Source organism: Psychrobacter sp. BI730 (genome assembly GCF_013414195.1).
Lineage (GTDB): Bacteria > Pseudomonadota > Gammaproteobacteria > Pseudomonadales > Moraxellaceae > Psychrobacter.
Map to the genome: position 1 here is coordinate 173,015 of NZ_JAATTV010000005.1, position 46,564 is coordinate 219,578.

General features: G+C 41.5%; 36 protein-coding genes and 1 riboswitch (1 of these 37 only partly in view). Of the genes, 29 read left to right on the forward strand and 7 right to left on the reverse strand.

Going from position 1 to position 46,564, the window contains the following annotated elements; genetic code table 11:
* A protein-coding gene (thiC, locus tag HCZ91_RS05450) for a phosphomethylpyrimidine synthase ThiC (RefSeq protein ID WP_218870057.1) crosses the window boundary here: on the reverse strand, positions 1 to 1,862 show its 5' portion. 253 nt of this gene lie to the left of the window's left edge; 1,862 of the gene's 2,115 nt are visible here — the first part of the coding sequence; its start codon is at positions 1,860 to 1,862; its stop codon lies off the left edge, out of view.
* A gap of 248 nt (positions 1,863 to 2,110) precedes the next feature.
* Positions 2,111 to 2,255, reverse strand: a riboswitch (TPP riboswitch).
* 293 nt (positions 2,256 to 2,548) lie between these two features.
* Here thiC and pstS point away from each other — a divergent pair.
* From pstS to phoU, 5 genes are all read left to right on the forward strand, one after another.
* Positions 2,549 to 3,715 (forward strand): phosphate ABC transporter substrate-binding protein PstS, encoded by a 1,167-nt coding sequence (gene pstS / locus HCZ91_RS05455; protein ID WP_057757805.1) that lies wholly within the window; start codon positions 2,549 to 2,551, stop codon positions 3,713 to 3,715.
* A gap of 209 nt (positions 3,716 to 3,924) precedes the next feature.
* The gene (gene pstC, locus HCZ91_RS05460; RefSeq protein ID WP_102092671.1) at positions 3,925 to 4,878 is read left to right on the forward strand and encodes a phosphate ABC transporter permease subunit PstC; all 954 of its coding nucleotides are present in this window, start codon (positions 3,925 to 3,927) and stop codon (positions 4,876 to 4,878) included.
* Between the two features lie 61 nt (positions 4,879 to 4,939).
* Positions 4,940 to 5,845: a phosphate ABC transporter permease PstA gene (gene pstA, locus HCZ91_RS05465; protein WP_179798591.1), complete on the forward strand. Its 906-nt coding sequence runs from the start codon at positions 4,940 to 4,942 to the stop codon at positions 5,843 to 5,845.
* Positions 5,846 to 6,095: 250 nt separating this feature from the next.
* Entirely contained in the window at positions 6,096 to 6,854 is a 759-nt protein-coding gene (gene pstB, locus HCZ91_RS05470) for a phosphate ABC transporter ATP-binding protein PstB (RefSeq protein ID WP_218870065.1), read from the forward strand.
* 119 nt (positions 6,855 to 6,973) lie between these two features.
* Entirely contained in the window at positions 6,974 to 7,756 is a 783-nt protein-coding gene (gene phoU / locus HCZ91_RS05475) for a phosphate signaling complex protein PhoU (RefSeq protein ID WP_179798592.1), read from the forward strand.
* Positions 7,757 to 7,855: 99 nt separating this feature from the next.
* Here phoU and HCZ91_RS05480 read toward each other — a convergent pair whose 3' ends face one another.
* Both HCZ91_RS05480 and argH read right to left on the reverse strand, forming a co-directional pair.
* Positions 7,856 to 8,146, reverse strand: a complete 291-nt coding sequence (locus tag HCZ91_RS05480; protein WP_057757820.1) for an oxidative damage protection protein — start codon at positions 8,144 to 8,146, stop codon at positions 7,856 to 7,858.
* 316 nt (positions 8,147 to 8,462) lie between these two features.
* Positions 8,463 to 9,836 (reverse strand): argininosuccinate lyase, encoded by a 1,374-nt coding sequence (argH, locus tag HCZ91_RS05485; protein WP_179798618.1) that lies wholly within the window; start codon positions 9,834 to 9,836, stop codon positions 8,463 to 8,465.
* Between the two features lie 239 nt (positions 9,837 to 10,075).
* Between argH and HCZ91_RS05490 the strand changes: the two genes are divergently transcribed.
* The 6 genes from HCZ91_RS05490 (at position 10,076) to HCZ91_RS05515 (ending at position 16,170) form a co-directional block, all read left to right on the forward strand.
* Positions 10,076 to 11,101, forward strand: coding sequence for a histidine kinase (locus HCZ91_RS05490; protein ID WP_257019980.1), 1,026 nt, complete (start codon positions 10,076 to 10,078; stop codon positions 11,099 to 11,101).
* 329 nt (positions 11,102 to 11,430) lie between these two features.
* Positions 11,431 to 12,168: a LytTR family DNA-binding domain-containing protein gene (locus HCZ91_RS05495; RefSeq protein ID WP_179798594.1), complete on the forward strand. Its 738-nt coding sequence runs from the start codon at positions 11,431 to 11,433 to the stop codon at positions 12,166 to 12,168.
* Between the two features lie 227 nt (positions 12,169 to 12,395).
* A complete protein-coding gene (gene hemC, locus HCZ91_RS05500; protein ID WP_179798595.1) occupies positions 12,396 to 13,430 on the forward strand; it encodes a hydroxymethylbilane synthase in 1,035 nt (344 codons plus the stop codon).
* A gap of 111 nt (positions 13,431 to 13,541) precedes the next feature.
* Entirely contained in the window at positions 13,542 to 14,531 is a 990-nt protein-coding gene (locus HCZ91_RS05505; RefSeq protein WP_179798596.1) for a uroporphyrinogen-III synthase, read from the forward strand.
* A gap of 60 nt (positions 14,532 to 14,591) precedes the next feature.
* Entirely contained in the window at positions 14,592 to 15,626 is a 1,035-nt protein-coding gene (locus tag HCZ91_RS05510) for a hypothetical protein (RefSeq protein ID WP_179798597.1), read from the forward strand.
* Between the two features lie 52 nt (positions 15,627 to 15,678).
* Entirely contained in the window at positions 15,679 to 16,170 is a 492-nt protein-coding gene (locus HCZ91_RS05515) for an acyl-CoA thioesterase (RefSeq protein ID WP_179798598.1), read from the forward strand.
* Positions 16,171 to 16,312: 142 nt separating this feature from the next.
* Here the strand turns inward: HCZ91_RS05515 and ribBA are convergent, their stop codons facing one another.
* Positions 16,313 to 17,425 (reverse strand): bifunctional 3,4-dihydroxy-2-butanone-4-phosphate synthase/GTP cyclohydrolase II, encoded by a 1,113-nt coding sequence (gene ribBA / locus HCZ91_RS05520; protein WP_057757842.1) that lies wholly within the window; start codon positions 17,423 to 17,425, stop codon positions 16,313 to 16,315.
* A gap of 408 nt (positions 17,426 to 17,833) precedes the next feature.
* Positions 17,834 to 19,123, reverse strand: a complete 1,290-nt coding sequence (locus HCZ91_RS05525; protein WP_179798599.1) for a replication-associated recombination protein A — start codon at positions 19,121 to 19,123, stop codon at positions 17,834 to 17,836.
* 444 nt (positions 19,124 to 19,567) lie between these two features.
* Here HCZ91_RS05525 and HCZ91_RS05530 point away from each other — a divergent pair, with 444 nt between their 5' ends.
* Both HCZ91_RS05530 and HCZ91_RS05535 read left to right on the forward strand, forming a co-directional pair.
* Positions 19,568 to 20,101 (forward strand): type IV secretion protein Rhs, encoded by a 534-nt coding sequence (locus tag HCZ91_RS05530; RefSeq protein WP_179798600.1) that lies wholly within the window; start codon positions 19,568 to 19,570, stop codon positions 20,099 to 20,101.
* Between the two features lie 211 nt (positions 20,102 to 20,312).
* Entirely contained in the window at positions 20,313 to 21,245 is a 933-nt protein-coding gene (locus HCZ91_RS05535; protein ID WP_257019981.1) for a hypothetical protein, read from the forward strand.
* Positions 21,246 to 21,377: 132 nt separating this feature from the next.
* Here HCZ91_RS05535 and gltA read toward each other — a convergent pair whose 3' ends face one another.
* Positions 21,378 to 22,658 (reverse strand): citrate synthase, encoded by a 1,281-nt coding sequence (gltA, locus tag HCZ91_RS05540; protein ID WP_102078275.1) that lies wholly within the window; start codon positions 22,656 to 22,658, stop codon positions 21,378 to 21,380.
* Positions 22,659 to 23,675: 1,017 nt separating this feature from the next.
* Here gltA and sdhC point away from each other — a divergent pair.
* From sdhC to kdsB, 15 genes are all read left to right on the forward strand, one after another.
* Positions 23,676 to 24,062: a succinate dehydrogenase, cytochrome b556 subunit gene (gene sdhC / locus HCZ91_RS05545; protein ID WP_082624524.1), complete on the forward strand. Its 387-nt coding sequence runs from the start codon at positions 23,676 to 23,678 to the stop codon at positions 24,060 to 24,062.
* A gap of 2 nt (positions 24,063 to 24,064) precedes the next feature.
* Positions 24,065 to 24,469 (forward strand): succinate dehydrogenase, hydrophobic membrane anchor protein, encoded by a 405-nt coding sequence (gene sdhD, locus HCZ91_RS05550; protein ID WP_057762261.1) that lies wholly within the window; start codon positions 24,065 to 24,067, stop codon positions 24,467 to 24,469.
* A gap of 330 nt (positions 24,470 to 24,799) precedes the next feature.
* Positions 24,800 to 26,650 carry a succinate dehydrogenase flavoprotein subunit gene (gene sdhA / locus HCZ91_RS05555; RefSeq protein ID WP_057757857.1) on the forward strand — a complete coding sequence of 617 codons (1,851 nt, stop codon included), beginning with the start codon at positions 24,800 to 24,802 and terminating at the stop codon, positions 26,648 to 26,650.
* 223 nt (positions 26,651 to 26,873) lie between these two features.
* The gene (locus tag HCZ91_RS05560) at positions 26,874 to 27,584 is read left to right on the forward strand and encodes a succinate dehydrogenase iron-sulfur subunit (RefSeq protein ID WP_055123743.1); all 711 of its coding nucleotides are present in this window, start codon (positions 26,874 to 26,876) and stop codon (positions 27,582 to 27,584) included.
* Between the two features lie 913 nt (positions 27,585 to 28,497).
* Positions 28,498 to 31,374 (forward strand): 2-oxoglutarate dehydrogenase E1 component, encoded by a 2,877-nt coding sequence (locus HCZ91_RS05565; protein WP_102091387.1) that lies wholly within the window; start codon positions 28,498 to 28,500, stop codon positions 31,372 to 31,374.
* Between the two features lie 154 nt (positions 31,375 to 31,528).
* Entirely contained in the window at positions 31,529 to 32,764 is a 1,236-nt protein-coding gene (gene odhB, locus HCZ91_RS05570; RefSeq protein ID WP_179798601.1) for a 2-oxoglutarate dehydrogenase complex dihydrolipoyllysine-residue succinyltransferase, read from the forward strand.
* A 261-nt stretch (positions 32,765 to 33,025) separates the two neighbouring features.
* On the forward strand, positions 33,026 to 34,480 hold the full coding sequence (lpdA, locus tag HCZ91_RS05575; RefSeq protein WP_179798602.1) for a dihydrolipoyl dehydrogenase: 1,455 nt from the start codon (positions 33,026 to 33,028) through the stop codon (positions 34,478 to 34,480).
* A 158-nt stretch (positions 34,481 to 34,638) separates the two neighbouring features.
* Positions 34,639 to 35,805, forward strand: coding sequence for an ADP-forming succinate--CoA ligase subunit beta (gene sucC / locus HCZ91_RS05580; RefSeq protein ID WP_179798603.1), 1,167 nt, complete (start codon positions 34,639 to 34,641; stop codon positions 35,803 to 35,805).
* Positions 35,806 to 35,954: 149 nt separating this feature from the next.
* Positions 35,955 to 36,830, forward strand: coding sequence for a succinate--CoA ligase subunit alpha (sucD, locus tag HCZ91_RS05585; protein WP_179798604.1), 876 nt, complete (start codon positions 35,955 to 35,957; stop codon positions 36,828 to 36,830).
* Positions 36,831 to 36,926: 96 nt separating this feature from the next.
* Positions 36,927 to 37,988: a UDP-glucose 4-epimerase GalE gene (gene galE, locus HCZ91_RS05590; protein ID WP_179798605.1), complete on the forward strand. Its 1,062-nt coding sequence runs from the start codon at positions 36,927 to 36,929 to the stop codon at positions 37,986 to 37,988.
* 46 nt (positions 37,989 to 38,034) lie between these two features.
* Positions 38,035 to 38,772 carry a hypothetical protein gene (locus HCZ91_RS05595; RefSeq protein ID WP_179798606.1) on the forward strand — a complete coding sequence of 246 codons (738 nt, stop codon included), beginning with the start codon at positions 38,035 to 38,037 and terminating at the stop codon, positions 38,770 to 38,772.
* A 92-nt stretch (positions 38,773 to 38,864) separates the two neighbouring features.
* Positions 38,865 to 41,210 (forward strand): glycosyltransferase, encoded by a 2,346-nt coding sequence (locus HCZ91_RS05600; protein ID WP_179798607.1) that lies wholly within the window; start codon positions 38,865 to 38,867, stop codon positions 41,208 to 41,210.
* A 77-nt stretch (positions 41,211 to 41,287) separates the two neighbouring features.
* A complete protein-coding gene (locus HCZ91_RS05605) occupies positions 41,288 to 42,250 on the forward strand; it encodes a KpsF/GutQ family sugar-phosphate isomerase (RefSeq protein WP_179798608.1) in 963 nt (320 codons plus the stop codon).
* A 36-nt stretch (positions 42,251 to 42,286) separates the two neighbouring features.
* Positions 42,287 to 43,126: a 3-deoxy-8-phosphooctulonate synthase gene (gene kdsA, locus HCZ91_RS05610; protein WP_179798609.1), complete on the forward strand. Its 840-nt coding sequence runs from the start codon at positions 42,287 to 42,289 to the stop codon at positions 43,124 to 43,126.
* A 19-nt stretch (positions 43,127 to 43,145) separates the two neighbouring features.
* Positions 43,146 to 44,423 (forward strand): 3-deoxy-manno-octulosonate cytidylyltransferase, encoded by a 1,278-nt coding sequence (kdsB, locus tag HCZ91_RS05615; RefSeq protein ID WP_179798610.1) that lies wholly within the window; start codon positions 43,146 to 43,148, stop codon positions 44,421 to 44,423.
* On the opposite strand, the gene HCZ91_RS05620 is transcribed toward kdsB, so the two are convergent.
* Positions 44,402 to 45,292: a capsular polysaccharide biosynthesis protein gene (locus tag HCZ91_RS05620; protein ID WP_179798611.1), complete on the reverse strand. Its 891-nt coding sequence runs from the start codon at positions 45,290 to 45,292 to the stop codon at positions 44,402 to 44,404. The genes kdsB and HCZ91_RS05620 overlap by 22 nt on opposite strands.
* 235 nt (positions 45,293 to 45,527) lie before the next feature.
* Between HCZ91_RS05620 and galE (HCZ91_RS05625) the strand changes: the two genes are divergently transcribed.
* Positions 45,528 to 46,564, forward strand: a 1,037-nt coding sequence (galE, locus tag HCZ91_RS05625) for a UDP-glucose 4-epimerase GalE (RefSeq protein WP_179798612.1), incomplete at its 3' end; no start/stop codon positions are given.

A 46,564-nucleotide genomic window follows, 5' to 3' on the forward strand; every position in this document is an offset into this window, starting at 1 on the left:
CCACACATGGAGCAAAAGTGTGCCGATTTGTGAGCGTCTTTTGGCAACGTCTCATCATGATATTCGCGTGCCGTATCAGGGTCGAGCGCTAGATTGAACTGATCATCCCAGCGGAATTCAAAACGTGCTTTAGATAGCGCATTGTCACGTGCTTGTGCTCCTGGATGACCTTTAGCAAGGTCAGCAGCGTGTGCAGCGATTTTATAAGTAATAATGCCGTCTTTAACGTCTTTTTTGTTTGGTAGCCCTAAGTGCTCTTTTGGTGTGACATAGCATAGCATCGCGGTACCAAACCAACCAATCATGGCAGCTCCGATAGCGCTAGTGATGTGGTCATAACCTGGGGCGATGTCTGTGGTTAATGGCCCTAAAGTATAGAAAGGCGCGTCAGCACATAGCTCAAGCTGCAAGTCCATGTTTTCTTTGATCCGGTTCATCGCGACGTGTCCAGGGCCTTCGATCATCACCTGTACATCATGCTCCCATGCGACTTTGGTCAATTCACCAAGCGTACGTAGCTCACCGAACTGCGCTTCATCATTGGCATCTTGTAAGCAACCAGGACGTAGGCCATCACCTAGACTAAATGCCACATCGTACTGTTTCATAATCTCGCAGATATCTTCGAAATGCGTGTATAAAAAGCTTTCTTTGTGATGGGCTAGACACCACTGCGCCATGATAGAACCACCACGTGAGACGATACCTGTCAGACGTTTTGCGGTGAGCGGTACATAGCGTAATAGCACGCCAGCGTGAATAGTAAAGTAATCCACGCCTTGCTCTGCTTGTTCAATTAACGTATCACGGAATATCTCCCACGTTAGGTCTTCCGCGACGCCATCGACTTTTTCTAATGCTTGATAAATCGGTACCGTACCAATCGGCACAGGAGAGTTACGGATTAGCCATTCACGGGTTTCATGAATATGATTACCCGTTGATAAATCCATAATGGTATCCGCACCCCAACGTGTTGCCCACGTCATTTTGGATACTTCTTCATCGATAGACGAACCCAACGCTGAGTTACCGATATTGGCATTGATTTTCACCAAAAAATTGCGCCCGATGATCATTGGCTCAGATTCAGGGTGGTTGATGTTGTTTGGGATAATTGCGCGTCCAGCTGCCACTTCATCGCGAACGAATTCAGGAGTAATGATTTGAGGAGTATTGGCACCGAAGCTCTCGCCATCGTGTTGACGCATATCGGTCAGTTCATGCTGCTTTTGCGTTTCGCGTATGGCGATATATTCCATCTCAGGAGTGATGATGCCACGGCGTGCGTAGTACATTTGCGTGACGTTCTGTCTTGCTTTGGCGCGACGCGGTTTATCGATATGAGAAAATCTAAGGTTAGCAGTGCTGATGTCGCGAGCACGCGCTTGTCCGTATGAGCTAGATAGGCCACTTAGTTGCTCTGTATCATTGCGTTCTGCGATCCAGTTCTCACGCAATTTTGGCAATCCACGTGTGAGGTCGATATCGACATTAGGGTCGGTATATACACCTGAGGTGTCATACACATAAAACGGTGGATTATGCTCACCGTCTTTATCTCCAGTGCCACCTACAGGCGTATCAGCCAAGCTGATTTCACGCATCGGTACTTGGATGTCAGGTCTTGAGCCTTCGATATAGACTTTTCTTGAGGCAGGTAAAATACGGTGTAGGTCGCGCGCATCTTCTTCGAAACGGGCATCACTTGCGGCACGGTGAGCAGGGGTTTTTAGTGCATCTGCTTTTTTATCTGCCTTGACGTTGGTCGTGTCAGCAGCATTTGAAGCAAGCGTTGTATTGTCGGCTGGGTTATGCGTTTGGGCTTTCGGTGCAATTGAAGTAGTGTCTGCAGTAGTCATATGCTGTCCTAGCGTGTTGGTTTTTGAATAAAATCAACACCGCCAGTATCTGCGGGGGTAGGCATCCATCATCTAGACAAGTTTATATCATGAACCCACAACTTCGACCAAAAAGTATCGTCGCGCATGGTGCTCATCAAATATTGGACGCAGCTTTATATCCTCTCTTCTTATCTGGTTATGCATCACGCATATTAAGACAGTAGTGACGATAAAAATGTATTTCTACGCGCCCTTTGTCATAAATAACAAAGTGCTTAAGACTTCCCTGCGTCGGTACTAACCGCATCAGGTTCGGCGGGTGATCTCTCAGCGAATGTATCAAGGCGACTACTTTAATAAAGCAAGTTTAATAAAGTGAGCCAAAAATACACCGCACCCCGAGTCTGTCAGTGTTGTAAATCAGCCTTCATATTAACAAAATTCTGTACCAACGGCTAATAGTATTTGGATACAAATATTCTGTGTCAAACACACGATTCCATATTTTTGTGAATAATTTTTCTGAGTGTTGATAGATGAGGGTGCTTAGTATTGCTAGGTTGTAGACGAATTATTCAAATATTATGTAAAGCGAATGAAGGATTCTAGAAGTTGTCATTAAACTGTCATAAAGATTTGGCAAGATAGCACGCATATCACAAGCAATGCTTTTTTATACCGTTGTTAAACTTCAGGAGTCCTACATGCGTTATTCGTTATTAGCAGTGGCCGTCAGTTGTACATTAATGCTTACGGCGTGTAATAAGTCAACAGATACGGCGGAGCCAACTGCTGATACTAGCAGTAGCGCTGTGACAACAGCTGAAACAACTTCTCAGACAGCATCTTCTGCTACGTCAGATTTTAAATCTGCTGAAAATATCGCTATGAATATTACAGGTGCAGGTGCGTCTTTCCCGCAGCCTATCTATGCGAAATGGTCATATGACTACAATGCTGCGACCGGTGGCCAAGTCAATTATCAGTCGATTGGCTCATCTGGTGGTATCAAACAAATTCAGTCAAAAACAGTAGACTTTGGTGCTTCTGATGCCCCAATGACGCCTGAAGAGTTAGACGAAGCAGGTTTGATTCAGTTCCCAACAGTCATCGGTGGTGTTGTACCAATTGTCAACATCGACGGTGTTGAGCCTGGCGCACTGAAGCTAGACGGCACAACGTTGGCTGATATCTATTTGGGTAAAATCAGTAACTGGAATGACCCTGCGATTAAGGCGATGAACCCAGATTTGACCTTGCCAGATGCCCCAATCACAACAGTATTCCGCTCAGATGGTTCAGGTACGACGTTTAACTTTACTGACTATCTTGCCAAGGTTTCACCAGACTGGAAAGACACCGTTGGCGTTGATAAAACCGTCAAGTGGCCGACCTCTGCTACTGGTGCAGGCGGTAAAGGTAACGAAGGCGTCTCAAGCTACGTAAACCGTATGAAAAACTCTATCGGCTATGTTGAGTATGCTTACGCTAAGCAGAATAAGATGTCACATACTGCGCTGAAAAACGCAGCTGGTAACATCGTACAGCCATCTGCTGAGACGTTTGCTGCAGCAGGTGATATCGACTGGTCACAACAAGAAGGCTTTTATAAAGTCATCACCAACTCTGAAACTGACCAAGCATGGCCTATCGCTGCTGCGACCTTTATCTTGGTACATAAGCAACCAGAAAATCCTCAGCAAGTCGCTGGCGTGTTGAACTTCTTTGACTGGGCTTATACCCAAGGTGATGACAGCGCCATGGAACTAGACTACGTACCATTCTCTGACACGGCAGTAGCCTTGTTCAAAGAGAAGTGGAACGAAGTGAAAGGTAGCGATGGACAGCCTGTCTACAAGCCAGCTCAGTAATTTGTTTCTGCTAAATACTATTTAGTATCCTACAAGTTATCCTCTCGAATAACTATTCTCCGGTAGTTGTTTGAGAGGTTTTAATACAGCAAATTTGATGAATACATCTCGATAGATATGCTTACTCATACCGTTTAAGTTTGTTGTGTTAAGACCTGATATACATCTTTTTAATATTTCGATTCATCCCATTCAATGCTGAGACACTTATGACAGACTTAAGGTCCCAACTGGCTAAACAAAAACGTTACGACGCTTTATTTGTCAACTCTACTAAGGCGTTTGCCATACTCGTCCTTCTATCTCTAGGGGGCATTTTGGTGTCTCTAATTGTTGGAGCATGGCCGAGTATTCAAGAGTTTGGTTTGGGATTTTATACCAGCAATAACTGGGATACAGTCGCCAATGAATACGGGGCATTAGCGCCTATTTACGGCACCTTAGTCACGTCATTTATCGCCATTGTTATCGCGGTTCCAGTCAGTTTCGGTATTGCGATATTTTTAACCGAGATGTGCCCTAAGTTCCTCAAAAAACCACTTGGTATCGCCATTGAGTTGTTGGCTGGTATCCCATCTATCATTTATGGCATGTGGGGATTGTTCGTATTTGCGCCATTCTTTGGTGATCACATTCAGCCATGGTTTATTGAGCACGTCGGTCCTTTGCCTATTGTCGGTAAGCTGTTTGCAGGTGCACCTATGGGGCTAGGTATGTTTACCGCATCTCTAGTGCTTGCCATTATGATCATACCGTTCATCGCTGCCACCATGCGTGATGTTTTCTCTGTCGTACCAGATCTACTGAAAGAGTCAGCATATGGCATGGGCGCGACGACTTGGGAAGTCATGTTCAAGATTATCCTGCCTTATACCAAAGCTGGTGTCGTTGGTGGTGTGATTTTGGGTCTTGGTCGTGCATTGGGTGAGACGATGGCAGTTACTTTCTTGATTGGTAATGCGTTTAATATCAGTCCAAGCCTATTCACGTCTGGTGTGACGATTACCTCGGCCTTGGCCAATGAGTTTGCTGAAGCGTCTAGTGAGCTACATCTTGCGTCCCTACTACATCTAGGCTTAATCTTATTTGTCATCACCTTCATTGTGCTGTCTTTAGCAAAACTGATGCTCATGCGCATGGATCACAAAGCAGGTAACCGATAAGTCTGTTACCGATTTATTGAACCTTGATAGATATTGATAAAAGATATGGGAAATAAATATTATGCCTGCTAACAATACGATCAATGCACCACTACCTACTAAGCCAAACGGCGCTACCCGCTACAATCAAAGCCTGTATAACAAGCGTCGTTTGACCAACAAGTTAGGTCTAGGCTTTGCCATGTCAGCGATGATTTTTGGCTTGTTTTGGTTATCATGGATTTTGGTGACTTTGTTTGTTGAAGGCTTCCAAGGCATGGTGCAGTTGCCAATCTTTACCGCTGATACGCCGCCACCGATGAGTGCGGGTGGCTTACGCAATGCTATCGTTGGTTCGGTCATGTTGGCGTTTTCAGGCTTGTTTATCGGTGCACCTATTGGTCTTATGACAGGTGTTTACTTATCTGAGTTTTCTAAAGGCAGTATGCTGGGCAAGGTCACTCGCTTTTTAAATGATATTCTATTGTCAGCGCCATCGATTGTCATCGGTCTATTTATCTATGCGCTGATGGTAAAAGGTCAAAGTTTCTCTGGTTGGGCGGGCGCGTTGGCATTGGCGCTGATTGTTATTCCAGTGGTCGTGCGTACGACAGAAAACATGCTGAACTTGGTACCGAATAGTCTACGCGAAGCAGCTTATGCGCTAGGGACTCCTAAATGGAAACTGGTCACTCAGGTAACGGTAAAAGCTGCACGAGCTGGACTGACCACAGGTGTGCTACTGGCCTTTGCTCGAATCACTGGTGAGACAGCACCGTTACTATTTACCGCACTTAACAATCAGTACTTCAGTACAGATATGGGGCAGCCTATTGCTAACTTACCCAATACCATTTACCAGTTTGCGATGAGTCCTTATGACAACTGGCATACGTTGGCTTGGGCGGCAGCACTACTTATCACCGCATCTGTTCTAGTGTTGAATATATTGGCAAGATTTATCGGTGGTAGAGGTCAGCCCAAATAAGGGCTGAGAGCAGACCAGACTGTAGTACGCTACACGCTAAGCATTTACTTAAACTTATATGAAATTAATTGAGCTAGGTTGAAATATTATGAATGATGTCCTAAGCAACGTCCGTACGAACACGACTGCTGACAACTTTAATACGGCAACAGGCAGCCTATTAAATAGACCCATGTCTACTAGCGCCCAAGCTCAGCAACCAAACACTGCTGATTTTAATAAACAAACGATTCAAGATATTCCTAAGAATATGCCTGCTGCAAAAATGGAAGTTCGAGATCTAAACTTCTATTACGATGATTTTCAGGCATTGAAAAACATCAATATCGATATCGCGGATAAAAAAGTGACCGCTTTTATTGGTCCTTCAGGTTGTGGTAAGTCTACGCTACTGCGTACCTTTAACCGTATGTACGATCTATATCCAGGTATGCGCGCAGAGGGCAATATCAATTTAGATGGCAAAAACATCTTGGGTAAAGACATCGATGTGAACTTATTGCGTGCACAAGTTGGTATGGTCTTTCAGAAGCCAACGCCGTTCCCGATGTCAATCTATGACAATGTCGCCTTTGGCGTACGACTATATGAAAAATTAAGCAAAGACGAGCTAGATCATCGCGTCGAGTGGGCACTGAAAAAATCAGCGCTATGGCCAGAAGTGAAAGACAAGCTAAAAGCATCAGGACTGTCGTTATCAGGTGGCCAGCAGCAGCGTCTATGTATCGCCCGTAGCGTCGCGACCAAGCCTGAAGTATTGTTGCTTGATGAGCCGACATCAGCGTTGGATCCTATCTCGACGGGTGCTATCGAAGATTTGATCGAAGATCTGAAAAACGACTATACCATCGCTATCGTCACTCACAATATGCAGCAGGCAGCACGCGTATCTGACTACACGGTCTATATGTATTTGGGCGATATGATTGAGATGGGTGAGACCGATCAAATATTCACCAAGCCTACCCAAACCGCGACAGAAGACTATATTACAGGTCGTTATGGCTAATATTGATTGAGATTGAAGTCGGTACAAGCAGACAAAGCTGATTAGTATGTCATAAGCCGACTTTCTAACTTCATAAGCACACTGCGCTATTAAAATATAGATTCTAGGGAATACCTCTTATGCAAAGTGATAAGCATATCTCCAAAAGTTTTGACCAAGATCTTGATGAAGCCATCCGTTTATTTTTATACATGGGTGATAGCGCGGCTAACCAAGTGGCCAAAGCTATTCATGCTCTGATCGATAAAGATGAAACACTGGCGCAAGAAGTCATCGATATGGATTTCGATATCAATCGAATGGAGGTCGAACTCGACGAGCACATTTTGTTATTGGTCGCCAAGCGCCAGCCAGCAGCCAGTGATTTGCGCTTAGTCATGTCAATCAGTAAAGGTGTGGTTGATTTGGAACGTATCGGCGATGAAGCGGTAAAAATTGCGCGAATGGCCAGTAAAATAGCGGCAGAAGGCAAATCAGCATACGGCTATGCTGAAGTTCAGCATCTGAGCAATCAAGTTCGTCTGATGCTAAACAACTCGCTGGAAGCTTTTAGTCAATCGAATGCGGAGCAAGCGTTTGAAGTGATGCGTAATGACAGCGCGGTCAATACCGAATATCAGTCAGCCATTCGTGCTTTGATGACCTATATTATGGAAGACTCACGCCACGTATCAAAAGTCATTAATATCATGTGGATATTACGATCGCTAGAGCGTATTGGTGACCATGCACAAAATGTCGCAGAGCTAGTGATTAACTATATCAGTGGGCAGGACGTGCGTCATTCAGACTATACGATGGTCGAAAAAGCGGTGCAAGAAGCCAATGATCGCTTAGCTGCTCGTCAAGTTAGCACGTTATCAGCCAATGAGCTTGAAACGTCAGATAGTGATGAAGGCTGATAAGAAAGACATTGATTTTCACCTTATAACAAAAAACGCGCTATAGTAAGCGCGTTTTTTTATAACTACTAAATGTAGCTAGTAGAAAGCAAGTACATCCTAGCTCTCTGGTGTCCAGCCTTGTGCACGCTCATAGTCTTCGTTGTCTAAGAACTTATCACGCTGCTCTGTTAAAAACTTTTTGGCGGCAGGATCCATCATGCTTAGATGATTCTCATTAATAAGCATCGTTTGATGCTCCAGCCATTCTTTCCACGCCTTTTCAGATACGGTCTCTTGCAGCTCTTGACCTTTTTTATTAGGGAAGGGTGGATGCGGCATCTTTGGCAAATCTTGCTTATATTTACGACAAAACACAGTATTTGCTTGAGGGTTAAAAGTCTCAGTCATAAGGCATTCCTTATTCATTATATTAAGTGGTTAAATCAAATATCATATGAGTCTATGATAACGGTCTTGGTAGATTTAGCAAAGGGTACTAATGTATATCGTTAGACCTCTATCCATTTGTTATAAAGTCTTTGGTAGTTGGTGTATGACAAATACTATCTACGTTTAACCTTTTTATTTAGGTTTTCAAAGCTAGTGATATTTTGATAATGACATTGGCTAATCCAGTAGAGGTCATAGGACAAATAAAAACACCCGCGTAAATAGCGGGTGTTAAATTTATATTAGCAGGTTAGCTTTTATTCAAAAGTACTGATTAGGCAAAGGCTTTTAAGCGAGCACGGCCATTGACCACCGCTTGCTTGACTTGGTTTGGTGCAGTGCCACCTAGATGGTCACGAGCTGCTAATGAGCCTTCTAGCGTTAGATAGTCGAAGACATCTTTACCGATAGCATCGCTAAATTGCTGTAGCTGTGCTAATGATAAATCACTTAGATCAACGCCCTCTTTGATGCCTAAAGCAACAGCGTTACCAACCACTTCATGGGCATCACGGAATGCCACGCCTTGACGTACTAAGTAATCTGCCAAGTCAGTCGCAGTCGCATAGCCTTTCATCGTCGCAGCACGCATGCTCTCCTTGTTTGGTGTGATATTCGGTAGCATATCAGCAAATGCTAATAGCGAACCTGTCAACGTATCAACGCAATCAAACAAAGGCTCTTTGTCTTCTTGGTTGTCTTTGTTGTAGGCGAGCGGCTGGCTTTTCATCAAGCTAAGCAAGGTCATCAGCTGACCAAAGACGCGTGCCGCTTTACCGCGTACCAACTCAGGTACGTCAGGATTTTTCTTTTGCGGCATGATCGATGAGCCAGTACAGAAGCGATCTGGTATCTGCACAAAATTAAACTGCGCTGACATCCAAAGAATAATCTCTTCGCTCATGCGTGACATATGCATCATCAAGATAGAAGCCGCTGAAGTAAACTCAATCGCGAAGTCACGGTCTGAAACGGCATCCAGTGAGTTTTGGCAAATACCTTCAAAACCTAGCAATTCAGCAGTGATGGTACGATCGATTGGGAAAGTTGTACCAGCAAGCGCTGCACTACCAAGTGGCATTTGGTTGATACGGTGACGTGCATCGACAAGACGCTCAGTATCGCGATACAACATCTCAAACCATGCCATCACGTGATGGCCAAAGCTAACAGGCTGTGCCGTTTGCAAATGAGTAAAGCCTGGCATGATAGTATCAGTATGCTTCTCAGCTAAATCAAGCAAGCCACTTTGTAAGCGTACTAATAACTCAATAATATTATCAGTCTCTTCGCGCAACCATAGGCGAATATCTGTGGCTACCTGATCGTTACGGCTACGACCAGTATGTAGCTTTTTACCAACGGCACCTATAATATCAGTTAAACGCGACTCTACATTCATATGCACGTCTTCGAGAGCGATCGACCAGTTAAACTCACCTGCTTCAATCTCGCGCAATACTTGCTGCAAGCCGTCAACAATGGTGGCAACTTCATCGGCAGTTAAAATATCACATTCTTTCAGCATCGTTGCATGAGCAATCGAGCCTTGAATATCGTGACGAGCAAAGCGTTGGTCAAAGCCCACAGAGGCAGTAAAGGCAGCAACGAAGCTATCTGTCGCTTCACTAAAGCGCCCGCCCCACATTTGTTGGCCTTGGCTACTAGCAGGCGCAGTCTGCGTTGTGGTACTTGTTATCGGAGCATCTGTGCTAAAATCAGAGACAGATGAACTTTTACTTGATTCAGGATTACTAGGTTTTGAAGAATTGGCGTTCATATCGGTACAAGACAAGTCAGCAGAATAAGAACTCGAGTATAGCAAATGATGAGGTTGCCTTACTAGCTACACGCTTAGAGTTTTTTATTCCTAAACTCATGGAAATCATGAGGCCTTGGCAGTGGCTGACATATATCTTTTTTTGGTCCTTGTTCCTAACGGTAATGGAGCGCCATAGCTTAGCCACTTGGTCAGATTTCATGATTCAGTTTGTACGTAGTTTCATTCAAAATGCTCTAACAGTTATTCCCTCACTGTATTTAGTTGACTACCTACGCCCTGCATTCAAAAATGCCAGTATTCTTAGCGTAAGTATGCGCATTGTATTGTTACTGATGTTTGCTGCTGCAGTTTCGATGGCGTTAGTCACATTATCTATGATTAATTTCGGTTGGCTAACATATGATAGTCGCACGTTTGTATTGAATATCGTGCTTAATACCTTGTTGGCTGGTGTTTTCACGACTGTATTTTTATTATATTTTTTGCGTAGCTACCGTGAGCTAAATGCGCTAAAGCTGTCTTTTGAATATAAACTGACCGCACAAAATGATCTCATAAAAGCCCGTACGGCTCCGCACTTTTTCTTCAATACTATCAATACACTTGTATCACTGATTGAATCGAACCCGCCCAAAGCCGCTGACTTATTACAGCACGTCTCTGCATTGTTCCGTGCTAGTTTTAGTGGTACACGCGAGATTAGCTTTGAAGAAGAGGTCGATCTTTGTGAGCATTATTTGGCAATCGAATCTAGTCGTTTAGCAGACAAGCTCGAAGTCAATTGGACGTTACCTGAAGAAGATATCATGTATGACATGGTTATCACTGCGCTAACGCTACAAAGCGTGCTAGAGAAAATACTGCTCAATGTGGTAGAGATGACGACAGAAACTATCTGCATTAATATCGAAGTCACGTGGGAACAACACCGAGTTAAAATTATGATTGATGTTGCGCTTCCCAAAAAGACATTAATTATCAATCATGATTTGCGCCAGCATATGAATTTCTATATTCAAGCTGATCGTTTGCGTGCCCATTTTGGTCAAAGTGCTGACATTCAAAGCTCGGTAGCCAGCACTCAAATTATCACCATCATCGACTATCCTCTACAAGACGTCGGTTTATAACCTACTGTTCTTTATTAGCTTTCTCCATTTTTTCAACTCTTAAAAGCCTATTTGGCATACTTATTGCATCGCCATGTATAGACGTCATAATTTATGTTTGATAAATAATGATTACGAATAAGTAATATCATAACTACCGTGAAACACAATTACACCATATAAAATCTACCGATAGCAGGAGTATATTGTCCGCTATAAAAACTGGTGGTTTTTGTCAGAATTTTATTAAATAATTTAGATTTTATATTCTAAGTGATTGATAATGAGTGCTAATATAGCCGTAATATTATTAAATAAAATATTAAGTATGTCCTTGGATGGGAGTTTGCATGCGTATCGTAGTTTGTGATGATGAGCCCCTAGCGCGTGAGCGCTTGGTGAGAATTGTACAGGAGTCAGGCCATGAAGTCGTTGCTCAGGCCACAACAGGTGCAGAAGCCATCGTCGCTGTAAAAACCCAGCAGCCAGATATTATATTATTAGATATCCGAATGCCTGAAATGGACGGCGTACGCTGTGCTCAAGAACTTGCCAAACTTGAGCATCCACCAGCGATTATATTTGTGACGGCATACGACCATTATGCGATCGCAGCATTAAAAGCCAATGCAATTGGCTATTTGCTGAAACCTGCAAACAAAGATGAGCTACTAGAGGCATTAAACAAAGCAAAGAACCTAAATGCCGCTCAACTAAACGAAATTCGCAAGCTTGAAGACCCGACAGCACGTCCGATACGTGAACATATCGCTGCTCGTACGCATCGCGGTGTTGAATTGATTAAGCTAAAAGATATCTATTATTTTGCGGCAGATCAAAAATACGTCAAAGTACGCCATAAAGATGGTCTTGTATTGATTGATGAAACGCTAAAAGAGTTAGAGCAAGAGTTCGATGATCGTCTGTTCCGAGTACATCGCAATGCCATCATCAACCTTAGTTATTTGGACTTTTTAGAAACCTTAGACGCAGGCCAGTATCAGATACGTTTTAAAGGTATTGATGAGACGCTAGCGGTCAGTCGTCGTCACTTACCTGCCTTACGTGATAAAATCCAAAGCATGTGATAGGCTGTCCTGATAGCGCCCAATCATCCATATCATCAAACCCTTATTTATGCTTAAATAGGGGTATTTTTTTGCGTCAGCATCTACTATTAATCATTTGAGTCGCCTATGCTTTGGCAAACTTGCCCTATCGAGTAATATCGATATTATTCAGTATAAATACGAATAGTACTGACATAGGGACTATAGCCACTATAGTATTAGTATCGAACTTATTGAGGCCCTTTATGAGCAATCCGCAGCAACCTGTTTTAACTACTCTAAATATTGCTACACGTCAAAGTCCTTTAGCCTTATGGCAGGCCGAGCATATTCGTGATCGCTTATTGGCGTTATATCCTAATCTGACGATTAATTTACTAAAAATTGTCACTAAGGGTGACAAGATTTTGGATACACCTTTGGCTAAAATCGGTGGTAAAGGATTGTTTGTAAAAGAGCTTGAACAAGCGCTGTATGACAAACAAGCAGATATTGCAGTGCATTCATTAAAAGATGTACCGATGCAGCTTCCCGAAGGCCTGACATTAGGCGTCTACTGTAAACGCGCCTCACCAACAGATGCTTTTGTCTCTAATACTTATAATAGTATTGATGAGTTGCCACAAGGTGCAGTCGTTGGGACATCAAGTTTACGTCGTCAATGCCAGATCAAAGCCTATCGTCCTGACCTGCAAATCAAAACCTTGCGCGGCAATGTTGGCACTCGTTTGGGCAAGTTAGATGCTGGTGAATACGATGCCATTATTCTGGCAACGAGCGGCTTGCAACGTATTGAGCTGGACGAGAGAATACGCGGTGAGCTTGATATCGCAGCTTGTTTGCCTGCAGTTGGGCAAGGTGCTTTAGCAATCGAATGCCGTGAAGGCGATGAAGAAGTCCTCAAATTACTTGCACCACTCAATGATGATAAAGCCCGTATTCGGCTTATCGCTGAGCGCGCTCTGAACCGTCATTTAGAGGGCGGCTGCCAAGTACCGATCGCCGCTTATGCAGTTCTGCAGACAGCTGAAGAAACCAGTGTTAAGAATGATAACAATGGCGATAACGGCAATAACGACAGCGGTAATGTGCTATGGCTACGCGGTCGAGTGGGTCAGGCTGATGGTAGCGAATTGTTGAAGGCAGACAAACGAGCTACGTTGGTTGGGACACAAGCTGAGCAAGAAGCCCAAGCCAATCAATTGGGTATCGATGTTGCAGAAATGCTACTTGCCGATGGCGCAGGAGCTATTTTGTCAGCGATCTATCAGCCTGAGTAGGACAAGTATAGTCGCTATAGGCTGGATTAATCGCAAGATAGGCTGATCTAAGCATCAGCCATTTTTGTATACTTAAGCCTTTTTCATTCGTTTTTTTGTCATGGTATACCTATGTCATCAATGCCAACTCAATCTACATACATAACTTCTCATAAGAATTATGCTAATGAGAAGTCAAAAGTAATGCCGCAAATTGTCATCAATACTCGCCCAGTAGAGCGAGCAGCACCGCTGACTCAGCATTTGCAATCGGCAGGATTGGTAGTGGTTGAGATGCCAATGTTGACGCTACGACCACGTCCAACAACTGATCTAGATATTGCATTAATGCGTCAGTGGATGGCAGGGGAGTACAAAGCGCTTGTTATCGTCAGTCCAACTGCGGCAGCTTCAGGGCTAGTCGCTTGGCAATCACTTGAACATGAAAAGCGTAAATACAAAGCGAAAGATAGTAATGGCAAATATGTGCAGAAATTGTCAGAAGGTTTGTCACTACCTAGTTCTCTAATTGCGGTTGGTGAAGCAACGGCGGCAGAGTTCAGTCAGGTGCGTATAGATACAACAAACTATCAAATACTTCAGCCTGAGACGGCCAATAACGAAGGCATGCTAGCAATGCCTGAAATCGATAGCTTACAAGCAGGCGATAAATTACTGATATGGCGGGGGCTTGGTGGACGACGATTATTGGTTGATACATTACAGGCGCGCGGTGTACATATCGATAGTATTGCGTGGTACGAGCGTACGATGCCTATCGATGCAATGGCTCAGTATCAGCAATGGCAACAAGATTTTCTTACTCATAGTACTACGTCATCACAGCAGCCAAAGCCAATTGTCGTCATCAGCAGTGCGGCAGCTTTTGAGCATTGGTCAAATATCGTCAATGACGACCAATCAAAGACGTTAGAAAAAAAGCAAAATACGGATGCAGTGGCTGATATAGCAGAGCGGCCTTCGCTTACGCTAAAAGACTTTTCTTACGTTGTGTTGGGTGAGCGTCTTGCCAATATGGTTGCCGCACAGCAGTTGAGTTACTGGCGAGTAGAGGATTTGTCGCCAGATACGATTCTCTCAGCCATTCATTCTAAAATATAATACCTAAAACTTCTCATTTGCTTTAAACATGTTTATCTATACCAATAACGGTACTGCCTTATGTCAATGAATTCTGAGTCCTTATCTAAGGATCTTTCTACTGTTCAGCAGCGCCGGCAAGCAAATATTTTGCTGCTACGGATGCAATGGCTGGTTATCTTATTACTGATCGCTGCATTATTGTGGTTATATATTAGTCAGCAGCGCTTTCAGCATAGTGTCAACGATCGTTTGCAGAGCAATGAGCAAGTAATCAGTCGACTAAACGAAATGGACGATCGTCTATTTGCTATGAGTCAGCAGACGCTGCCAGAACCTAGAGTTAAAGCCAGTAGCCAAGCTCAGAATCAGTTGGACCTATTGCGTATCCAAATCAAAGCTGCTGATAGACTGTTGGCGGATAGCAATGACAGTGCCGCGATTGAGCTATTGCGGGGTTTACATTGGCAATTATCGCAAAGCAGTAATGAGATTGCGCCTGCGTTAACCATCGTTATCAAGCAAAGTTTGCTAAAAGATATTGAGCGTCTGCAAGCACAAAGCTCGCAGCCAAGCCCATGGCAAATACAAAATCTTGCGATTCAGAACATTCAGGAATTTTTGCACAGTCATGAGCGTCTTGGCAGTTATGAAGGTACGGATCTACAGCGTCGAGAGCTGGTAGATGCAGCTATTGAAAATAAACAGCAGCCTAAAGCAACCAATGCCACTGATACTTCAGCGACTAGTGATACAAATTTAACGCGTCGTCAGCTCACTATTCATGAAGTCATCATGACGTTAAATTTAGCAAGCCAAGCCAGCAATATGCGTAAGCAAGATCAACTTGTTAGCTATTTGGCGCAAGCACGTAAACAGTTAAAAACGTTGGTGCCTAAGGCCTCAACTAGCGACAATAAAAAGTCAGCACAAGCTGGCGCGATTGGCATTGTACAAGCCGATAAAAAACGAATCGATGGTCAAAGTAATCTTGAGACAATGAAAGCACCAAGTGACATACCAGAAGTAATTGTATGGCTAAATCAGTTGATTGCTCATGCACCCAAACCAACGCCATTATTGACGACAGAAATCTTAGACAAGCCGCAACGCTAAAGAGAGTTAGTCACAATAGTTAATACAGAAAATATAAAATGTAAGGTAAGTAATGACCCATTCTAATGAAAAGTCAGCATCTATATCTGACGCAGCAAACGAACACCGCCCTGAATTACTAGCTCATTATCCCGTTATTCATCATCAACCTATCCAGTGGGGAGAGATGGATGCCTTCAATCACCTGAACAATGTGGTTTACTATCGTTACGCTGAGTCAGCACGTATTAGTTATCTGCATGCGCTAGGTATGTTTGATGGTAGTATGGTCACGGTTTTAGCCCAGTCTAGCTGTCAGTATTTACGCCCAGTTACCTATCCTGATACATTATTATTAGGAGTTCGTTGTAAGCGTTTAGGCAATACGAGTATGGCGATGGAATATAGTTACTATAGTACCGCACAAGAAACAATCGTTGCTATGGCAGAAGCAGTCGTAGTACGTCTGGATAGTGATGGTAAAGGTAAATTGCCATGGACAGCAGCAGAGCGTCGACAGCTGCTAGCATTAGAAGCCGAGTTTGGTCATACGCCTGAGCTTTAGGTCGGTTTCTATATGAGTCGATGGTTTATTTTTTCAAAAAAGCTATCTTGAATTAAAATCTAAAAACAAAAAAAGGCACGCTAACATTATGTTAGCGTGCCTTTTTTATCACTCATTCTGCAACTAAACTCTTAAACAGTTTTTAGTCTTGCTGCGGTGCATGAACAAAATCAACCACGTTTAGATCAAAACCTGACAATGCAAAAAACTTCATTGGTGATGATAATAAGCGCATATCACGGACACCTAAATGACGTAATATCTGTGCACCAACGCCGATACTACGATATGGCTGTTGCGTGATGGTTGATTGAGACTCGTTGTCTGCGGCTTTGTCCAACGCATCTCCCAAATCAACTGGCTGATTGCTACCAATCCATACCAGCACACCGCGATCTGAAGCACTGATTTCTTCTAGTGCTGACTGTACGCTCCAGCCACTACGGCCAGTCATATCATTTTTAGCTGCAAACAAATCGCGTAATGGGTGGAAACCGTGTACACGTACAGTGCTGACGCCTTCGCTGACATCACCTTTTACCAAGGCTAAATGTGTTTCTTCAGCGCCAAACTCACGGAAGCGATGTAGCGTAAAAGTACCGTGTTCAGTTTCAAACGGATGTGACTCAATCTCTTCTACCGTTTGCTCATTCGCGATACGATAATTGATAAGGTCAGCAATCGTGCCTATCTTGATGTCATGTTCTTTTGCAAATATTTCAAGGTCGTCACGGCGCGCCATCGTACCATCTGCATTGATAATCTCTACAATCACCGCTGCAGGCTCTAGACCTGCTAAACGTGCTAAATCACAACCCGCTTCTGTATGGCCTGCACGGTGAAGAACACCGCCGTTTTGGGCCATAATTGGAAAAATATGTCCAGGCTGAACGATGTCTTCAGGCTTTGCTGATGAAGATACCGCTGCCTGAATAGTACGTGCACGATCACCAGCAGAAATACCCGTAGTGACGCCTTCAGCCGCTTCAATTGAAACAGTAAAGTTGGTGCTAAACTTCGCCTCGTTACGATCTGACATTAGTGGCAGTGCCAATTGCTGGCAACGTGCTTGTGATAAAGTCAAACAAACCAAGCCGCGTGCGTGAGTAATCATAAAGTTAATATCTTCAGGGCGCACATGCGTCGCTGCCATGATGATATCACCTTCATTTTCGCGGTCTTCATCATCCATCAAGATGACCATTTTTCCAGCACGAATGTCTTCGATAATCTCAGGGATTGCATTTAAACTCATAGTAAATCTCAATATTTTATTATTTATAAATAGGTGTCATTTAGAATATAAGGCTCTATCTGCTTATTGTAGCAGTAGATAATACAAAGCGCTGTTACGGTCAAGCAAAGCGCTGTTACGGTCAAGCAAAGCGCTACTACGGTCAAGTAAATCGCTACTACGGTCAAGTAAATCGCTACTACGGTCAAGTAAATCGCGCTATAAGCAATATCATTTGATATAAAAGTGACTCGCTTAATTGCCTGTATATATCATTATGAGGTTATTTTAACGCTTTTCAGCGTCACGTGCTGCGCCATCTTCCCACTATATCGTTCAGTATGTCAAAAATAGTCATAAATATTATCAATGAACATCAAAACTGACTCATAAAACTGTGCGTTATATTTTTATTGATCTATATCGTAGTTAATCATTACTCGCTGCTTGGCTTTTTAGCCAGTCCATAAATTGCTTACTGTGCTGCTCACGCTGATTATCTGCAAACTCGTAAAAACTGGTACCAACCAAATTATCTGGTAAGTAGCTTTGAGGATAGTAATGGTTAGGATAATCGTGCGGGTAAGCATAACCTTGACCGTAGCCTTGACTACGCATCAGTTTGGTCACGCCATTGCGCAAGTGTAGCGGTATAGGTGAGGCATCTTTTTCAGCCAACGCCATCGCAGCATTGATCGCTTTATAAGTGCTATTACTTTTGGCACTGGTCGCTAGATACACCACAACTTGACCTAAAATAATACGCGCTTCTGGCATACCAATAGATTGCACACTACGCAATGCTGCATCAGCTAGGAGTAAAGCATTAGGATTGGCATTACCAATATCCTCACTGGCCAAAATCACCAAGCGCCGCGCAATAAAATCAGCAGGCTCGCCGCCTACGAGCATACGTGCCATCCAATACAATGCCGCATCCGGATCTGAGCCACGGACTGACTTTATCATTGCTGAGATAATATCGTAATGCTGCTCACCATCTTTGTCATATCTTACCAAAGCAGTCTGTGCCACTCGGCTGACCAATTCATCATCGATAATCACTGGCGACTGTTTGGCATCAGCGGTCTGAATAGCTAACTCTAATAAGTTTAGCGCCTTTCGAGCATCACCGTGGGCCAATTGACTAATGGTATCTTTTGCTTGTAAGTCGACGGTTAGTTTTTTGAGTATATTATCTTCTGAAAGGGCTCGTTGCAGCACGGCACTTATCTGCTCAGGCGTTAACGGCTCTAAACGATATACTTGGCAACGTGATAGTAGAGCGTTGTTGACACTAAATGATGGGTTTTCAGTGGTAGCACCAATCAGAGTAATATCACCAGACTCTACCGCACCCAATAGCGCATCTTGCTGTGCTTTATTAAAGCGATGAATCTCATCAATGAAGACCACAGGTGATTCAAATGCCAGTGAGTCTTTATTATCTAGGACTTCGCGTAACTGTTTGACCCCTGTATTTAACGCGGAAAGCGCATGAAAAGGTCGATTCACGGCATCGGCTAACAACATCGCAATGGTTGTTTTGCCAATACCTGCTTCACCGTGCAGGATAATAGATGGCAGGTGTCCTTGCTCTACTAAACGTCGTAGCGGTGCACCAGTTGCCAGCAAATGCTCTTGACCAATGATTTCGGTAAGAGAAGTAGGGCGCATACGCTGAGCAAGTGGAGTATCGGCATGGAAGTTAGGTGGCATAAGACTCTCTATCGAAAAATGAAAAAACTATTTACTAGCTGTAAAAGTAGTAACGGCAAGGTCTCTATAGTTAAATCCAAATAACAGCATACTAGTCTAACTCCATCATTCTCATTGGGTTTCGACACTCATATATGTTTGGCATGATTTTCGCAGCAATTTTATAATAGCAATGAGTATTAGACATCAGCAGTAGAAGTAAGCTAGTTTATAAGGATGGTACTTGTTACAAGTCATACGCGCTAGGTTAACGCAAAAATATGTTAATGAAAGCTAACTAAGCGTATAGCTTGTGTCCCGAACACTTTAGTTTTCGTCATTGACCTATATTAATGGCTCTACTATTAACAGTTCTACCGTATTGATGGGAAAGGTTGGCTAATTGCGACTGTTAACTATTAAACACTAAAAATGGCTTATCAAATATAAGGTATTGCATTAACGATGTCTGAACTGACTCTTAAACGCTTATTCAATCGCTACTTGCGTAGTGATACAGGCAAGCAGCAATCACGTTATCTGACAGCTGGCGAGATAGCGTTGGCGTATTCAATATTTGGTGACAGCATCAAACTTGATGAAGTGCAGTTAAAGACAGCGTGGTGGGTACTAAAACATTATGCCGTCAGCCCTAATGGCAATATTTACTTTAATTCAGTTGATTGGATTACGGATTTTAGCGAAGCTCCACTGAGCAAACAAAGCTGGCTCATACACGAGCTAACGCACGTATGGCAGTTACAGCAAGGCTTAAAAGTGGTACGCGGAGCGATTATCAACCGAAAATACGACTACGTGTTAGAAACAGGTAAATCATTTTTTAAATATGGTATTGAGCAGCAGGCACGCATGGTTCAAGACTATTTTGTACGTCGCCATCGTGGTCAGAACTGCCAAGAGTGGGAAGCTTGTATTCCATTCTTGACGGTGCAGCCTATTGTTAAGGTAAAAAATACTGATGATCCATCAGTCATCTAATTTTAAAGAATAAGATTAAGCTTGGCTATGATAAGTCCTAACCGAGCTATAGAACGATACATTAACTGAAACATAGGTCAGTTGGATAAATACTGGATAACTATATTGGACGATTTAACAGTTAGTTGTGTTGCTAAAAATCAAAGAATAATGAACCGCAATTATAATTTACCCTTTAATAATTTTGCTTTACCAAAGGATATACACTCTCATGTTTAAATTTTTGTCAGTAAAGCCTAATGTTGATACCCGCTACCAACCGACTTTGCTTGTAGCCGCACTGTCAGGAGTATTGTTTTTGACAGGCTGTCAGCAGTCTGACACATCGCCTGTAGCTGATGACAGTCAAACCAGTGAAAAAACAAGCGTAGAAGACAGTAAGCCTATGCCAAAAAGTGACTCAGCTGCGGCGCGCATAAAACAATTTCAGCCGATATATGTCGCACAGGCGCAGAGTTTACAGAGACGATTGCAAGCGGAATATGAGTCATTGCAAGCGGCAGATGCGTCAGACAGTGAGGAGCTTTTATTACTGAATACTAATAATAATGAAAATACAGATAGTAATAACGAAGTAGCGACCGATGATACCGCTCCCATTGCGAATACTACTGCTACCAGTTCTGCAGAAGTGGCGTCATCGAATATCGATATTGACGCGATAGACAGTGATCCAAATGTAAATGCAGAGGTAGATGTCAATACTAGCACTGAAGTTGGTGAGCGTGATTTAAAAGTTTTGAAACGCATCAGTCTTGAGCCGCGTAAACCTGTTATGTTGACCGAGGATCAAATCATAGAGCGCTATCAGCAAACTATGGACGCCTTGTATCAACCGGTGACTATACCGCTGAGCGCAGAGGATTCTGATACATTAATCAATGTGGCGACCTTGGTTCCGCAGTTATTTGAGCATGCAGAGATTGCTGGTAGAGTAAGTGCAAAAAGTCCGGCACTTGCCCGTTTAATCATCCAACATCAGGTATGGGAACAAATAGAAGCCCAGCAAGTGGTTGATATGCAGCAAATGAAACAGAAGCAGCAACAAGAGTTTGAAGCTTTAATGGCTAAATTTAATGAAACTATCGAAGGATACGATGAGCAGATTGCCAAATATGAGCAAACTTTAAAAGAGTTTCAGTAACTGATTATATTTTTATGAACTGATTGAATTAATCATTTCTCATAAAACAATCAATATCAAATAACGAAAGTTAAGACAATAAAAAATCCCGCCATCGTGCGGGATTTTTTATTGGGTAACGATTATTTTTGCTTACTTGCGATCTTCAACTTTTACAAAATCACGGCGCGTTTCACCAGTGTATAACTGACGTGGACGACCAATTTTGAACGGAGCGCTGTGCATTTCTAACCAATGGCTGATCCAACCTGAAGTACGAGCCAATGCAAAGATCACGGTAAACATTGACGTTGGGATGCCAATGGCTTTCAAAATGATACCAGAGTAGAAATCAACGTTTGGATATAAGTTACGCTCGATGAAGAACGGATCTTCTAACGCAATTTTCTCTAGTGCCATTGCCAATTCAAGCTTAGGATCGTTGATACCTAGTGCTTCTAGTACTTCATCACAAGTCTCTTTCATTACTTGAGCGCGTGGATCGAAGTTTTTGTAAACACGGTGACCAAAGCCCATTAGCTTCACTTCACGGCTCTTCACTTTTTCCATGAACTCAGGCACGTTCTCAACAGTACCGATTTCGTCTAGCATCTCAAGAACAGCTTCGTTCGCGCCGCCATGTGATGGTCCCCAAAGGGCTGCAATACCAGCAGCGATACATGCATAAGGGTTTGCACCAGTAGAACCAGCTAAACGTACCGTTGAGGTAGAGGCGTTTTGCTCATGGTCAGCGTGCAAGGTAAAGATTTTGTCCATTGCGCGAGTGATAACGTCGTTTTTCTCGTAGTCTACGTCAGCAGGTGTTGCAAACATCATGTATAAGAAGTTTTCTGCGTAGTTAAAGTCATTACGCGGATACATGAACGGTTCGCCTTGTGAGTATTTATAACTCATCGCAGCAAGCGTAGGCATCTTAGCAATCAGACGAATAGCTGTGATTTCGCGATGTTCTTCATTGCTCACGTCTAGGTCTTCATGATAGAACGCTGATAAGGCACCAACAACACCAACCATAATAGCCATTGGATGCGCGTCGCGGCGGAAGCCTTCAAAGAATTTACGCAATTGATCATGAACAGCAGTATGCTCGCGGATTTTTTCGAAAAAGTCTGCTTTTTGCTCAGCAGTAGGTAGGTCACCATGTAGAAGTGCATAAGCAACTTCTAGGTATTCAGCGTTGTTCGCTAGCTCGTCGATAGGGTAACCGCGGTGTAATAACTCGCCTTTGCCACCATCAATATAAGTAATCTTTGATTCAACAGGAGCGGTTACTTTAAAACCAGGGTCATAAGACCAAAATCCTGATTCTTGTAAAGCAGCAATATCGATAACTGGGCGCCCTAAAGTACCTTTAATAATAGGAAGTTCGTATTCTTCACCATTCACGGTTAGTTTGGCATTAGTATCAGCCATAAATTGCTCTCCATTGGTTTGACTTGTTAGAATAAATTACTACAGACGCATACCCTCGCGTCATTGTCGGTTGAACGGTAAAAGTGCATTCAACTCATTTAGTACGCAGGGTATATTAGCAGCAATTCTTGATGATTTGAAAAAACTTTTATGGACCATGTGTCCAATTGGCGCGGTGTGGCGGTGGTTATTCGCTGTAATTTTTGTATCAAAATATGTCTGTCAGGTTATTTTGCTTAAAATTCCTCTGTTTTTGAGCAAGTTTATAGCAGCATTATCGAGCCAATATTTTGGGTTTCTAAATATATTTTAGAGACAAAACTCATAAATAATGACACTAAAAACTGGCAGACTATGCCTAGTAAGCGGATTAAAGTTTGTCATAATAATTACTGTCAAAACTAGCATTATTCTTATCCATTCATTTATTGATTAAATATGTATATATTCTTACTGAATGGATAAATTTGTAATTATTGCTCAGGCATTTTATAATTGTAGGAATTAACTGGCACTAGCTTTGCGCGAATTAATAAATGACCATGTTATAGTGTCGTTCAGAGCGTCTTCTATTCACGCTTGTTTACGATTGTCTGGTGTTACGATAGACCAAACCGCATTCTATGGTTTGAATTTTCTTCTTAACCAATATTTTTTATTTGTTTGGCACAGGATTTCAAGTGCCTAATACAAGGTCTGCTCTGATATAGAAGACATAGTAACGTTGTCTTACTATTCATACGACCTCTAAAATAGACTGGTTAGTCGATGTTACTCATGTTTATTTTCTTTGTTGTATAATAGATAGGTTGTTTGATAGGCCTGTCGATTCGACAAGCGACATTGAACAGTCTATCAATACCTTTATATACATGATCCTTTCTTCATATTTAGCGCAAACTAAACGAAGTCAGCTAGCTCTTCCTTACTTTATTCGTCTCGTGTGTTGCTCAATGCTCAATTGGCACTATTTATGTCAGGCATTGATAGCAGATACAGGAGTATAACCGCAAAAGGATGCCCGCTGTGAAAAGCAACCGACCTATTGATCTGCCTTTAAGCCAAGTGATTAGCGTTAATCGCTCACCGATCGCGATCGCCTCTATCTTGCATCGTATCTCTGGCATTATTTTATTTTTACTGATTCCTGTCATGTTATGGATACTACAGAACTCATTGGCATCGCCTGAGAGTTTTGCGACCGTATTTGACAATGTACTTGTGCGCTTTTTGGCATGGATATTTGTTGCCGCCATTGCATATCATTTTGTAATGGGTATCAAACATTTATTTGCTGATATGGGCATGAACGAAGAGCTAAAATCTGGCCGCACTGCCTCTATGGTCAGTTTTGTGATTGCAGCGATTTTAGTTGTCGCGTCATTTGTATGGGTGATGTTCTAATGATAAAAAATGATTCAGGAATCAAAAGTGCTACTGGTCTGACAGGTTCAGGCTCACGTGATTGGATTATTCAGCGTATTAGTGCTGTTGTTTTAGCCGTTTATAGTGTGGTGTTGCTGGGCTTCTTTTTGACCCATGGCGATGTCACTTTTGTTGAATGGTCATCATTTATGACCAGCCTACCGATGCGTCTATTCAGCTTGGTTGCAGTACTTGCACTAGCTGGTCATGCTTGGGTTGGGATGTGGACAGTATTTACTGACTATATTACAACAGGCAAACTGGGCTCAAGCGCAGCAGGTTTACGTTTAGTACTACAGTCATTGATGATTATCGCTATTTTAGTATTTCTATTTTGGGGCATCATGATTTTTTGGGGTAACGGTTTCGGTATCGCTGCCGTTTAACCATCTCATAAAAAGCTCTGATATCTATATATAACGACGGATGTATCTAGCTGCTACATTAGTTGGCAAAGTACTTTAGATTCATCCGTTGATAGCCAAGAATAGTCATAGCATTGGACTGGCATTACTGATCAGCTAATCTGATTATAGTTGAGTAGGCTTAGTTCAGTATAACGATAGATATGCAAATTAAGTGGTTAACGACTATTAAGACTCTTTATTTTATAAGCGTAGAAATGGCCAAATAGTAAGCCTTTATAGCTGTAATAGAGATATCTTAAACAGTCTTTGATTTACTTTTACGCATTAACAGGCATTAGGAAAACCGTAATGGCAACTAGACAAGACAATACCATTAGTAATATCAAGACCTTAAACTACGATGCAGTTATCGTTGGTGGCGGCGGCTCAGGTATGCGTGCTTCATTGCATTTAGCGGAAGCAGGCATGAAGGTTGCAGTCCTTACCAAAGTATTCCCAACGCGTTCGCACACAGTTGCCGCTCAGGGTGGTATCGGTGCAAGTTTAGGCAACATGAGCAATGACAACTGGCACTTTCACTTCTATGATACCGTTAAAGGATCAGATTGGTTGGGTGACCAAGACGCTATCGAATATATGTGTCGTGAGGCGCCAAAAGTAGTCTATGAGCTTGAGCACATGGGCATGCCGTTTGACCGTAACGAAGACGGTACGATTTATCAGCGTCCGTTCGGTGGTCACACGTCTAACTATGGCGAAAAAGCAGTACAACGTGCTTGTGCCGCTGCTGACCGTACAGGTCACGCACTATTACATACGCTATATCAGAAAAACCTAGAGCAGGGTACTGAGTTCTTTATCGAGTGGATCGCTCTTGATTTGATCAAAGACGAAGCTGGTAACATCAACGGTGTCGTCGCGCTTGAGCAAGAGACTGGTACGATTGCAGTATTCCAGTCACCAATTACTGTCCTAGCGACGGGTGGTGCTGGTCGTATCTTCGCAGCTTCTACCAATGCTTATATCAATACTGGTGACGGTATTGGCATGGCAGTACGTGCTGGTATACCGTTGCAGGATATGGAGTTCTGGCAGTTCCACCCAACTGGTGTTCATGGTGCTGGTGTACTATTGACTGAAGGTTGCCGCGGTGAAGGCGCTATCTTGCGTAACAAAGATGGTGAAGCGTTCATGGAGCGTTATGCACCAACCGTGAAAGACTTGGCACCACGTGATCTCGTATCGCGCTCAATGGACCAAGAAATCAAAGAAGGCCGTGGTTGTGGTCCTAATGCTGATCATATCGTCATGGATATGACGCATCTAGGTGTTGAGACCATCATGAAGCGTCTACCATCAGTATTTGAGATTGGTAAAAACTTCGCCAACGTTGACATCACTAAAGAGCCAATTCCAGTAATCCCAACCATTCACTACATGATGGGCGGTATTCCAACCACTATCCATGGTCAAGTGATTGTACCGGATCTAGAAGCAGGTACTGATGAGGACGGTTTATATGCTAAAGGCAATGTGGTTAAAGGTCTTTATGCAATCGGTGAGTGTGCTTGTGTAAGTGTACATGGTGCTAACCGTCTAGGTACGAACTCTTTACTAGATCTATTGGTATTTGGCCGCGCAGCTGGTAAGCATATCGTTGATGAGTTCCATCATGCTGATCATAACTATAAGCCGCTTGATCCACGCGTCCTTGACTTTACAGTGAAGCGTTTAGACAAACTGCAACAGTCTACTGAAGGCTACAACGCGCAAGACGTGGCTGATGAGATTCGTGCTACGATGCAAAAACACGCTAGTGTATTCCGTACGCAAGCGATGATGGACGAAGGCGTTGAGAAAATTTTAGCGCTAGGTGAAAAGATCGACAAGATCCATCTTGGCGATAAATCACAAGTGTTCAACACAGCGCGTATTGAAGCATTCGAAGTTGCTAACTTGTATGAAGTAGCAAAAGCGACAATGATATCTGCAGCGAAGCGTCATGAGAGCCGCGGCGCGCACAGTGTATCCGATTATGATCGTCCAGAAGATGATGATTACGCACCTAACGGCCGTAATGACCACGATTGGATGAAGCATACTTTATGGTACTCTGAAGGCAATCGCATCATTTATAAGCCAGTACGTAAAGTGCCATTAACCGTTGATTATATCGAACCAAAAGTCCGCGTCTACTAATTCTAGACTGCATACTTTATATATAGTTGATAGATAACAGCAGTGTTAACGTTTTATCCCTTATTAATTTATTAAAAAGGTGACCGCCAGCTACATGCTCATGCCAGCGTTACTACGCTATTAATTGGTATCCGATACTGGTTATCAGTACTGATTAATAGCTAGCGCAAATATGTTGCAATCTTTGTATGCCCGCCATCACCTACGTGTGGAGTTTAGCATTATGAGCCGAGGTACTCGCACCATCGAAATCTATCGCTACGATCCTGATCTGGACGCAGCGCCACGCATGCAAACTTATACGATTGAGCTACTTGATTCAGATCGTATGTTGCTTGACGTACTATTACGCCTAAAGAAAGAAGATGAAACGCTTACTTTCCGTCGCTCTTGCCGTGAAGGTATTTGTGGCTCTGACGGCATGAACATTAATGGTAAAAACGGTTTGGCATGTCTAATCAACATGAACACGCTACCAGAAAAAGTAACGGTTCGTCCGCTACCTGGTTTGCCAGTGGTTCGTGATTTGGTTGTCGATATGAACCAGTTCTATGAGCAGTATGAAAAAGTGCATCCGTACTTAATCAATGATCAGCCAGCACCGCCAACTGAGCGTTTACAGTCACCTGAACAGCGTGAAAAACTGAACGGTCTATACGAATGTATCCTATGTGCTTGTTGTTCAACCAGTTGCCCATCTTTCTGGTGGAACCCTGATAAGTTCCTAGGTCCATCAGCATTACTGCATGCTTATCGCTTCGTTGCTGATAGTCGTGACGGTGATACTCAAGCACGTTTAGCTCGCTTAGACGATCCGTTTAGCTTGTTCCGTTGCCGCGGTATCATGAACTGTGTATCAGTTTGTCCAAAAGGCTTGAATCCAACCAAAGCGATCGGTCACTTACGTAATATGTTGATTGACCAAGCTGGTTAAGCATAAGTAATTGATCTTTATAGTTACTATACAAAAAACACCACCTATATATTAGGTGGTGTTTTTGTTAGTTAAAAAGCTGATATATAGATTTATCACTGTTTATAGCTAACTTGTTATTTAAAAATATGGTGAATTTAGCCTATTGAAAAATAGGTATTAAATGATTTAAGAGTAAAACTGTATGGTCAATACGTTGGTTGTATGTAAGAAGAAATAATATATAGACAATCACCCTATATAATCGAATATAGACATAGTCGAATTTTGGTATAATTGCTTTGGTATTTAATGAGATGGTTAAAGTGTCTTTTTTAGCGCTTAATATGTATTGTTTAAACACATTATGACATTATCGGGCTAAAATACTATGCGCACAATGATTATGCGTTTATAATTGATGATAGATATTCATTACATAAATACCTAGTATTGAATAAACAAACTATGTCGAAAAAAATGGGCATGATAATCTATACAGCAATGTATGTCTGTCTGAAAAGGCAGAATTTATCAGCAAATTTAGGGTAATTCAGCATCAATAACCAGTTTATAGGTTAGCTGAAAATATAATTATCTATTAATAGCTTATCATTAATGGATTGGTTATGACTCAAAGAAGTATATATAAATTAATGTTGTGAAACGAGCTAGATAAGAAAACTGAGCGTTCACAAATAGTTTTGTTTTTAGACGGGTATTGCAATAAGACTTGTTACCACTATTTAGCATCACTTGCTCTTGTAGACAATGACAGCAACATTCTATGGTGATGGCAATACTTAGGGATAAAAGTGTTTTATCGAATAGTATTTAACAGGATATGACACATTGTCTAACTACCTGAGCATACAACGACTGACACAATAATAAGCACGATTCCATTCATTTATCTATCAAATAGACGATTATTATGAATAGTATAACCAAAGAAAAATCTGGCCAAGTACATACTGAACTGGCTGCCGATAACGCCAACTATATAGAAGCTCTCTACGAGCAATACCTAACAGACCCTGATAGTGTTGATACTGACTGGCAAACGTACTTTGAACAGTATAAGTCGCAGAACGATGCTCAGCATAACGCCATCAAAGATCAGTTCTTACTACTTGCTCGTAATCAAACGGCAAATAAGAGTAGCAGTACTGATACCGACTCTAGCAGCTCTGCCAACTGTGATCCTAAGCAGATGGGCGTACAGCAACTAATCTCAGCATATCGTCGTCGCGGTCATCGCCGTGCTAAGCTTGATCCTCTAGATTTGCATCCACGTGCAGCAGTAGAAGATTTGACGCTTGCTTATCATAACTTGTCAGAAGCTGATCTCGATACCGTATTCCCAACCAATGATTTAGTCATCGGTAAAGATGAAGCGACATTGCGCGAAATCATCGAAATCATGGAACGTGTTTACTGTGGCCATATCGGTGTCGAGTATATGCACGTTACCACCAGTACAGAAAAACGCTGGATGGAAGAATACCTAGAAACCAATCTAGGCTATATCAAATTCGATAAAGAAAAACGTCTGTCTATCCTTGAGCGCTTAACCGCTGCTGAAGGTCTAGAAAAATACCTTGCTCGTAAATATACGGGTGTTAAGCGTTTTGGTTTGGAAGGGGGCGAGAGCTTCATTCCTGCTATCAATGAAATCATTCAACGTGCTGGTGGATATGGCACAAAAGAAATGGTCATTGGTATGGCTCACCGTGGTCGCCTAAACCTACTAGTTAATATCTTAGGTAAAAACCCTGCAGACTTGTTTGATGAGTTTGATGGTAAAGTGCAGCCAGAAAAAGGCTCAGGTGATGTTAAATATCACAATGGTTTTTCATCTAACGTGATGACACCAGGTGGCGAAGCGCATTTGGCTTTAGCATTTAACCCATCGCATCTTGAAATTGTCGCGCCAGTACTACAAGGTTCAGTACGTGCCCGTCAAGTACGTCGTAACGATCAGCCATTACTAGACAATACTGGTGGTAATTCAGTATTACCTATCGTGATTCATGGTGATGCTGCTTTTGCTGGTCAAGGTGTGGTCCAAGAAACCTTTCAAATGTCACAGACCCGTGCTTATACCACTGGCGGTACTGTGCATATCGTGATCAACAACCAAGTTGGCTTTACTACTAGTCGTCAAGAAGATGTTCGTTCAACTGAATATTGTACTGACGTTGCCAAAATGGTTCATGCTCCTATCCTACATGTGAACGGTGATGATCCTGAAGCAGTCGTATTTGCCGCTCAGTTAGCATTAGATTATCGTCATAAGTTTGACAAAGACATCATCATTGATTTGTTCTGCTATCGTCGTAATGGCCATAACGAAGCAGATGAGCCATCTGCAACTCAGCCATTGATGTATGCTGTTATTAAGAAGCTTCCGACTACTCGTACTCTGTATGCGCAAAAACTTATCGCAGAAGGTATCTTGAATGCCGAAGAAGAGAAACAGTACGAAGATGATTATCGTGAGTCGTTAGACCGTGGTGATTATGTTGTCAGCTCATTGGTTCAAGAGCCTAACGAACAGTTATTTGTAGATTGGAAACCTTATCTAGGTCATGACTTGGTCGATGACTGGGATACCAGTGTTGATATTGAAAAGCTTAAAGGCTATGGCCGCCGTATGGCCGAAATGCCAGAAGGTTATAAGTTACAACGTCAGGTTCAAAAAGTCGTTGAGCAGCGTCTAGCGATGCAAACGGGCGAAGAGCCTCTTAACTGGGGTGCAGCTGAGACATTGGCTTATGCATCATTGGTTGATAACGATGGCGTATTAGTACGTATTACTGGTGAAGATGTAGGCCGTGGTACTTTCTCACATCGCCACAGTGAAATATACAATGTCAATGATGGCAGCATGTATGTACCGTTGTCTCATTTAAGTGAGAACCAAGCACGCTTTGCTACTTATAACTCATTGTTGTCAGAAGAAGCGGTACTAGCCTTTGAATATGGTTATGCGACCACAGTACCGAACGCATTGATCGTTTGGGAAGCACAATTTGGTGATTTCGTTAACGGTGCTCAGGTTGTGATTGACCAGTTCATCTCAAGCGGTGAGACCAAATGGCAGCGTGTTTGTGGTTTAACGATGTTGTTACCACATGGTTTCGAAGGTCAAGGTCCTGAGCATTCATCTGCACGTCTAGAGCGTTTCTTACAGTTATGTGCTGAAGACAATATGCAGGTCATTACTCCAACGACTCCTGCGCAAATTTATCATGCATTACGTCGTCAGGCAGTACGTCCTATTCGTAAGCCACTGATCGTTATGTCACCAAAGAGCTTATTACGTCATAAGCTAGCGACTTCTAACCTAGAAGAGCTTGCTAATGGTAAGTTTGAGACGGTATTGCCAGAGATGGACGATCACAACGCAGATAAAGTGACCCGTATGGTTCTGTGTGGTGGTAAGGTTTATTATGATTTGTTAGAGCAGCGCCGTGCATTAGGTCTTGATCATGTGGCTATCGTTCGTATTGAGCAATTGTATCCATTGCCAGAGACTCGCTTAATCGCTGAAATCGAAAAATACAGCAACCTAACTGAAATCGTATGGACGCAAGAAGAGCCATTGAACCAAGGCGCTTGGTACTACTTAGCACCGCATATGTTCCGTATTGTCGTACCGCATCCAACCAAAGCAAAAGTCATGGAGCCAGTAGCACGTCCTCCTAGTGCAGCCCCTGCAACAGGATCACCGAAACTGCATGCTCAACAACAGCAAGCACTTATTGCTGGTGGCCTTGGCATAAGTGTTGATGAATTAGCTCAGTAATACCTTGTCTAATCAAAGATTATAGAAGATAAATGAATCAGGCGATGACAGTCAGTGTTTTTTAATAAAATATAAGCAAAGTTATTAAAAGATTACCGGCTGCCTATCACGACTTAATAATAAGTATGAATATCCAAATCTAAGGAGTATATCGATGGCTGACATCAAAGCCCCCGTTTTTCCAGAATCGGTTGCCGATGGCACAATCGTTGAGTGGCATGTCACTGAAGGTCAACAAGTTAATCGTGATGACCTATTGGCTGAAATTGAAACTGATAAAGTTGTATTAGAAGTTGTGGCACCTGATGATGGTGTATTGACCAAAATCGTAAAGCAAGTTGACGATACTGTATTGTCTGATGAGCTTATCGCTCAGTTTGAAGCTGGTGCTAGCGCAGAAGAAGCGCCAGCAGTAGATCCAGACCAACCAGCTGCGCCAGTTCAAACAAAACAAGCTGCTGATGGTGGCGAGCCTGTTCAAGCAACAGATAAGAAAGGCGAAGCTGATCATAAAGATCAAAGCCCAGCAGTTCGTAAAGCAGCAAAAGAGTCAGGCGTAGATCCTAAAGAAGTTGAAGGTAGTGGCCGCGGTGGTCGTGTAACCAAAACTGATATGGCTAACCCAACATTGAAATCAGACAGCAGCATTAAGTCTGATAGCGGCCGTCCTGTTGCTGAATCAATGGGTGAGCGTACTGAAAAACGTGTTCCAATGACTCGTCTTCGTAAGCGTGTTGCTGAGCGTCTATTATCAGCATCACAAGATACAGCGATGTTGACGACGTTTAACGAAGTGAACATGAAGCCATTGATGGATATGCGCGCTAAGTACAAAGAGAAGTTTGAAAAACGTCATGGCGTACGTTTAGGCTTTATGTCGTTATTCGTAAAAGCAGCGACAGAAGCGCTAAAACGCTTCCCAGCAGTAAACGCTTCACTAGATGGCGATGACATTGTTTATCACGGTTTTTATGATATCGGTGTAGCAGTATCTTCAGATCGTGGTTTGGTTGTTCCAGTACTACGTGATACTGATCGCATGAGCATGGCTGACGTTGAAAGCACAATCCGTGAGTTTGGCGGTAAAGCACAACAAGGTAAGCTTGGTCTAGAAGACATGACTGGCGGTACGTTCACTATCTCTAACGGTGGTGTATTTGGTTCATTGATGTCAACACCTATCTTGAACCCACCACAAACTGCTATCCTAGGTATGCACGCTATCAATGACCGCCCAATGGCAGTCGATGGCAAAGTTGAAATCTTACCAATGATGTACCTAGCACTATCTTATGACCATCGTATGATTGATGGTAAAGAAGCAGTACAGTTCTTAGTAACTATCAAAGAGTTGGTCGAAGACCCTGCAATGCTACTACTAGACCTGTAAGCTTTTAAGCTTGTATTGGCAACCGCTGATACAAGCTTTTTAACTTTGGTATAGATAATGATTTTTATGAATCAGCGATCACTTAATGCGCTGGTAACTGTATTTAAATGAATTTAATAATGGTGGCTTGCTATCGATTATCGATGAGTGAGTCTATCTCATTGACATAGTGTATTAACTGTTCAGTGTAGATAACGCTGATCTATCAGCAAGATAACAACCCGTTTAAATGACACATACAATTAAAAATAGGAACGTACTATGAAAGACAATTATGATTTAGTCGTCATCGGCGGCGGTCCTGGTGGTTACGAAGCAGCTATTCGTGCAGGCCAGCTCGGTATGAGTGTTGCTTGTATCGAAAAGCGCGTTTATAAAGGCGAGCCAGCACTTGGCGGTACTTGCTTAAACGTTGGTTGTATCCCATCAAAAGCCCTACTTGATAGCTCACATCGTTACGAAGCTACTAAGCATGACCTTGACGAGCACGGTATCAGTACTGGTGACGTTGCTATCAATATCGAAAAAATGATAGAGCGTAAAGAAGGTATTGTTAAGCAGTTGACTGGTGGTGTTGCCGCGTTGCTAAAAGGCAATGGTGTTGACTGGCTACAAGGCTGGGGTACATTGGTCGACGGTAAAGGCGCTGACAAAAAAGTCAAATTTACTGCTCTAGAAGACGAAAGCGAAACGACGATCACTGCTAAGAATGTCATTCTTGCGGCAGGTTCTGTGCCTATCGAGATTCCTGTTGCCAAAACTGACGGTGACCGCATTGTTGATTCAACTGGCGCACTTGATTTTACCGAAGTACCTAAGCGTCTAGGCGTTATTGGTGCGGGTGTTATCGGTCTTGAGCTTGGTTCAGTATGGCGTCGTCTAGGTGCAGAAGTAGTGGTATATGAAGCACTTCCTAGCTTCTTAGCTGCTGCTGACAAAGACATCTCAAAAGAAGCTGGCAAAATGCTGAAGAAGCAAGGTCTTGATATCCGTGTCGATACCAAAGTAACCAATGCTGAAGTACAAGGTGACCAAGTTGTCGTCACTAGCGAAAGCAAAGGCGAGTCTTCTGAAGAGAGCTTTGATAAGCTAATCGTTTGTGTTGGTCGTCGCGCTTATTCTGAGAAACTGCTTGGCGATGACAGCGGTATCACGTTGACTGAACGTGGCCTTATCGATGTTAATGACCAATGCAAAACCAATCTTGATGGCGTTTATGCTATCGGTGATTTGGTCCGTGGTCCTATGCTTGCGCATAAAGCTATGGAAGAGGGCATGATGGCTGTTGAGCGTATTCATGGCGAAAAACCTCAAGTTAACTATGACACTATCATCAATGTCATTTATACTCACCCAGAAATCGCATGGGTAGGTTTGACTGAGCAAGAAGCTGAAGAAGCTGGCTATGAAGTTAAAACAGGCTCTTTCAACTTAGCTGCTAACGGTCGTGCATTAGCGCAAAGCGAAGCGCAAGGTTCTGTGAAAGTAGTTGCTGATGCGAAAACAGATCGTCTATTAGGTATGCATGCTATCTCTGCTGGTGCTGGCGATATCGTTCATCAAGGTATGATCGCGATGGAATTTGTTTCTAGCATTGAAGACTTGCAGTTGATGACATTTGCTCATCCAACTATTTCAGAAGCAGTGCATGAAGCTGCTCTATCTGCAGATGGCCGTGCTATTCACGCTATCCAGCGCAAAAAGCGTAAGAAATAAGTAGTCGCTCGTTTAGTTATTATCGATTTACAACCTGATTGGGGTATCGCTATTTTGGTGATGCCACAATCATGAGTGCGTCAGACGTATGATTAATATGTGTATGTGCGCACTTGATTTCACTTTTTATTAATTGTAAAAAATAAAGGATACAATCAATGAATTTACATGAGTATCAAGCAAAAGAGCTATTAAAAAGCTACGGTTTGCCAATTCAAGAAGGCATCATCGCTCATAACGGCGAAGAAGCTGCTGCAGCTTTTGATAAAACCCCAACTGACATTGCGGTCATCAAAGCGCAAGTACATGCTGGTGGTCGCGGTAAAGCTGGTGGTGTAAAGCTGGTTAAAACTCGTGAAGAAGCTAAGCAAGTTGCTGAAGATTTGATCGGTACTAACCTAGTAACGTTCCAAACTGATGCTGATGGTCAGCCAGTAAACTTCGTATTGGTTGCAGAAGATATGTACCCAGTACAAACTGAGCTATATCTTGGTGCAGTAGTTGATCGTGCGACTCGTCGTGTAACTTTCATGGCATCTACCGAAGGTGGTGTAGATATTGAAGAAGTAGCAAACGAGACACCAGAAAAAATCTTTAAAGTACACGTTGATCCTTTAGTTGGTTTAATGCCTTTCCAAGCGCGCGACGTTGCGTTCAAACTTGGTCTAGAAGGCAAGCAAATCAACCAGTTCGTTAAATTGATGACTGGCGCTTATAAAGCATTTGTTGAAAACGACTTTGCTCTAATGGAAATCAACCCATTAGCTGTTCGTGAAAATGGCGAAATCGTTTGTGTTGATGGCAAAATCGGTATCGACTCAAACGCACTATATCGTCTGCCAAAAATCGCAGCACTACAAGACAAGACTCAAGAAAACGAGCGTGAGCTTAAAGCTGCTGAATTTGACCTAAACTATGTTGCTCTAGAAGGCAACATCGGTTGTATGGTTAACGGTGCTGGCCTTGCTATGGCGACCATGGACATCATCAAATTGTACGGCGGCAAGCCTGCTAACTTCTTGGACGTTGGCGGCGGCGCAACTAAAGATCGCGTTGTTGAAGCGTTCAAAATCATCCTAGAAGACAGCAGTGTTGAAGGCGTTCTAATCAACATCTTCGGCGGTATCGTACGTTGTGACATGATTGCAGAAGCTATTATCGCTGCTATCAAAGAAGTTGACGTACAAGTACCAGTTGTTGTTCGTTTAGAAGGTAACAACGCTGAGCTAGGCGCACAAATCCTAGAAGAGTCTGGTCTGAAATTGATTTCAGCTCAAGGTTTATCTGACGCGGCTCAAAAAATTGTCGATGCTGTTAAAGCGTAAGTCTTTACACATAAGTGTTTAGAGATAAACGCTTAAGCATAGTAGTCAAATCGTAGCAGTGGTTTTATAGCAAAGATTGGTTATCAAAATTTGATAATGATGGTTATAGAGACCGCTGTTACAAGACAACCGAATACAAGGAAAATATAATGAGTGTATTAATCGATAAAGATACCAAAGTATTGGTACAAGGTTTTACTGGTAAAAATGGTACGTTCCATTCTGAACAAGCCATTGAATATGGTACAAAAGTAGTTGGTGGTGTGACTCCAGGTAAAGGCGGTCAAACGCACCTAGGCTTACCAGTGTTCAACACTATGGCGGAAGCCATGGAAGCGACTCAAGCTGACGCTTCTGTTATCTACGTACCAGCACCATTTGTACTAGACTCTATCGTTGAAGCAATCGATGCTGGTGTTAAGTTGATCGTTGTGATCACTGAAGGCGTACCGACTATCGATATGCTAAAAGCAAAACGCTATCTTGAAGAAGCTGGCGATGTGCGTTTGGTTGGTCCTAACTGCCCAGGCGTTATCACTCCAGGTCAGTGCAAAATCGGTATCATGCCAGGCCATATCCATCAGCCAGGTAAAGTGGGCATCATCTCACGTTCTGGTACATTGACTTATGAAGCCGTAGCTCAGACGACTAAGCTTGGTTTTGGTCAGTCAACTTGTATCGGTATCGGTGGTGATCCTATTCCTGGTATGAACCAGATTGACGCATTGAAGCTATTTGAAGCTGATCCACAAACTGAAGCTATCATCCTAATCGGTGAAATCGGTGGTACTGCTGAAGAAGAAGCTGCTGCTTATATCAAAGACCATGTGACTAAACCAGTTATTGGTTATATCGCTGGTGTTACGGCTCCTGAAGGCAAGCGTATGGGTCATGCTGGCGCTATCATCTCTGGTGGTCAAGGTACTGCTGAAGAGAAATTTAAGGCATTTGAAGATGCTGGTATCGCGTATACACGTGACCCATCTAAGCTTGGCGAGAAACTAAAAGAAGTTACAGGTTGGTAAGATAGACATAAGTCTATCAGGTAACTACTAAATCTACATTGAAATATGATAAAGACACCCCTACAATGGGGTGTCTTTTTTGTACCTGAAAGTATTATGAAAAATAAAATATTAGTTACTGGTGGTGCTGGATATATCGGTTCGCATACTTGTATAGCACTACATGAAGCAGGCTATGATATTGTTGTATACGATAACTTATCTAATAGTAGCCGTGAGGCGATTAACCGTGTCTCTACTCTCATTGGACAGACAGTTGATTTTATAGAAGGGGATATACGAGATCCTGAGTTACTCAGAGAGGTCTTTGCTTCGCATGAATTTTTTGGCGTGATTCATTTTGCTGGATTAAAAGCAGTTGGAGAGTCAGTAGCAAAGCCATTGCTGTATTATAATAACAATGTCAGCGGTACCATTACCTTATTAGAAGTTATGGCAGAATATAACGTTAAGAATTTAGTTTTTTCATCATCTGCCACTGTCTATGGTGATCCTGAATCCTTACCCATCGATGAGAGCTCGAAGCGCTCTTGTACCAATCCTTATGGTCAGAGCAAGCTGACAGTTGAACATATCTTGGAAGACCTAGCTGTGCCTGATGACAGCTGGAACCTGATAGCTCTCAGATATTTTAATCCAGTAGGCGCGCATCCATCAGGACAGATTGGTGAAGACCCCAATGATATTCCTAACAACTTGATGCCTTATATTTCTCAAGTGGCCGTGGGCAAACTTGATAAGCTTAGCATCTTTGGTAATGACTATCCTACTGTCGATGGAACAGGTGTCCGTGACTTTATTCATGTTACTGACTTAGCTCAAGGTCATGTGACTGCCCTCGGTTATTTAGAGGAACAAACCAGACCAAACGAAAGTGGTACGACACAACAATACTCAGTAGGCTTTTTACCTATTAACTTAGGTACTGGTAAAGGTACGTCTGTATTAGAATTGGTATCTGCATTTTCTGATGTATCTGGACAAGCTATTCCCTATCAGTTTACAGGTCGTCGAGCAGGTGATATTGCGAGTTGTTATGCCAGTGCCGATAAAGCAAAAACGTTGTTAGAATGGCAAGCCGAATTATCGATTGCTGATATGTGTCAAGATACATGGCGTTGGCAGAGCATGAACCCGAATGGATACATAGATACATAGCGTATACTTTTTGATTTTGATAATATTTTTACTAAGTGAGTTTAGTATGAAAATCGTTACTTTTGGATCGTGTTTATCTAGATACACTGCTGATACATTTATAGATATGTTCGGTGGTAGTTTGGTTAGTTGCAGTCATCATAATAGAATTGATAGGTTTGTCAAAACTTATCTGAAAAAGACTATGCCGGAGTTACCTTATGAATACATAGAATCCTTAAATTTATCAGAATCTAATATGCAATATATTAAGAATCAATATTCGGGCATAGGTCTAGGTAAGCACTTATTGTCTGATGGATTAGACTTTTTCGATTCTGTGCAAGGTGCGGATATAATTATTACAGACAATTTCGTAGACTTGTGTTCCAAGCTTCAATATAGTCATTCTTATCCTTCATCACCATTATTTTTTAATTCTAAAAATGACCGTACTGCGGATGATATTTTTTACTTAGAAAAAGATTATCTTCCAGTATCTGATGCCATAAAGAATTGGGAGTATTTTGGACATTATCTGTATAAAGTTGCGCCTAGCGCGAGAGTATTCTTTATTAATTTTCCTTATGATCATAGTCCTAATGCTGAAATATCAAAAAGGTCTAGGCATTTTTCTGAAAATTTTATATCAACCAAGTTCGATATAATTCCAAATATTAATGTGCCAATTCGATATAAACTAAAACATACTAACTCCCATTTCGCAGATGACTACTACGCAATGATAGCAGGAATCTTGAATTTTAGATTAATGGGCTTAAACCTAACAACTTCTGTAAAGTAGTGGTCTTTAGTAAGTTTTTTATGTGATTTTCTTGTTAAAGATAGACTTAGGCTTTAAAGTTACTTAATTGAAAACAATTTGTAGGTAAATAAATGAATGATATAAAGTTAAGTGTAATATTCCCTGTACGTGTTTCTAATAATAGGCAGTACATTCTTGAAAACATAAAAAGAATCTTATCTCTTAATGTCAATAGCAGTGAAATTGAATATTTATTAGTAGATTCTGGTAGTACATCCTTTTTTTCTAGAAAAATACAGAGTATTTGTAAAAATCATAATACTCGTTATATTTTTCAAGATACAAGAAGTCAGACGTTTTCTATAGGAAGAGCCAGAGATTATGGTGCTCAGTTAGCAACGGGCGAATGCGTAATATTCCTTGATGTAGATTTAGTGTTTGATAAAGACTTCTATAATAAAATATTAGAAGAAATTGCATGTAGGAAGATACAGAAAAACATTACTGAATATTTCTGCATTCCTTGCTTCTATATTGATGAGGAATTTTCGAAAGAATTTATTTCTGATAACGATTTAGGAAGCTCTGTAAAATATAGAAACTTACGGAATAATTATGATAACGGTGATAATAACGGTATTCAAAGTTTTGCACCAGCAACTTCTCTTTTAGTCATTAATAGGTGGCACCTATTGTCCATTGGCGGACACAGAAAAGAGTTTAGTGGTCATGGTAGTGAAGACTTTGATTTAGCACATCGACTTGCTACTTACGCAAGAAAGTATCATCGAACATACAATTATTACCTAGATAAAAAAGACTATAGCTCGGTTGATTATGAAGGTTTTAGAGCTTATTTTTCCATGGCAGGCTACTCAGTATACAATAATAACTTATTTGCTGTACATATTTGGCATCCACGACCTAAAGATAAATATCAAGTTTCTACTCATAAGAATAAAGAGTTATTACAAACTTTCATGAAAGAGTTTGATGAAGGTCGATCTAAAATAGACCCTTTGGAAGATTTATCCAGAAAAGAAAACACATTAATATTTGGCGTTCGTAAGGATACTGCTTGGCTTAGTATACGTCAACTCATTCCTCTATTAGGTAGAGTTGACTATATATCAGAAATGAAAGTAGAAATAGATGAGATTGAAAGTTTAATCGAATCTAGAGGTATTACTCGCTTCCTTTTCTGGAACCCTTATGGAAATGATAAAAGGTTGTCGATATACAAGTGGGCGAAAGAAAATAACTTCCCTTTCTATGTGTTTGAAAGAGGAGCTTTGCCTGATTCATGGTTTATAGATGAAGGATTTAATGCAGATAGTAAGTCCTATAGCTATGATAAGTGGAGCAAGGAATTAGATGAAGAAGATATAATTGATACCGAAGAATACATAAATAGCGTTATTCAGTCTGGTAGCACATTAGAAAAAAATGATAATTTTCGTGGGGATGTCATTACTAAAGAAGAGTTTGACGTTAAACATCGAGTTGGCGGTCGAAAGATTTTGTTTATCGCTTTGCAAAGACCTAGTGATAGTGTAATTAAATACTTCTCTGGTAGCGCTAATGGGTTTGAGGGATTTATTGAAACTGTTAATGATGTAGTTGAAAAGTTAAATCCACATGAATGGTTTATTGTGGTAAAAAAACACCCATTAGAAGCAGGGTTTCCATCATCTATGAAGCAAGTTGATAATATGTTGCTAGTTGATAAGGAATATCATATTCATGATTTAATAAGTATAGCAAATAAGATATTTTTGATTAATTCAGGAGTTGGCTTGCTAGCTATGTTATTTAGGAAGCCTGTAATACATATGGGTGAAGCTTTCTATAGCCATCATACTATTAATATACATGCTTCTGATTCTAAAGCTGTTGTAAAAGCTCTAGAGAGTAAGTTTCAAGTTAACGAAGATGATATTGTAAAGTTTATATATTATTTAAAAAACCATTTTTATTCTTTTGCTAAAGCTAAATATAGGAATAGGGTCGAGAAAGATGGTAGTTCTAGATCCATACTAGAGAACCTCGAATTTTATCAGATTAGAGGTATTAATAAGGATGCAGTGGATGTACAGTATAGAACTCATCCTATACCTTTGTTATCGAGAATCTATGGCCTATTTTTGCCTAGTATTATTAGAGAAAGTAAAAAGAATCCAAGTGCTTTAGCTTCTCCTGTAGATGTTATGGATAACTTAACTGGTAATAATAGTAAAAAAAAAGTTGATTCTAAGTTAACGCTAGATGTTCCAAAAGGTATTACAAATGAAAGCACTGCTATTTTGAAAGAAAAAAAACTCTATATAGTTGACAATACACTTTCTAGTTTAGATAAACGTATTAATGTTTTGATACGTAAAAGAAATAAATTTGTTAGAACTCCATATGATTTTTTTGGCGATTCTCGAAATCCTATTGTTAATAAGCTCAAGTTTTTTTATAGAAATAAAAAATAGTTATTTTAACTTATAAAAAATTAGCAGCTTATATTTAGGTTCTATTAGTTTTTTTTGAAATAAAAGAGTATCGAAGTATGTGGTTTGATGATGAAAGTAGTATTGCAGAGAGTGTTATTGACATTGAAATTGCAGCTCTCCTCTCTTTAAAGGCGGCTTTAGATAGTGGCTTTAAGAAAGCTTGTAATATCATCCTTAATTGCAAAGGACGTCTGATTATAACTGGTATGGGCAAGTCAGGTCTTGTTGGTCGTAAAATAGCTGCGACGATGGCTTCTACTGGTACCCCAGCGTTTTTTGTCCATCCTGGTGAAGCAGGTCATGGCGATCTTGGAATGATCGTAAAAGGTGATGTTGTTTTAGCTATTTCGAACTCAGGTAATAGTGATGAAATCAATGTTTTATTACCAGTTATTAAAAAGCTAGACTTACCTTTAATAAGTATCACTAAGAATTTATTAGGTAGATTAGCTCAAGAAGCAGACGTAGCTTTGACGCTTGGTGACTTTGAAGAAGCTTGTCCAATGGGGCTAGCTCCTACCTCTAGCACCACAGCCACTATGGTATTAGGTGATGCACTTGCTATTGCTTTGCTAGAAGCCCGCGGTTTTAAGTCTGATGATTTTGCCTTATCTCATCCTGCTGGTTCTCTTGGTAAGAAACTATTAACTGATGTGTCTGATATCATGAAGTCTGGTGATGAAGTTCCTGTTGTTACTGGTGATACTAGTATTATAGATGCTTTGTTTGAAATCACAGAAAAAAGATTGGGTATGACGGTGGTGGTAGATGGTGAAAATAACTATGGAGTTTTGACAGATGGTGATATACGTCGACTGCTAACGATAAACCAAGATATGAGCCAACCAATTGCTAGTGTTATGAAAACCACACCTATTACTACGACACCTAATACGAAGGCATCAGAAGCACTTAACATTATGAGACAACAGAAAGTTAACCAACTCATAGTGTTAGATAGTGATACGTTAGTCGGTGTACTTGCATTACGTGACCTAGTACAAGCTGGTATCAGTTAAATAAACACTAATATTTATAGTTTTTGAGAGTATTTAATGAAAGTTACTGAAAATATAACGGTTGGCAATGATCAACCTTTTGTACTGTTTGGCGGTATTAATGTCATCGAATCAAGAGATCTTGCCCTAAAGGTATGCGAAGCGTATGTGGAAATTACGCAAAAGCTTGGCATACCTTATGTATTTAAAGCCAGCTTCGATAAAGCCAATAGATCTTCGATCCATTCTTTCCGTGGACCAGGATTAGATGAGGGCTTAAAGATTTTACAAGAAGTAAAAGAAACTTTTGGTGTGCCCATCATCTCAGACGTACATGAAATATATCAGTGTCAGCCAGCTGCTGAAGTCATTGATATCTTACAACTGCCCGCATTTTTGGCGCGTCAAACGGATTTGGTTAAAGCATTAGCAGAGACTGGTCGTCCAATTAATATTAAAAAACCACAGTTTCTGAGCCCAGAGCAGATGAAAAACATTATCAATAAATTTCATGAAATGGGTAATGATAAACTTATGCTTTGTGAACGTGGTAGCTGTTTTGGTTACGATAATCTGGTCGTTGATATGTTGGGATTAGGCATAATGAAGCGCATTAGTAATAATGCGCCTATTATCTTTGATGTGACCCACGCACTACAAACCAGAAGCTCAGGCAGTGATGCATCAGGAGGTCGTAGAGATCAAATTATAGAGTTGGCTCGTTCAGGTATGGCTGCCGGACTTGCTGGACTGTTCTTAGAGGCGCACCCCAATCCTAGTGAAGCTAAATGCGATGGACCAAGTGCATTGCCGCTAGATAAATTAGAGCCATTTTTACAACAGATGAAGCAGGTAGATGATTTAATCAAGTCATTACCAAGCATTGATATTCAGTAAATATATAAAGGTGTATTAGATGGACTCTGTTGCTATTATTATCCCTGCACGTTATGCGTCTTCACGGTTTCCTGGTAAGCCACTTGCTGATATTTTGGGTAAACCGATGATTCAGCATGTATATGAGAAAGCTCAATCAGTCAAAAATGTTGAAGTAATAGTAGCAACCGATGATGAGAGGATACTTGAGACAGTTGCAAATTTTGACGGTAAAGGAGTACTGACTGCTTCAACTCATATTTCAGGTACTGATAGGCTCGTGGAAGTGATGAGTAAGGTAGAGGCTGACTTATATATCAATTTACAAGGTGATGAACCTTTAGTGCGTTCTGAAGATATTGAAATGTTGATTAACGCCATGCGTGGTGATGAGTCAATTGAAGTTGGAACACTTTATCACTCTATCAATGAACGCCAAGCTCAAGATCCCAATACCGTTAAAGTGGTTACATCACATAGCGGTCGTGCGTGTTACTTTAGTCGCTCTCCAATACCATTTATTCGAAACAACGATGTACAAATTAATTATAAGCAGCACGTTGGTGTATATGCCTATCGCAAGTCTGTCTTAGAACGATATGCACAATTACCTGAATCTAATGTCGAATCAGCAGAGCAATTAGAACAATTAAGATTATTAGATAGCGATATAGATATTTATGCATTTGAAGTAATGAAGACAGGGCCTGGTGTAGATACTCCTGAAGACCTTCAAAAAGTAATCGCTATTCTTCAAGGTAAACAGTCCGAGAGTGAAAAGTCTTTACTCTCCAATATCGATCTTGTTATTACTGATATTGATGGCGTATTAACAGATGGTGGAATCTACTATGACGAACATGGTGAATGTATGAAGCGCTTCCATGTGCGCGATGGTCTAGGTATAAAGCTGTTACAACAGGCAGGTATTCAAGTAGCAGTATTATCAGGTAAAGATTCAAAGCCATTAAGGAAGAGAATTGCTGATTTAGGCATTGATATCTTTATGCTAGGTATCAAAAATAAAGAAGTGGCTTGTAAGGAGATTATTCAGCGGGCAGGCACTACCAAAGTGAATACTGTGTATATCGGTGATGATACCATTGATTTACCAGCTTTCATTAGTTGTGGTGTTGCAGTGGCTGTCGCTGATGCTCCTGAATACGTCAAATCTAAGTGTGATTTAGTGCTGGAGACCAAGGGTGGTTTTGGCGCTTTACGTGAAATAGCTGATAATATCTTGATTGAGCAGGGTCACTCTAAGTTAATAGAAGATCCTGCTACATTCTTGAAAATTCATGCCAATGTGACACAGTAATCTTGTTGACTATATAGGTAACATAATAGAAAGTACTGATGTCTAATAGCTTCTGTTTTACAAAGGTTTTTATAAAAAGGTCGCCCTAATACGGTGACCTTTTTTCCTCTCAGTAATGCTTCAAATCCACCTAGTGAAGTAATCGTATAGACATGATCGATAGTCTCTAATGCATCGACCAAATGAATAGATTGGGTGAGGATCAGGCAATCTAGTTCAGTGAGCGTACGAATGATAGAGTGGTCACCTAACGTCATTGGATGTGGTTTTACAATAATTTGAGCGTCAGGATTTTCTTTAATCGCTTTATTCACGACATCGAGTAAAGTAAAGTCCTTACCGCCACCGTATTTCAGTGAGTCGTCATGAGGTACTTGGCCTAATACCAGAATACGTTCTTTATTCTTAGGACCATATATTGGTGTGACATCGACATAAGATTGATGATTGTATTTGCTCACTCTATGCGACACATAGTAGTCGAGTATCTCTTGTGCTAATACTTCATCATAGTTATCCTGCTCAAAGTCAAAATTTGCAATGAGGTCGGTCAGATCGTTTGGGCGGGTGGTATCAAAATATGGTGCTTGACTATCCATTACAATGGATAATGGTGGCGCGCTACTATCATCTTCAGGACCTGAACGGATAAAACCATCTTCTAGGAAAAAAATGTCTACACCTTGGGCGCGGACATACTCAATAAAGTAATCAGGAGCCTTATAACCCCAAATATAGATAACAGGATTTACACGCTTGATAAAAGGTTTGAGCCATCGATGAAAATAACGCTCATCAAAGTGTCGTTGTATTTGTACATGTGCCGACTCAAACACCCACTCGCCGACCATATCTCGCCAAGGTAGCATACCAACTACTAACGCCAAACGCTGTTTTGAATGGCAGGAATGTTTATAATAGCCCGATAATAGTGGTCGGATGTAAGCATTAAATTTCATGATGTGATGGACGGCTTAGGTAGATAAAAGAAGATCGGATATAAATTATTAAGACATTTATGTTCGCAATGTTTTATAGTTCCCAGTATAGTTACATTTACGAGTAAAAACGAATGCCTGCTGCGAAAAATAATGGGTCGATAGTATGAAAAATAAAATATTAGTTACTGGTGGTGCTGGATATATCGGTTCGCATACTTGTATAGCACTACATGAAGCAGGCTATGATATTGTTGTATACGATAACTTATCTAATAGTAGCCGTGAGGCGATTAACCGTGTCTCTACTCTCATTGGACAGACAGTTGATTTTATAGAAGGGGATATACGAGATCCTGAGTTACTCAGAGAGGTCTTTGCTTCGCATGAATTTTTTGGCGTGATTCATTTTGCTGGATTAAAAGCAGTTGGAGAGTCAGTAGCAAAGCCATTGCTGTATTATAATAACAATGTCAGCGGTACCATTACCTTATTAGAAGTTATGGCAGAATATAACGTTAAGAATTTAGTTTTTTCATCATCTGCCACTGTCTATGGTGATCCTGAATCCTTACCCATCGATGAGAGCTCGAAGCGCTCTTGTACCAATCCTTATGGTCAGAGCAAGCTGACAGTTGAACATATCTTGGAAGACCTAGCTGTGCCTGATGACAGCTGGAACCTGATAGCTCTCAGATATTTTAATCCAGTAGGCGCGCATCCATCAGGACAGATTGGTGAAGACCCCAATGATATTCCTAACAACTTGATGCCTTATATTTCTCAAGTGGCCGTGGGCAAACTTGATAAGCTTAGCATCTTTGGTAATGACTATCCTACTGTCGATGGAACAGGTGTCCGTGACTTTATTCATGTTACTGACTTAGCTCAAGGTCATGTGACTGCCCTCGGTTATTTAGAGGAACAAACCAGACCAAACGAAAGTGGTACGACACAACAATACTCAGTAGGCTTTTTACCTATTAACTTAGGTACTGGTAAAGGTACGTCTGTATTAGAATTGGTATCTGCATTTTCTGATGTATCTGGACAAGCTATTCCCTATCAGTTTACAGGTCGTCGAGCAGGTGATATTGCGAGTTGTTATGCCAGTGCCGATAAAGCAAAAACGTTGTTAGAATGGCAAGCCGAATTATCGATTGCTGATATGTGTCAAGATACATGGCGTTGGCAGAGCATGAA

Excerpts from the sequence above, each read along its gene's own strand:
- pstS (WP_057757805.1), top strand. The coding sequence starts at position 2,549 with ATGCGTTATTCGTTATTAGCAGTGGCCGTCAGTTGTACATTAATGCTT.
- pstC (WP_102092671.1), top strand. The coding sequence starts at position 3,925 with ATGACAGACTTAAGGTCCCAACTGGCTAAACAAAAACGTTACGACGCT.
- pstA (WP_179798591.1), top strand. The coding sequence starts at position 4,940 with ATGCCTGCTAACAATACGATCAATGCACCACTACCTACTAAGCCAAAC.
- pstB (WP_218870065.1), top strand. The coding sequence starts at position 6,096 with ATGCCTGCTGCAAAAATGGAAGTTCGAGATCTAAACTTCTATTACGAT.
- phoU (WP_179798592.1), top strand. The coding sequence starts at position 6,974 with ATGCAAAGTGATAAGCATATCTCCAAAAGTTTTGACCAAGATCTTGAT.
- HCZ91_RS05480 (WP_057757820.1), bottom strand. The coding sequence starts at position 8,146 with ATGACTGAGACTTTTAACCCTCAAGCAAATACTGTGTTTTGTCGTAAA.
- argH (WP_179798618.1), bottom strand. The coding sequence starts at position 9,836 with ATGTGGGGCGGGCGCTTTAGTGAAGCGACAGATAGCTTCGTTGCTGCC.
- HCZ91_RS05490 (WP_257019980.1), top strand. The coding sequence starts at position 10,076 with ATGAGGCCTTGGCAGTGGCTGACATATATCTTTTTTTGGTCCTTGTTC.
- HCZ91_RS05495 (WP_179798594.1), top strand. The coding sequence starts at position 11,431 with ATGCGTATCGTAGTTTGTGATGATGAGCCCCTAGCGCGTGAGCGCTTG.
- hemC (WP_179798595.1), top strand. The coding sequence starts at position 12,396 with ATGAGCAATCCGCAGCAACCTGTTTTAACTACTCTAAATATTGCTACA.
- HCZ91_RS05505 (WP_179798596.1), top strand. The coding sequence starts at position 13,542 with ATGTCATCAATGCCAACTCAATCTACATACATAACTTCTCATAAGAAT.
- HCZ91_RS05510 (WP_179798597.1), top strand. The coding sequence starts at position 14,592 with ATGTCAATGAATTCTGAGTCCTTATCTAAGGATCTTTCTACTGTTCAG.
- HCZ91_RS05515 (WP_179798598.1), top strand. The coding sequence starts at position 15,679 with ATGACCCATTCTAATGAAAAGTCAGCATCTATATCTGACGCAGCAAAC.
- ribBA (WP_057757842.1), bottom strand. The coding sequence starts at position 17,425 with ATGAGTTTAAATGCAATCCCTGAGATTATCGAAGACATTCGTGCTGGA.
- HCZ91_RS05525 (WP_179798599.1), bottom strand. The coding sequence starts at position 19,123 with ATGCCACCTAACTTCCATGCCGATACTCCACTTGCTCAGCGTATGCGC.
- HCZ91_RS05530 (WP_179798600.1), top strand. The coding sequence starts at position 19,568 with ATGTCTGAACTGACTCTTAAACGCTTATTCAATCGCTACTTGCGTAGT.
- HCZ91_RS05535 (WP_257019981.1), top strand. The coding sequence starts at position 20,313 with ATGTTTAAATTTTTGTCAGTAAAGCCTAATGTTGATACCCGCTACCAA.
- gltA (WP_102078275.1), bottom strand. The coding sequence starts at position 22,658 with ATGGCTGATACTAATGCCAAACTAACCGTGAATGGTGAAGAATACGAA.
- sdhC (WP_082624524.1), top strand. The coding sequence starts at position 23,676 with ATGCCCGCTGTGAAAAGCAACCGACCTATTGATCTGCCTTTAAGCCAA.
- sdhA (WP_057757857.1), top strand. The coding sequence starts at position 24,800 with ATGGCAACTAGACAAGACAATACCATTAGTAATATCAAGACCTTAAAC.
- HCZ91_RS05560 (WP_055123743.1), top strand. The coding sequence starts at position 26,874 with ATGAGCCGAGGTACTCGCACCATCGAAATCTATCGCTACGATCCTGAT.
- HCZ91_RS05565 (WP_102091387.1), top strand. The coding sequence starts at position 28,498 with ATGAATAGTATAACCAAAGAAAAATCTGGCCAAGTACATACTGAACTG.
- odhB (WP_179798601.1), top strand. The coding sequence starts at position 31,529 with ATGGCTGACATCAAAGCCCCCGTTTTTCCAGAATCGGTTGCCGATGGC.
- lpdA (WP_179798602.1), top strand. The coding sequence starts at position 33,026 with ATGAAAGACAATTATGATTTAGTCGTCATCGGCGGCGGTCCTGGTGGT.
- sucC (WP_179798603.1), top strand. The coding sequence starts at position 34,639 with ATGAATTTACATGAGTATCAAGCAAAAGAGCTATTAAAAAGCTACGGT.
- sucD (WP_179798604.1), top strand. The coding sequence starts at position 35,955 with ATGAGTGTATTAATCGATAAAGATACCAAAGTATTGGTACAAGGTTTT.
- galE (WP_179798605.1), top strand. The coding sequence starts at position 36,927 with ATGAAAAATAAAATATTAGTTACTGGTGGTGCTGGATATATCGGTTCG.
- HCZ91_RS05595 (WP_179798606.1), top strand. The coding sequence starts at position 38,035 with ATGAAAATCGTTACTTTTGGATCGTGTTTATCTAGATACACTGCTGAT.
- HCZ91_RS05600 (WP_179798607.1), top strand. The coding sequence starts at position 38,865 with ATGAATGATATAAAGTTAAGTGTAATATTCCCTGTACGTGTTTCTAAT.
- HCZ91_RS05605 (WP_179798608.1), top strand. The coding sequence starts at position 41,288 with ATGTGGTTTGATGATGAAAGTAGTATTGCAGAGAGTGTTATTGACATT.
- kdsA (WP_179798609.1), top strand. The coding sequence starts at position 42,287 with ATGAAAGTTACTGAAAATATAACGGTTGGCAATGATCAACCTTTTGTA.
- kdsB (WP_179798610.1), top strand. The coding sequence starts at position 43,146 with ATGGACTCTGTTGCTATTATTATCCCTGCACGTTATGCGTCTTCACGG.
- HCZ91_RS05620 (WP_179798611.1), bottom strand. The coding sequence starts at position 45,292 with ATGCTACCTTGGCGAGATATGGTCGGCGAGTGGGTGTTTGAGTCGGCA.